Consider the following 53,030-nt stretch of genomic DNA (forward strand, 5'->3'; position numbering starts at 1 on the left):
GACCTGGGTCGAAACCAGTTCAGGTGTGTACTGCACACCCACGAACCCGGCCAGGGCTTCTTTGAATACTTCCTGATCCTTTGGGGTCAGTTTGTGATAAGGAGTCCATCCGCCAACAAAGTTCTCTTGAGCCGACATACGATATATCTCCATATATAAGTTCCTACTCGTCTGGCTTTTCGGAGTCCGCCCCGTTTATTGAATGGTTTCCGGAATCCATTGTGCCGGGTGGTTTTCCCGAGTGCTGTTCCTCGTGGAACAGGGCGTTTGGGAGAGCACCGGCACGTACTGCACACATCGCGCACTGCAGGCCAGCAAGTGGCGAGCGCGAATGTCGGGTCATGGAGGATGAGGTGGTAGTCGTCGGCTTCAGATCCTTGTCCCTGATAGAAACAGCCTTCGATGAACGATGACTGCCAGACCTCCATGTCTTGTCCGCAGCAGCTCTGCTTATGGGGCATGCCGCTGGATGGCCTTAAGCTATCAGGCATCGGCGGAAAGTCTGTGCGCATTTGGCTGTCCGAGCTGTAAGGCGTTGGCTATTGGCTACCAACGGCCACAGGCATTGTCGTTAGAACGTCGATTTGCCAATGGACGCTCCGCCATCGACAAACAATGTCTGGCCAGTGATAAAGCCGCTCTGTTCCGATAACAGGAAAGCGATGGCCGCCGCGATTTCATCCGGCTGACCGAGCCTGCCCATGGGAACGCTCGCCAGGTAACGTGCTTCACCGTCGCTGCCGAGCGGATTCCCGGCACGGAACAACTCGGTTTCCGTGGGGCCTGGAGCAACGGCGTTGACGGTGATCCCGCTGGTTGCCAGCTCCAATGCCCAGGAGCGCGTGAAGCTGACCAGCGCGGCTTTTGCCGCGGCATAGGCGGTGCGGTGCGGGATCCCCAGGATGGTCAGGCTGGAGATATTGACGATCCTTCCCCAACCTCGATTGCGCATCCCCGGCAGCAAGGCTTGCGTTGCCTGCAAGGCGCTATGCAGGTTGATCCGCATGACTTCATCAAAATCGTCGAGCTGTACATCGCCCAATGCCTGCGGGCGCACCAGGCCAACGTTATTGATCAAGCCATCGAAGGCATAACGTGAAACCAGGCCCGCCAGCGTTTTTTCGGTCTGCTCCCGGTCGCCCAGATCGAGGGCAACAAGGGTGCCGGGAAAGTCTGGATCGTCGCTGTTGCGAGCGATGCCGACCACATGGTGGCCCGCTTGGGACAATTGGTTCGCAAGCGCACGGCCGATGCCTTTGCTGGCTCCGGTGATAAGGAAAGTACGAGTTTTCATTGCGATGCTCCAAACACCCGGCAACATCCGGGATTGGGGGAGGGGACAGGTTCATAACCAGGATGTGGTATTCGCGATGGCTGCAGTCAATGCAATACGAGGCGATTCAGGTCGGGTCCAGAAATAATCAGGAGAGCCGTTGTCGCCCCTGCCTGGATACTCTAGTGAGGCGCGCCGTGACGATAAACCACCCCTGGTGGAATTCATCTGGACTTAAAAAGCAATATTCACGGCCGGCTTTGCCGATCATTCAACCGGCTCTGAAGCAGAAATGGCTGTCTGCGTAACCCCAACTGCTTCTGGCATTCCAGCGGGGACATGCCGAACCAGCGATTGAATGCTCGGGAAAAGGTGCTGACGTCGGCGTAGCCGAGCAGTTGCGCCACGTGGGTCATGCTGATCGAGGGGATTTTCAGGTAGTTGTGCACCATTCCCTGGCGGGTCTCATCCAGCAGTCGCTGGAAGGAGGTGCCTTCCTGCGCCAGGCGGCGCTGCAGTGTGCGTGGGTTTATCGCCATGCAGTCGGCAACCCGCTCGATCGTGGCCCGACCGCTGGGCAACAGGTTGCGCAGCAATTGCCTGACGTAGCCCGGCATTTCGTCCGCGGCCAGGCGCTCCATGCCGCTCAGATGTTCAGCCATCAGTTGGTGCAGGGTTTCATCGGCAAGACTCAGTGGCAGCGCCAGCACCGAGGCGTCGAACAGCAGCCCGGTGTGGGCCGCGGCGAACGTCGGCGTAATACCCAGCGCCCGCCGATAGGCCGACTCATTGCCAAGGGGAGGGTGGCGAAGCAGCACCGCCTTGGGTTGCCAGTCTCCGCCTGCCAAGGTGCGCATCAGTCGCAGGCCGACACCACAGGCCAGCTCTTCTGCCTGGGGCAGTCCGGGAACGGCCTGTTCACCGGCCCGATAGCTGAGGAGTGCCATGCCGTCGACGACATCCAGGCCGATTTGCGCCGCGCCGTTGTAAAACCCGTAGTGGGTCCGCAGTTCGAACAGCGCATCACCGACGGTCCTGGTGTTGTGGATCAGGTAGAAAATATCGCCAAAGACATCGATCCCCTGGTAGAGCCCATACTCCAGGCCGAACAACGCGTTGCTGGAGCTCTGCTGGCAGAGCTCCAGCAACTCGCAGTAGCGACGGAAGGACAAGATATCTTCCGGACGGCGCAGGGATGCCGGCGGCAGGGAAGCGCAGCGCAACATATGGGTCGGATCCAGACCCTGACGGGCAGCGAATTTGTCGAAACCCGCAAGGCTGAGTGCGCGAATGAAAGGATTGATCGTCATGTTCCGCCACTTCTATTGCCGATGAGGGGGTTGCAAACGCTGCTTCCACTTTTGCGGGCTCATGCCGTTCCAGCGGTGGAAGGCCCGGGAGAAGGCGCTCAGGTCCGCGTAACCGAGCAGGCTGGCCAGCTGCGTCAGGCTGATCGACGAGTCGCAGATATAGCGCGTGGCCATTGCCTGGCGCGTCTTGTCCAGCAGCTCCTGAAAGCCAGTGCCTTGGGCCTGAAGATAGCGCTGCAGGGTACGCGGGCTGATCATCATGTACTCGGCGACCTGGCGTATCGTCACCTGGCCGCCGGCAAGCCGGCTGCGCAACAGTTTCTGCACGTAGGACGGCAGCTCCTGCAGCGTCACCCGGGCCAGCTCGTCGATATGCTGCTGGACCAGTTGCTGGCATCTGGCATCCGTCGGGCCCAGCGGGGTCGCCAGCAGCGACTCATCGAATACCCAGGCATTGACCGGGCTGTCGAAGCGCGGAAGCACACCCAGCAGGGCCCGGTAGGCTCCGCGGTCCGCGGCGGCAGCATGGCGCAACATCAAGGCCCGCGGTTTCCAGGCGTGCCCCAGCAAGTCATGCAGCAAGTGCGCGGCCACGCCCATGGCCAGCTCCACGGTCTGCCGCACCGAGGTCAGATCGCCGTCGGTGATGTCGTACAACAGCAGGGCACTGCCGGCCTGTCGTTCGAGACGCACTTCCGCGCCATCGCTATGGACATGGAAATAACGGGTCAGCAGCGTCAGCGCTTCCCCCAGGTTGCCGGTGCTGCGCATTGCGTACAGCAGCGGCCCTAGCCCTTGCGGCCCTTGGCGCAGGCCGAACTGCAGGCCGAACAGGGGATTGTTCGCACGCTGTGCGCACAGCTCGATCAAGGCATTGAACTGCACGCCGGAAAGCTGCCCGGGTAACGGGTCTGCGGGCAGCTTGACCTCAGCCAGGGCCAGGGACGGATCGAGCCCCAGGCTGCTGACAAACTCAGTGAACCCAAGCAGGGCGGTGCCTCGGACAGTAGACGTCATCTCAAGCCCTCGAGTGAGCCATGGGGCGTGGCCAGGCGCGCGACCCGAGCACCTGGCAGGATTTGCACAATAACTGGCGCGATCTGCAAAGCTTTTACCCCTGCTGGCGACCAGACTCGAATCACCAATAACAAAAGACCTGCGTTCAGCCCGAGGCTGGATGATGGAGGTATTCGATGCGCCGGTTCCTGTCCGCTTTCCTGGTTGTCGCCCTGATCTCGGGCGCCGTCTATTTTCAGTTTCAGCCTTCGAACAAGACGATTCACCATCAACCCAAGCACCCTCCGGTTGCCAGCATCAGCGAAGCGCTCGGCCATTTCTGAGGGCGCGCACTCACACCCAAAGAGCCGTTTCCGGCGTGGGCGAACGCTCGTTCGACACGCCGGGACACAGGGCTCCATGCAAAAACATCTGCTCCAGTGTGCGGGCTGAATTGGCATTGGCCGCGCGCCCGCGTTGTTCGGCATCGACCATGCCGTAGATCAGGGTGATGAACAGTTCGCTGAAGATCGCCGCGGTAATGTCGATACGAAACACGCCTTTTTGCTGGCCGCGCAGGAAAAACGCGTCCAGCGCTTCGATGTAAGGCCGCCAGCGCGCGTCGCCGCGTTCGAAGTCGAGGAAGTCGGGGCGGTATTGCACCATCAGGAACGCCAGCAGCTCACGATGGGCCAGGTGTTCTCTGATCAGGCGGCGCAGTGCCTCCAGCGGCTCGGCGTGCTGCAACCCGGCGCTCTTGATGATCCGCTCGAGCGTGCCCTCGGCGTACGCCTCCAACTGGTGTTCCAGGTTTTCCCGTGTGCCGCAGTAGCGATGCAGTGTCGCCTTGCTTACCCCTGCCAATTGCGCCAGCTCCTTCATGGTGGCGCGCGGTCGATTGACCACCGCCAAGGTCAGCGTCTTGAGCAGATGTTCATCATGGGAAGTCGGGGTCATCACCAAGCCTCGGATGGATTTTCCGGATGGGCACCTGTGCAGGTCACTATCCAGGTTTCTGAAATATGACAAATATTACCCATATGAGACATTGTTGACTCATTGGGATTTAGAAAGTAGCATTCGAGTCGTTTTCAATCAAGCCTTGGGTGATTTATGGGCAATTTGCGTGCAATAGGGATGGCAGGCTCGTTGGCAGCAGCCATTGCGCTGGCCGGATGCGGTCCGGCGAATGAACAAGAGAGCGTGGCCGAAGTGGCGCGTCCGGTAGACGTGGTAGCGGCGGTGACCGAACCCCTGGCCCTGATCTCGGAGCTGCCGGGCAGGGTCGAGCCCATGCGTGTGGCGGAAGTGCGTGCACGGGTGGCGGGGATCGTCATGAAAAAACGTTTCGAGGAGGGGGCTGATGTAAAGGCCGGCGACCTGCTGTTCCAGATCGATCCGGCGCCGCTCAAGGCGGCGGTATCGCGGGCCGAAGGCGAGCTGGCGCGTGCCCAGTCCGCAGTGCAGGAGGCGCAGGCGCGAGTCAAGCGCTACGAACCGCTGGTGAAGATCGAGGCGGTCAGCCAGCAGGACTTCGACAGTGCCACCGCCGACCTGCGCAGTGCCCAGGCCGCGACCCGTTCGGCCCAGGCCGATCTGGAAAGCGCCCGGCTGAACCTGGGTTATGCCTCGGTCACCGCGCCGATTTCCGGCCGTGTCGGCCGCGCCCTGGTAACCGAAGGCGCTCTGGTCGGCCAGGGTGATGCCACGCTGATGGCGCGGGTTCAGCAGCTCGACCCGGTGTATGTCGATTTCACTCAGTCGGCGGCGGATGCGCTGCGCCTGCGGGAATTGCTCAAGGACGGAAAACTCTCCGGCGACGACAACAAGGTGCTGTCGATCCGCGTTGAAGGCACGCCTTTCGAGCGCCAGGGCTCACTGCTGTTCACCGATGTGGCCGTGGATCGCGGCACCGGGCAGATTGTCCTGCGCGGCAAATTCGACAACGCCGACGGCACTCTGCTGCCGGGCATGTACGTGCGGGTGAGCACACCCCAGGGAACGGATAACCAGGCGATCCTCGTGCCGCAGCGCGCGGTGCAACGCACCAGCGATGGCAGCGCCCAGGTGTTCGTGGTCGGCGCGGACGAGCGGGTCGAGGCGCGCGCGGTGCGCACCGGCACCATGCAGGGTTCTCGCTGGCAGATCAGTGAAGGGTTGAAGGCGGGGGACCAGGTCATTGTCGGTGGTCTGGCCGGCCTGCAACCGGGTGCCAAGGTCACGCCTAGCCAGTCGCAGGCCCAGGCTCAGTTGCCTGAGTCGAAACAGTAAGGCCGAGTTCGCCGCGAGGATTTTCCGATGTCTCAATTCTTCATCAAGCGCCCGAACTTCGCCTGGGTCGTGGCGCTGTTCATTTCACTGGCGGGCCTGCTGGTCATTTCCAAGCTGCCGGTGGCGCAGTACCCCAGCGTCGCGCCGCCGCAGATCACCATCACTGCCACCTATCCCGGCGCCTCGGCGAAGGTGTTGGTGGACTCGGTCACCACCGTGCTCGAGGAGTCGCTCAACGGTGCCAAGGGCCTGCTCTACTTCGAGTCGACCAACAACTCCAACGGCGTGGCCGAGATCGTGGTCACGTTCCAGCCCGGGACCGACCCGGACCTGGCCCAGGTGGACGTGCAAAACCGCCTGAAGAAGGCCGAGGCGCGCATGCCGCAAGCCGTGCTGACCCAGGGCTTGCAGGTCGAGCAGTCCAGTGCCGGCTTCCTGCTGATCTACGCCCTCAGCTACAAGGAAGATGTGGAGCGTAGCGATACCACGGCGCTGGGTGACTACGCCGCGCGCAACATCAACAACGAGCTGCGGCGCCTGCCGGGCGTCGGCAAGTTGCAGTTCTTCTCCTCCGAAGCGGCGATGCGCGTCTGGATCGACCCACAGAAACTGGTGGGCTACGGGCTGTCCATCGACGACGTGAGCAATGCCATTCGTGGCCAGAACGTCCAGGTGCCGGCCGGTGCCTTCGGTGCCGCTCCGGGCAGCTCCCAGCAGGAGCTGACCGCGACGCTGGCGGTCAAGGGGACCCTGGACAATCCGGATGAGTTCGGCCAGATCGTGCTGCGCGCCAACGAAGACGGCTCCCTGCTGAAGCTGGCCGATGTCGCGCGCCTGGAAGTCGGCAAGGAGAGCTACAACCTTTCCTCGCGCCTGAACGGCAAGCCGACCGTGGGCGGCGCGATCCAGCTGTCGCCTGGCGCCAACGCCATTGAGACCGCCACCCTGGTGAAGGCGCGCCTCGCCGAGCTGTCGGCATTCTTCCCCGACGACATGGAGTATTCCGTACCCTACGACACCTCGCGCTTCGTCGACGTGGCCATCGAGAAGGTGATCCACACCCTGATCGAGGCGATGGTCCTGGTGTTCCTGGTGATGTTCCTGTTCCTGCAGAACGTGCGCTATACGCTGATTCCATCGATCGTGGTGCCGGTGTGCCTGCTGGGTACGCTGCTGGTGATGTACCTGCTGGGCTTCTCGGTGAACATGATGACCATGTTCGGCATGGTCCTGGCCATCGGTATCCTGGTGGACGACGCCATCGTGGTGGTGGAGAACGTCGAACGGATCATGGCGGAAGAGGGGCTCTCTCCGGCCGAGGCCACGATCAAGGCGATGCAGCAGGTCTCCGGGGCCATCATCGGCATTACCCTGGTGCTGTCGGCGGTGTTCCTGCCGCTGGCGTTCATGGCCGGTTCGGTGGGTGTCATCTACCAGCAGTTTTCGGTATCGCTGTCGGTATCGATCCTGTTCTCCGGTTTCCTTGCCCTGACCTTCACCCCGGCGCTGTGCGCCACGCTGCTCAAGCCGATTCCCGAGGGGCACCACGAGAAGCGCGGCTTCTTCGGCGCCTTCAACCGGGGTTTCGCCCGCGCCACCGAACGCTACTCGTTCCTGAACACGAAGCTGGTGGCGCGCACCTCGCGCTTCATGCTGGTGTACGTCGGCATCATCGCCGTACTCGGCTATTTCTACCTGCGCCTGCCGGAAGCCTTCGTGCCTTCGGAAGACCTGGGCTACATGGTGGTCGACGTGCAACTGCCGCCCGGCGCAGCCCGCTCCCGTACCGACACCACCGGTGAAGAACTCGAGCGTTTCCTCAAGTCCCGCGAGGCGGTGGCCTCGGTGTTCCTGGTCTCGGGCTTCAGCTTCTCCGGCCAGGGTGACAACGCTGCGCTGGCCTTCCCGACCTTCAAGGACTGGTCGCAACGCAGTGCGCAACAGTCGGCCGAGGCGGAAATCGCGGCGGTCAACGAACATTTCGCAATGCCTGGCGATGGCTCCATCATGGCCGTGTCGCCACCGCCCATCGATGGCCTGGGCAACTCCGGCGGTTTCGCGCTGCGCTTGATGGATCGCGGCGGCCTTGGCCGCGAGGCGTTGCTGCAAGCCCGGGATACGCTGCTCAGCCAGGTCTATGGCAACCCCAAGTTCCTCTACGCGATGATGGAAGGCCTGGCCGAGGCGCCACAGCTGCGCCTGGTGATCGACCGCGAGAAGGCACGCACCCTGGGTGTGAACTTCGAGACCATCAGCGGCACGCTGTCCTCGGCTTTCGGCTCGGACGTGATCAATGACTTCACCAACGCCGGGCGTCAGCAGCGCGTGGTGATCCAGGCCGAGCAGGGCGCACGGATGACTCCGGAGAGCGTGCTCAAGCTGTATGTGCCCAACGCCAAGGGCGACCTGGTACCGCTCAGCGCCTTCGTGACCATGAAGTGGGAGGAGGGGCCGGTCCAACTGGTGCGCTACAACGGCTATCCGTCGATCCGCATCGTTGGCGACGCCGGGCCCGGTTTCAGTACCGGCCAGGCCATGGAAGAAATCGAGCGCCTGGCCTCGCAGTTGCCGGCCGGTATCGGCTACGAATGGACCGGCCTGTCCTATCAGGAGAAGGTTTCCAGCGGCCAGGCGACGCAACTGTTCGCCCTCGCCATCCTGGTGGTGTTCCTGTTGCTGGTGGCTCTTTACGAGAGCTGGGCGATCCCCCTGACGGTGATGCTGATCGTACCGATCGGCGCGATCGGCTCGGTGCTCGCGGTCATGGTGGTCGGCCTGCCCAACGATGTGTACTTCAAGGTCGGCCTGATCACCATCATCGGCCTGGCGGCGAAGAACGCGATCCTCATCGTCGAGTTCGCCAAGGAACTGTGGGAGCAGGGCTACAGCCTGCGCGACGCGGCGATCGAGGCGGCCCGCCTGCGTTTCCGGCCGATCATCATGACCTCCATGGCCTTCATTCTCGGCGTGGTGCCCCTGGCGCTGGCCACCGGTGCCGGCGCGGCCAGTCAGCGCGCGATCGGTACCGGGGTGATCGGCGGCATGCTCAGCGCGACCTTGCTGGGTGTGCTCTTCGTACCGATCTGCTTTGTCTGGGTGCTGTCAATGCTGCGCAGCAAACCGGCCCCCATCGAACAACCGGCCCTGGCCCAGGAGTGACTCCATGCGTATCTCAGCCTTTTCTACGCTTCTGATCGCCATGGCGCTGGGCGGGTGCTCGCTGGCGCCCACCTATGAACGTCCTGTCGCGCCGGTGGCCGACAGTTGGAGCGGCCAGGCCCATCAGCGGGGCAGTGCAGTCAACGAGATGGTCTGGCAAACCTTTATCGTCGACCCCGACCTGCGCCGCCTGGTCACGACCGCGCTGGACAACAACCGCTCGCTGCGCCAGACGCTGCTGGACATCGAGCAGGCCCGGGCGCAGTACCGGATCCAGCGTGCCGACCGGGTGCCGGGGCTGAACGCGGGTGCTTCGGGCAATCGCCAGAGAGTACCGGCCGACCTGTCCAACAACGGCAGGTCGGGCGTAGTCAGCAGCTATCAGGTGGGCTTGTCGCTGCCTGAATACGAGCTGGACCTGTTCGGTCGGGTGAAGAGCCTCAGCGATGCCGCGTTGCAGGAATACCTTGCCACCGAAGAAGCCGCGCGTGCTGCGCAGATCGCCCTGATCGCCGAGCTCAGCCAGGCTTACCTGATTCATGATGGCGCCCTGCGCCGCCTGGACCTGACGCAACAGACCCTGGCCAGCCGCGAGTATTCTTTCGCCCTGATCAGCCAGCGTCGCTCGGCCGGTACCGCGACCGCGCTGGACTACCAGGAGGCCTTGGGCCTGGTGGAGCAGTCCCGCGCCGAAGAGGAAAGCAATCAACGGCAGAAGCAGCAGGCGTTCAACGCGCTGGTTCTGCTGCTCGGCACCGCGGACGCCGCGAAGTCGATACCTCAAGGTGTGCGCAAGGAACCGATGCTGGTCCAGGACATCGCGCCGGGCACCCCCTCGGCGCTGATCGAGCGGCGCCCGGACATCCTCGCCGCCGAGCATCGCCTGCAGGCGCGTAACGCCGATATCGGCGCGGCGCGCGCGGCGTTCTTCCCGCGCATCAGCCTGACCGGCAGCTTCGGCACCTCCAGCGCACAGATGTCCGGTCTGTTCGATGGCGGTTCGCGCTCCTGGAGCTTCGTGCCGAACCTGTCCCTGCCGTTGTTCGACGCCGGTCGCAACAGTGCCGGCCTGAGCCTCGCCGAAGCCCGCAAGGACTCTGCCGTGGCGGCGTACGAAGGCACTATCCAGACGGCGTTTCGCGAAGTGGCGGACGCCCTGGCGGCCACCGATACCCTGCGTCGGGAAGAGGCGGCCCGGCGCGCCCTGGCCGACACCAGCAGCGAGTCGCTGAAGCTGGCCAAGGCCCGGTATGAAGGGGGCGTGGACAGTCACCTGCGTTATCTGGACGCCCAGCGCAGCAGCTTCGTCAACGAGACGCTGTTCATCGAAGCCAGCACTCAGCGGCAGATTGCCCTGGTCGACCTGTTCCGCTCCCTGGGCGGGGGCTGGCCGTCTGCACGACACCAGGCCGAGCAGGCCAGCAGATAAGGGTCGGCAATAACTTCCTGGGTTGGCGCATCCAACCGAGCTTTAGCCCCGTGGACCTTCAGGTCGCGGGGCTTTTTTTGGCCTGCGCCATGGCTGGAGAATGGGGCAGTAGAGCGGGGCAGCGATGTCGATTGATAAGCCTGGAGCAGGCTACTTGGGGCTCACCGCCGCGGCTGCGCCATGCAGGAACATCTGTTCCAGCACGTTGGCTGAATTGGCGCTGGCCGCGCGACCGCGGCGTTCGGCATCGATCATGCCGAAGACCATGGTCAGGAACAGTTCGCTGAAGACCGCAGCGGTGATGTCGATGCGAAAGGCGCCCGCTTGCTGGCCACGCAGGAAGAACGCATCCAGGGCATCGATGTAGGGTTGCAGGCCTGTAGCTTCACCATTTATGCCGAAGGTGTCGGGGCGATACTGGAACAGCAGGAATACCAGCATTTCGCGGTGCGCCGGGGCCAGGTGTTCGTTAATCAGGCCACGCAGTGCTTCCTGAGGTTCATCCTGCTGCAGATTGGTGGCAGCGATGATCCGGTTGAGCACCGTATCGCCGTGGCTTTCCAGGATCTGCACCAGATTGTCGCGAGTGCCGCAGAAGCGGTGCAGGGTGGCCTTGCTCACCCCGGCGGATTCAGCCAGTTCCTTGAGCGTCGCCCGAGGGTGGTCGACAATGGCCAGCGCCAGCGCCTTGATGAGTCGTTCGTCTTGAGGGGTCAGGGACATCAGTCGGTCTCGGATCAAATTTCAATGGCTGGTATTGTGCAGGAAAAGCTCATTGCTTCAACGAAAAGCGATGAAGATACTTCATCTGAGACATTATTTCCTCAGGCAATCCATGAGGAAATCTCTCTTCTCGTTCCCGTACCCGTCACCGCGCACTGACCTCCAGGGCGCGGTTTCGCCGCGGCTGGACAATCGCCATGGTCAGGTTTTTTGAGCGTCATGATCTGCATATTCTGTGGCGTGATCTGCAAAGCTTTTGCCTGTACCAGCCCCCAGAATCGAAACCCTCAATAACAAAAGACACTGCATTTGGCCCCGGCCGAATGACGGAGGTTTTCGATGCGCCCATTCCTTTTTTCCTGCCTGGCCGTGACGCTGGTTTCACTCGCCGTCTACTCCATTCACTCGTTTTACTCGCTGGCTTCCTTTGGCTCTGTGGCTTCGGGGGCCGCCGCCAGCTCCCCGCAGAATTATCCCGTTGCCAGCATCGGCGAAGTCTTCAGGAACTTTTGACGACCAGGGCCCCATGAGCCCACGAGCGCATGCGCGGCGACAGCCCCGATGAAATGCACAACACCCGTTCGCAGTCCTGGTAATGCCAATTAAGGATCTCCCATGTGCGACCTGATCCACTTCCGTCTCGAAGGCAGCCTGGCCTTGATCGGCCTGTCCCGTCCGCCGGTCAATGCACTCAGCCAACCGCTGCGCGCCGCCATCATTGAGGCGTGCGAGCGCGCGGCGGCTGACATCAGGGTGCAGGCCATCATTCTTTATGGCGAGCATGGCCTGTTCAGTGCCGGTGCCGACATCGGCGAATTCGGCACCGAGGCCTGTTTTGCCGAGCCGGACCTGCCCAGCACCCTGGTCCGCCTGACCGAAATCCCCAAGCCCCTGGTTGCCGCCATGGGCAAGCTGGCGCTGGGCGGCGCCCTGGAGCTGGCCCTGGCCTGCGGATACCGGATGGGGGAGCCGGGCACCCGGGTCGGCCTGTCGGAAATCAACCTGGGCCTGCTGCCCGGGGCGGGCGGGACCCAGCGCCTGCCCAGGCTGATCGGTGCCGAGTCGGCGCTGAACCTGATTCTTTCGGGTGAACAGATAGACGCCGAACGCGCCCGCATGCTGGGTATCCTCGACCGCATCGCCAGCAGCGCCGAGCAGTTGCTCGATGAGGCATGCGCTTATGCCAACGAGTTGATCGAGTGCGGTGCACCGGCGCGCCCGGCGGAGGCCTGGCCGAAGCCGGCCGAGGACCTGCCGGACGATTTTCTCGCGCGCTACCGCGCCGAGCACGAACCTCGCTGGAAAAGCCGCCTGGCCCCGCGCCTGGTGCTCTCGGCGCTGGAGGCCGCCTGCCTGTTGCCACTGGAAGAGGGGCTCGCCCGCGAGTTGGCGCTGTTCAAGCAGGCCGAAGCGTCCCGCCAGTCGAAGGCTCTACGCCATGTGTTCTTCGCTGAGCGCGAGGCCGGGCGCGTTCCAGGTATCGGGTCGGACATTACCCCGCGCAAGCTGGACAAGGTCGCGGTCATCGGCGCCGGCCCCCTGGGTGCCGGCATTGCCATGAGCTTTGCCGACGTCGGTATCCCCGTGGCCTTGCTTGAACCCGAAGGTGGCGCGCTGGATCGCGGCCTGATGCAGATCCGCAAGCTCTACCAGGCCAGCGTCAAGCACGGAAAAATGAGCGCCGCACAGCTGCAGCAACGCATGGACCTGCTGTTCGGCACCCTTGACTACGAAGATCTGGCCGACGCCGACCTGGTTATTGAAGCGCTGTACGAGAAGCCGGGCGTCAAGCGGCAGGTGTTCCTCAGCCTGGAACAGGTCTGCAAGCCAGGCGCGATTCTCGCAACCAGCACGTCGTCGCTGGATATCGATGCCATCGCGGCGAGCCTCGGTCGTCCGCAGGATGTGATCGGCCTGCATTTTTTCAGCCCGGCCAATGTCATGCGCCTGGTGGAAGTCGTGCGCGGCAAGGCCACCGCGCCAGAGGTGCTGGCCAGCGCCATGCAGATCGCCAAGCGGATCGGCAAGCTGCCGGTGATCTCCGGCGCCGGCCAGGGTGCTATCGGCGAGCGCATGCTCGAGCCCTATGCACGCGAAGCCCATCGCCTGGTACTGGAAGGCGCAACGCCGGCGCAGGTCGATAGCGTACTCACAGGCCTGGACTTGAACATGGGAGTGTTCAGCATGCTGGACCTGGCCGGCATCGACGTGAGCTTCCTGACGCGCGACGCCAATCGCGCCGCCACGGCCCATGATCAGAGCTACTGCTGCATCGCGCAGGAACTGTGCGCCCTGGGACGCTACGGGCAGAAGACCGGGCGGGGTTTCTACCTCTACGAGGGCCAGAACCGCCAGGAAGACTACGAGGTAACCGCGCTGGCAGAACAGCTTGCCGGTGAGCTTGACGTTCCCCGGCGCGCGATCGAAGACCTGGAAATACATGATCGCTGCCTGTTCATACTGATCAACGAGGGCATCCAGCTACTGGACGAGGGTATCGCCCTGCGGGCCAGCGACATCGATCTGGTGTGGATCAACGGCTACGGTTTTCCCGCCCATCTTGGCGGCCCGCTGCATTACGCCGAGCAACTGGGGCTGGACCAGGTGCTTTGCGGCATCCTCCACTATCGCCAGGCTCTCGGTGAGTACGGCCAGATGTGGTTCCGCCCGGCGGCGCTGCTGGAGCGCCTGGTCGCCGCTGGCAAGACCCGCATCGAACGAATCTGAAGATTCCCCCTTTCTCCGGGGGAGGGCGAGGCCTGGGGGCGACCACGCATCAACCTCAGCCTGGCCCGATCCCGAAGAAAGAGGGTCCAACCTGCCTGCACAACACCCTGTGCATTGTCCGCGCAAGACGTGCCGCCATTCTTTATCGAGGTGTACCGATGAGTCACGATTTCGCCCAGAACTTTTCCCTCGCCGACCGGACCGTGCTGATCACCGGCGCGTCGAGCGGCATCGGTGCGCACCTGGCGCGGATTGCCGCTCGCGCCGGTGCCCGCGTGGTACTGGCGGCGCGGCGCCTCGATCGACTCGAGCAAGTGGCCAGGGATGTCGAGTGGGAGTGCGCCCAGGTGCTGTCGGTCGCTCTCGACGTCACCGATCGGGCCAGCGTCGAGGCGGCTTTCGACGCTGCCGAGGCGCGTTTCGGAGTGGTTGATGTGGTGCTCAACAACGCCGGCATCGGTAACGGCCAGCGCCCGCTGGAGATCAGCGAAGAGGAGTGGCGCGCCATGCTGGCGACCAACCTGGACGGCGTCTGGCGGGTGGCCCAGGTCGCCGCGCAACGGCTGGCCAAGGCCGGGCGTGGCGGCAGCATCGTCAACATCGCGTCGATACTCGGGCTGCGCGTCGGCACTGGCTACAGCCATTACTGCGCCGCCAAGGCCGGCGTGGTGCAACTGACCAAGTCACTGGCGCTGGAGCTCGCGCGCTACCGGATCCGGGTCAACGCCATTGCCCCGGGCTACTTCAAGACCGAGATGAATGCCGCGTTCTTCGAGAGTGACAAGGCCAAGAGCTACATCCGTGACCTGATTCCCATGCGCCGCCTGGGCCAGCTTCATGAGCTGGAGGGACCGTTCCTGCTGCTCGCCAGCGATGCCGGTGGGTTCATGACCGGGAGCGTACTGGCCGTGGATGGAGGCCATCTGGTCAGCAGCATTTGATAGGCCTGTTGATGTTCGAACAGGACTCAGTGACTGGCCACCAACAGTGCCAGCGCCTTGCAGGCTGTCTCGGTTTCGCTCTCCAAGCGCGCCAGGTCGTCATGGGCGGACCAGGCAATGATCAGGCCATCGACCAGGTGAATGAGCAGGCGGCTTACGGCCTGTAGAAAGGGCTTTTCGAGCTGCGCCCCCATGGCGCGCTCCAGGGCCTGCTCCGTCGCGTCTATGGCAACCGAGTAGATCTTGTTCGCCAGCTCGGGATTGTTGCGCATGGCCCAGAAAAACAGCTCGGTTTGCGCCCTGGCCACGTCGGGGTGGCTGGTAAGCCAGGCAATCAATTGGCGAAGCACCTCGGCAGCCTTTTCCGCGGCCGTGGTACCCGTGGGTACGTGTTCCAGGGCTTGATGGGGCAGATCGAAAAGCGACTCATAGACCGCATAGAAGAGGTCGTCCTTGGTGTGGAACACGTAGTGCAGCGACGCCAGCGGGCAGCCGGCGGCAGCGGCGATGCGCCGCGTGGTTGCATTGGCGACCCCGTGTTCGGCAATGACCTTGACCGTCGCCTCGACGAAATCCTGCCTGCGTAATTCAGCACCCATTCTGGCCATGGATCAGCAATCTCCCCTAGTGCGCTCGCGCCGTACCTGCGGCTTTGGCGGTGTCAGTGCTGGCGGATGCTACAGCAAGCGCTCCGAGCGCGTCAGGGCCTGCGGAGCATCACAGTGATGTGTATGCCTGTTTGAACCAATTTAGGTAACAAGTGTTTCGTGAATTCCCATTCTGGTGCGATCCGACGAAACAAACCGCGGCAGGGCAGGATAGCATTTCGTCCGCCGAATCCATTGCCCGAACTTAAACACTTGATACAAAAAGAGAAATCCAAAGCCATGGAATCTTGGCATCAGGTTTGCCTCTTGATCAATGGACTTGGTCATTTGATCAAGTCAGTTGACTAGATTAGCCCAGGCAACGTGTTGCGGCTTTCCCGGAGCGCACGCTGCCGCTCGAGGCCCATGAGGATCTTCCAATGAAAGACGTGATTGAGTACCCGGGCGCCGGGATTTCCATCGGTGGTGGAACCAGACAACTGATCCTGGCATTGGCCGTATCGGCTGTCATGTGCAGCGCTCAGGCAGCGGACAAGGATCCGGCGTCACTGGGCAGCAAGCTGACGCCCTTGGGTGGGGAGGTCGCGGCCAGCGCCGATGGGGTGATTCCGGCCTGGACGGCGCCGGGCCCGCAGGCGGTTGGCTGGAGCCATGGCCAGCCGCGGGGCCAACACTGGAAGTTCAAGGGCGACAAGCCACTCTTCAGCATCGATTCGAGCAATGTCGCGAAATACGCGAGCAAGCTCTCTCCTGGCCAGGTGGAACTGTTCAAGAAGATCCCGGGTTATCGCATGGACGTGTACCCGACCCGTCGCAGCTGCGGCGTACCGGATTTCGTCGCGGACAACACCAAGAAGAATGTCGGCTTCGCCAAGCTGGACGCCGATGGCCTGGCACTGCAGGAAGCCTACGTACCCGGCATTCCGTTCCCGTTCCCGAGCAACGGCGCCGAGGTGATGTGGAACATGAAGATGCGTTACCGGGGCGTTGGCTTTGAAATGTCCAAGACCGTTTCCGGCATCTCGCCGCGCAAAGGCAGTGAGGACTGGCTGCGTACCTCGACCGACTGGTTCATGTATACGCCGTGGGGAGAAAAGGGCAGCGCGTTGTTCTCTTCGGTCGATCGCCTGGAAGTCGCCACCTACTTCTCCTACTACGATCCCGCCGCCCTTGCCGGGCAGGCCGGCGTGGTGACGACCAAGGCCGGCGAGCAGGCCAGCACCTTCTATTACTTCCCCGGTCAGCGCCGTGTGCGTCGCATGCCGGCCTATTCCTATGACGCGCCGCAAATCGGCCTGGACAACCAGTACACCATCGATGAGTCGAACGTGTTCTTCGGGCCGATGGATCGCTTCGACTGGAAGCTGGTCGGCAAGCAGGAGTTGCTGGTGCCTTACAACGCCTTCGGCCCCTACGACAACTTGGCGAAAATCGAGGATGTGGCCAAGCGTGATTACATCGCCCCCGAATCCCGCCGCTATGAATTGCATCGCGTCTGGGTGGTCGAGGCCACCGTGCGTCCGGGCATGCGCCACCAGGCACCGAAGCGCCTGTTCTATATCGATGAGGACAGCTGGAACGCCCTGATGGCAGTCGATTACGACAAGCAGGGGCAAATCTGGAAAGTCCGTGAAGGCTACACCATTCCTGTCTACGAGACCGGTACCTGCGACATGGAAGCCCAGGCGCAATACAACCTGGTCGACGGTCGCTACCTGTACGACATGACCTCCATAGGCGTGGGCAAGAACGACCACCGCTGGCTCACCGAAAGTACCGGCAACCCGCGACTCAAGCGTGACTTCTATACCTCCGACAATCTGCGCGCCACCAGCGAACGCTAACCGCGGCCTATCGAGAACTGACATGAAAAGAATAATTACCAAAGCCTCAGGTCTTGTCATTGCGTGTGCAACCCCTCTGGCGATGGGGTTCACGTTTGAAACCGAAAACATCCGGGGCTCGTTCGACTCCACCATCGCCATGGGCATGGGCCTGCGTACCGAGTCCCCAGGCTGCAACCTGATCACCAGTGGCGCCAGCGGACACCATCCGCCCAGCGGTTGCCTGTCGCCCAGCGCGGGCATCGGCGACCAGGGCAACATGAACTACGACAAGGGCGACCTGTTCACCAACTACCTCAAGGGCACCCATGAGCTGCTGCTGAAGTTCCCCGAGGACTACACCTTCATGGCGCGCGGCAGCTGGATCCGTGACTTCGCCGCGACCGACACCAGCGGTGCGTTGTCGGCCACCAGCCCGGAGAGCGTGGGCAGCGACGGCCTCACCAGCAGCGCCCGCGACGATCTCAGGTTCAAGGCCCGCCTGCTGGACCTGTGGGTGAGCAAGAGTTTCGATGTCGGCGAGCAGCACGTCCGGGCCAGGCTCGGCAACCAGGTGATCAACTGGGGCGAGAGCCTGTTTGCCGCCGGCGGCATCAACAACACCAACTCCTACGATGTCATGGCCCTGTCGCGGCCGGGCACCCAGCTCAAGGAAGCCTTGTTGCCAGCGCCGATGCTGAGCCTCGCTTCGGGTCTGGGGGCTGGCGTCAACATCGAGGCTTACTGGCAGTTCGGCTGGAACAAGAGCGAGATGCCGCCCGTGGGCAGCTACTGGTCCACCACCCATGCGCTGGGCGAGGGCAGGGGGGCTTATGGGTACGAGGAAAAGGACGCCCGCGACAGCGGCCAGTGGGGTATCTCGCTGCGCTGGCAGCCCCAGGACAGCGACCTGAACCTCGGCCTCTATGTGATGCGTTATCACGACAAGCTGCCGTCCCTGACCATGCAGGTGCTGGACCCGGACACCTTCGCCCTGGCGCAGAAGTGGGAGTACCCGGAAGACCGCATGCTCTATGGCATCAGCGCCAACATGCCGATCGGCGACTGGGCCGTGGGCACCGAGCTGTCGTACCGCCCCAAGGATGCGGTACCGCTCAACCCGGTGATTGATGCCTGCACCAGCAACGGTGGCAAATGCTGGAAGGATGAGAAGAAGTTCCAGTGGCACCTGACCGGCATCTACAGCCTGACCCCGTCCAACTCGCCGAGACTGCTCGACTTCACCGGAGCCAGCACCGGCACGCTGCTGACCGAACTGGTCGTCGTCAAATACCCGGGCTTGCATGACAACTACAACGGCGAACCGATCTCCGCCGGCTTGAACACCTGGCAGCTGGATCCGGCCACGGCGCCGACGGCCAAGGGCAACAAGACCTCTTCGGGGATAAGCCTCGACTTCAGCCTGACCTACGACAACACGCTGATCCCGGGCTGGCAGGTCACGCCGGGGGTGTTCTATTCGCAGTCGCTCAAGGGCCGCACGCCCAACCTGTCGGCGACCTTCACCGAGGATGCCAGCAGCATGAACCTGTACCTCAACTTCGTGCGCAACCCGGCGAGTTGGCAGGTTTCCTTCAACTACGCGAAGTTCTCGGGGGGCAAGACTCCCTACGACCAACTGTTGCGTGACCGCGACTACGTCGGTCTTGTGGTTTCCCGAACCCTGTGAGGCGTGCAGTGAACAGTTCCGTAAAGATGTCGGAGAAAAAGGTGCGTGGCGTGCTGCCACGCATCGAGCAGTGGTTGTTTACCCATCGTCTGCTGACGCTGGTGAGCCTGGGTGTCTTCACCCTGGCCATGGCCTGGTTCGCCGTGCAGTTGCGCATGGAGGCCGGCTTCGAAAAACAGCTGCCGATCGGTCACGAATACATCGAAACCTTCGAGGCCTATCGCAACGACCTGCTGGGGGCCAACCGCCTGACGGTGGTGGTCAAGGCACGCCAGGGCACGATCTGGAGCAAGGAGGGACTCAAGCGCCTGTACGACGTCACCCAGGCGCTGATCTTCCTGCCCAATGTCTCGCGCAGCAGCGTGCGCTCGTTGTGGACACCCAATGCCTTCGTCAACGAGATCACCGAAGAAGGTTTCCGTGCCGATCCGCTGGTGCCGGGCACGGTTACCCCGGAAAACCTCGATGAGGTGAGCATTGCGATGATCGCCGACTCAGCGGCCCAGGGCGGCTTCATCGGTACCCTGGTCGCCCGTGACCAGAGCAGCGCGATGATCACCGTCGACCTCAATGAGTTCGATGCCAACGGCGAGCATCTTGACTATGTGGCCTACAACCGGGTGCTGGAGCAGCAGATCCGCGAGAAATTCGAGGACGGCGACTTCGACATCCAGATCATCGGCTTCGCCAAGCAAATCGGCGATATCGCCGACGGGGCTTCGGCGGTACTGGAGTTCTGTCTGCTGGCTCTGCTGCTGACGGCGCTCGCGGTCTACTGGTACTGCCACTCGCTGCGCTTCACCCTGTTGGCCCTGGGCTGTTCGCTGGTGTCGCTGGTCTGGCAATTCGGCAGCCTGCGCCTGCTCGGTTACGGTCTTGACCCGCTGGCGGTGCTGGTGCCGTTCCTGGTATTCGCCATCGGCGTGTCCCATGGCGTGCAGCAGATCAACTTCATCGTCCGCGAAATCGCCTGCGGCAAGTCCATCGAGAGCGCGGCGCGTGCCAGCTTCCGCGGTTTGCTGATCCCTGGCACGCTGGCCCTGGTGACGGCGTTCGTGTCCTTCGTGACCCTGCTGCTCATCCCGATCCCGATGGTCCGCGAGCTGGCGATCACTGCGTCGCTTGGGGTGGCCTACAAGATCATCACCAACCTGGTGATGCTGCCGGTGGTGGCCTCGATGTTGCGGGTCGACGGCGGTTATGCCGCCGCCGAGGAGCTTTCCCGCCAGCGCCGGGCCCGCTGGTTGCGAGGCTTTGCCCGACTGGCCGAATGGCACAACGTGCGCTGGGTGTTGGGCATGGCCTTGCTGATCTTTCTCACGGCGGCCTGGCAGAGCCATGACCGGGTCGTCGGCTCCCTGCAGGCCGGGGCCCCGGAGTTACGCGAGGAAGCCCGCTTCAATCGCGACGCGGTGGCCATCGCCAGCAACTACGACATCGGCCTGGACTGGCTCAGCGTGGTCTTCGAGGTCGTTCCCGACACGTCCGGCGCAAGCCCGGCGGACGCCTGCGAAGACGTTGCCCTGGGCCAATATCAGGATCGTTTTGTCTGGGCCATGCAGGGCGTGCCCGGGGTGCTGTCAGTGACCTCGTTCTCCAACAGCATGCGCCAGTTCAACGAGGGCTATAACGAGGGCAATCCGAAAATGAACGCGGTGCCCATCGACCCGGCGAACTACTCATCGATGGCGGCCGAGGTGGCCCGTGTCCCCGGGATGATGCGCCCCGATTGCAGCATGACCGCCGTGCACCTGTTCCTGGCGGACCACAAGGCCACGACCATCCACCGGGTGATCGCCGCCGCCAAAGCGTTCCGTGCCGAGTTCAAGCAGCCTGGCGTGAGCGTGCGCCTGGCGTCCGGCAACGCCGGGGTGATTGCCGCGATCAACGAGGAAGTGGAGCGCAGCGAGCTGCCGATGATGCTGTACGTCTATGGCGCCATCGCTCTGCTGGTGTTTGTCGTCTACCGCGACTGGCGTGCGGTCCTGGTGTGCTGCCTGCCCCTGACCCTGGGCACCTTCATCGGCTACTGGTTCATGAAGGAGCTGCAGATCGGCCTGACCATCGCGACCTTGCCGGTGATGGTATTGGCCGTCGGCATCGGCGTGGATTACGCCTTCTACATCTACAACCGCCTGCAACTGCACCAGGCCCTCGGCCAGCCGATCACCAAGGCGGTCGAGCATGCGTTGCTGGAGGTCGGGGTAGCGACCATCTTCACTGCGATCACCCTGGCAGTGGGGGTGGCGACCTGGGCGTTTTCCGACCTCAAGTTCCAGGCCGACATGGGCAAGCTGCTGGCCTTCATGTTCCTGGTCAACATGGTCATGGCCATGACCGTGCTGCCAGCGTTCGCCGTCTGGCTCGAGCGGGTATTTCCGCGCCGGCGCCCCGTGCGCATGATCGGCGCCCTGGCGCACTGAGGAGAGCACTATGCGAAACCTGATTTGCCTCATGGCGACCCTGTTCGCCAGCGCGCTACCGCTGGCCACAGTGCAAGCCGCACCGGTACAGCCAGTACCGGCGACCCGGACAGCCAACGCCACGGCGGCCACCATGCTGGGTGCCAGCTGGGCCCAGGAACGCCTGGTCGCCGTTGGCGACCATGGCACGGTGTTGCTGTCCGACGACAAGGGCCACAGCTTTCATCAGGCGGCGGCCGTGCCGCTGTCCACGCCCCTGACCGGTGTCTCGTTCATCGACGCCAGGCAGGGATGGGCGGTCGGCCACTGGGGCGCGATCCTCGCCAGCACCGACGGCGGTGACAGCTGGCAGCTGCAGCGGCTGTCCAGCGCCGAGGATCGGCCGTTGTTTGCCGTGCATTTCTTCAATCCCAGGCAGGGCGTCGCCGTGGGCCTGTGGTCGCAGGTGCTGACCACCGACGACGGCGGCCTCAACTGGAGTGAGCAGAAGCTGCAGGCACCGCCTGGAGCGAGTCGCGCCGATCTGAACCTGATGGGGCTTTTCGCCGACCACCAGGGGCGCCTGTACGCCACCGCCGAGCGCGGCCAGGTGCTGCGCTCCGATGACCAGGGCAAGCACTGGCGCTACCTGGATAGCGGTTATGCCGGCACCCTCTGGACGGGAGCGGTGCTGGCCGATGGGTCGCTGCTGGTCGGCGGCCAGCGGGGCACGCTGCTGCAGGGCTCCGCGGACGGACTGAGCTGGAAACGCGTACCCCTGAAGAGCAAGAGCTCGGTAACCGGCATCGCGGTAGCGGGGCAGCAGGTCGTCGTGGTCGGCCTTGATGGGCTGATGGTGAGCAGCAGCGACGGCGGGCTGAACTTCCAGGAACAGCAGAGTGCCGAGGGTGTTTCGCTGACGGCTGCGCTGTTGAACGGCAACGGCTCGCCCATCCTGTTTTCGCGACGGGGTGTGGTGTCCATGCAAGGCCAGGAGGAGGGGACGATACACCCGAGTGAGTGAGTCCGCGGTACCTGTTCCAAGTGGACCGGCGCGGCGCTTCAGGCGTCGAGCCAGGTCCTGATCTTCGTCCTTTAAGGGGCCCGTGCAGTACTCCACTCCAGGCGTGGCCCCTTCTTTTTAAGCCTTGCCAGGTAGGGCTTTTCTGCCTGTGTCGACGAGGGCCCAGGCTCTTTTTCCGGTCTGCTTTCGCGGACATTTCGCGCTTGTAGATTGCCCGTTCATGCACCCGCGATTAATTTACGTAACACATGTTGCGTTAAATAAATCACCTTGTTAGAGTCGATCTCAAATAACAAGACGCAGGAGGTTGCACATGAAAGCTCGCATCACTGGATCGCGCTCGGGAGCACTTCCCGGCGGATCGCTCGGCTTCGATCGTCCCGGCGCGCGTCGCGCGGCGGCTCGCAACACGTTCTCGCTGGAGGTGCTCTGATGATCTCGCTCAAGCCCACCCTGACCTTGCCCGCTGCCGGGCTGTCCGGTTTCGAAACCCCGCTGAGCGAGGAAGAAGCTGCGATCCAGGCTTCCGTGCATCGTTTTGCCAAGGACGTCTTGCGGCCGCTGGGTCGCGAGCTCGATCGCATGAGTTCCGAGGAAGTCGTCGCCCCAGGCTCGCCTTACTATTCGTTGTTCGGCGAGTTCGCCAAGCTGGGACTCGACCCGGCACTGCTGGCGGAGCTGCCGCCGGAGATGGCGGTGCGGATCGAGTCGCTGATCGGCGAAGAACTCGGCTGGGGCGATGCCGGCCTGGCGGTTTCTCTCGGCTGCGCCGGCTTTCCGCTGCAGATGGCCGTCGCCGCCGGTAATACCGAACTGATAGAGCTTTGCCAGGGGCGGATCGGCTGCTGGATGGCCACCCAGCCCGATCGCGGCAGTGACAACCAACTCTTCGATATAGCGCGCGACTGGCCCGCGGGGCAGCAGGCCAATATCGGCAACCTGACCGCCAAGGTGGTCGGCGACGAGATCATCATCAACGGCCAGAGTTCGGCCTGGGTCTCCAACGGTGCGGTGGCGCAGGTGGCTTTCGGCTTGATGTGCGCCGATTACGGGGATGGTTTCTACGACCGTGACGGCTTGCCCCATGGCATTGCCGTCATCATCCCGCTGGATCTCAAAGGCGTGTCCAAGGGTAAGCCGTTGGACAAGATCGGTCAGCGCTCTCTGCCCCAGGGCGAGATCTATTTCGACAGCGTACGGGTGCCCCGGCGCTACGCCATCGCCGAGCGCGATGCTTATTACGGTGCCGTCAGCTCCTCCTGGTCCTATGCCGGTACGCACATGAGCCAGGTGTTCACCGGCGTCGCCCGGGCGGCCTTCGAATATGCGCTGCAGTACTGCCACGAGCGCCGGCAGGGCGGGCGGATGTTGATCGACCACCAGATGACCCGCCTGCGCCTCGGCGAAATGCTGCGCCGGGTCGAAATCGCCCGCGCAGTCGCCCGGCGTTCGCTGAGCTTCGCGCGCCTGTCACCGCAGACCCATCCTTACGCCACTGCCTCCGCCAAAGTCACGGTGACCGAAGAAGCGATGGCCGTGGTCGAGGAAGCCTTCCGCCTGTTCGGCGGTAACGGCACCACCCGTGAATACCCGATCGAGAAATTGTTGCGCGATACACAGTCCGCGCTGATCGAGGACGGCGAGAACCGTGTCCTGACCATGCGCCTGGGGCTGCTGGCCCAACAGCTCTACGCCGAAGGCTGGGCGAACAACTGATCCTGAAGGATCCCCCGGCAACACTCATCCAATAACAACAATGAGGAACACTCCAATGGCTAAATATCCTGTCGTTGTCTATGGCGCCAGTGGTTACACCGGCATGTTGATGATGGACTGGTTGATCGACCAGAACATTCCGTTTACCGCGGTCGCACGTAACGCCAGCCGTGCCCAGGAAATGATGGCGCAACGTGTCGTCGGACTGGAGTCGGCCACTTACGAAATCCTCGAGTGCCCGCACGAAGTCCAGGCTCTGAGCGCCGTGTTCAAGGGCGCGCGCGTGGTCTGCAACACGGTCGGTCCATTCGTCAATTTTGGGTTGACGGCCGTCGAGGCGGCGTTGAATGCCGGCTGCCACTACCTGGATCCGGCCGGCGAGCAGCAGCATATCCTTGCCCTGCGCGATCAGTTCGGCGAAAAATTCCGTCAGGCCGGGCTGCTGCTTTCTCCCTCTCTTGCCTATATGTACACCTTCGCTGAAATTGCCGCCGAACTGGCGCTGGAAACCCCGGGGGTCGACTCCCTGGAAACCGCGACCCTGACCCGCGGGCCTCGTGGCCGTGGCGCTGGTGTCACCGTGGGATCGACCGCCACGATTTTCGAGGGCTGCCGCCATGACTCCTTTTACCTGTGGGAGAAAGAGCTGGTCATGTACGCCCCCAATGCCAGCTTCAATGTCGTTTCGCCCGACCTCATGGAGTCGGTGTTCTGCCTGCCCTGGGGCGGCACTTCGCTGCCCGTGTACTTCGAGCGCGACGCACGCGTTCGCAGCTGCATGTCCTGTGTCGGTTTCTACGACAACCCGGTGATGAAAGTCGTCCATGGACTGAACGAGAAGTGGGACGCTGAATACAAACACTTGCCCAAGGAACAACAGGACGCCGTCATCCAGAGCCTGGTGAGTTCGACAACGCCGAGCATGCCCCCTCGTGAACGCGGCACCTTGCAGCGCACCGTGGACTTCGCCATCGGCCGCGGTCAGTTGACGGCGGTGCGTGCCACCGTGCACGGCATCACCCCCTACATCGCCACCGGCGCCCTGCATGCCGCGGCAGTGACCAAGCTGCTGGACAACGACACCGCCAAGGTCGGTTTTGCCTCGGCCTCGAAGGCTTTCGGCCATCGCTACCTGCTGGGTTTCCTCGAGCAGCGTGGCCTGGCCCGCGCAACCATCACCCAACTCTGAAGTGACAGACATGGCGATTATTGATTTCTTCGACCGTGGCTGGCGGATCAATCCGCAGGGCGCGGCTTATATCCAGGACGATCGGGTGTTTACGTTCACCGAAGTCCGCGATCGGTCATGCCGTATCGCCAACGCCCTGTTGGCCGAGGGTTTGCCCAAGGGCACCAAGGGGGCGATCTGGTCAACCAACGATGTGGTGGGCTGGACCTGCACGCTGGGACTCTGGCGCGCCAACCTGTGCTGGATTCCCGTCGGCGCGCGCAACAGCGCCGAAGAGAACCGCTACGTGCTCGATGCGTTCGACTGTGAGGTGTTGTTCTTCCAGAAGGAGTTTGCCGCGGTCATCGACTCGCTGCGCGCGAGCCTGCCGAAGATCAGGTTGTGGATCTGCCTCGACGGCGACCTGCCTGGCGCGACTTCTCTTTCGGCCTGGAGCGATGCCCAGCCGAGCAGCGTGCCCCAGGTCGACTATGACATGGACGACGTGGTGGCGATCTCGCCCACGGGGGGAACCACGGGGATGCCGAAGGGGGTGATGAACACCCATCGGAGCGTGCAGACGTTCTGTGCCCACTTCATGATCAACTTCCCTTATGAAGACGAGCATCGTCCCGTCAACCTGGCGGCGGCGCCGATGACCCATACCGCCGGCACGCTGTCCCTGCCGTGTTCCGCGCGGGGCGGCACCGTGGTGGTGATCACCAAGCCGGATCCGGCGCTGATGCTGGCGATGATTCCCAAGTACAAGGTCACCGAGACCTTCCTGCCGCCCACGGTCATCTATCGCCTGCTGGATGTGCCCGATCTGGCGCAGAAGGTCGATTTCAGCTCGCTGAAATACTTCCTCTACGGCGCGGCGCCGATGTCGGTGGAGAAGCTCAAGCAAGCGATCGAGACCTTCGGCCCGGTGATGGCGGGTGGCTACGGCCAGACCGAAGCGCCGGCATCGATTTCCAACCTGCCGCCGAGCGAGCACCTGCATGGCGGCCAGCTGGCGTCGGACGAGCGGCTGTCTTCGGTGGGGCGTCCCAATCCGCTGATCCGGGTCGAGATCATCGACGACGCGGGCAATATCCTGGCCCAGGGCGAAACCGGCGAGATCTGCGTGCGCGGCGACCTGGTGATGAAGGGGTACTACAAGGCCCCGGAAAAGACCGCCGAAACCATCATCGATGGCTGGCTGCACACCGGCGATATCGGCCACCTCGACGCCAATGGCTACCTGCACATCACCGATCGCAAGAAGGACATGATCATCTCGGGTGGCTTCAACGTCTATCCGAGCGAGGTCGAGCAGGTGCTCTGGGCCCACCCGGCGGTGCAGGACTGCGCGGTGATCGGCGTGCCGGACGCAACCTGGGGCGAGAGCGTCAAGGCGGTGGTCGAGTTGAGTTCCGGCCAAAGCGTCAGCGCCGAAGAACTGATCAGCCTGTGCAAGGCCAGGCTTGGTTCGGTCAAGGCTCCCAAGAGCGTGGATTTCATCGATGCGCTGCCACGGAGTCCGGTCGGCAAGGTATTGAAGAAGGATCTGCGTGCCCATTACTGGCAAAGCGTCGATCGTCAGATCTGAAGTCGAGGAGTTATCTGATGGAACCCATTTATATTGCCGGCATCGCCATGACCCAGTTCGGGCGGCATCCGGAACGCAGCCTGCAGAACCTGGCCCTGGAAGCTCTGCAGGGCGCGCTGGCGGATGCCAACGCACAGCGTTCGGACATCGGCGCCGTTTTCTACGCCGGCATCACCAACGGCCCGTTGCAAGGCCAGTTTTCCATCCCGGGGCAGGTGGTATGCAGCAAGATCGGCATCGAAGGGGTGCCGGTCTATAACGTCGAGAACGCCTGCGCTTCTGGCAGTACCGCGGTGCACCTGGCGGTGCAGAGCCTGCGCGCCGGCGCCACCGACGTGGCGCTGGCGCTGGGCGTCGAAAAGATGAACGTACCGGACAAGCTCAAGGCCCTGTCACTGTTCGAGACGGGCTGGGACGTTTCCACCGCCGAGGAGAACTACGAGATCCTGGTGAAAATGGGAGAGGGCATCGTCCCCCCGGCCGGGTCGGAGTCCGATCGTCCATACAGCAAGTTCATGGCCATCTATGCGGCCATGTGCCGTTGGCACATGAAGACCTACGGCACCACCCAGCGGCAGATCGCAGCGGTGTGCGCCAAGAACCACCAGCATTCGGTACACAACCCTTATTCCCAGTTCCGCAAGACCTTCAGCATCGAGGAGGTGCTGGCCGCGCCGCCCATCACGTATCCGATCACCTTGCCGATGTGCGCGCCGCTGTCCGACGGCGCGGCGGCCGCCATCCTCTGCACGGAGGCGGGCCTCAAGCGCATCGGTGCCGATCCCAAGCGCTGCGTGCGGATCGCCGCCAGCGTGATCCGCAGCTTCACCCTGCGGGGCCTGAGCGAGCCGGAGAAGCATGTCAGCCTCCTTGCCGCCCGCCAGGCCTATGAGATCGCCGGCCTGGGGCCGCAGGACATGCACGTCGCCGAGGTGCATGACGCCTCGGCGATGGGCGAGATCATCCAGTCGGAAAACCTTGGACTGGCGCCCCTGGGGCAGGGTGGTGTGTGCGCCGAGCGCGGTGACTTCACCGTGGGCGGGCGGATCCCGATCAATCCCTCTGGCGGGCTGGAATCCAAGGGCCACCCACTGGGCGCCACGGGCATCGGCCAGTTGTATGAGCTGACTACCCAGTTGCGGGGCGAGGCGGGTGCGCGTCAGGTCGAGGGCGCGCGTCATGCAATCCAGGAAAACGGTGGCGGGCTTCTGGGTGTCGAGGAAGCTGCCGTCGCCATTCACATCTTGAGTCGATAGGAGAACAGTCCATGTCCACGACCCGTCGGGGCGATGAAATCAAGGCCACCTCTGGCCCGGGGCAGTTTCGCAGTCTCGGCGGGTGGATGGAGCGACCGGACGATCTGCAACCGGAACTGGAGGGTAATGTCAGCGCCGACGTCATCGTGGTCGGCGCCGGCTTCGCCGGCCTGTCCACCGCGCTGGAGCTTACCGCCCTTGGCGCCAGGGTGATCGTTCTCGAGCGAGAGTGCGCCGGTTTTGGCGCCAGTGGCCGTAATGCGGGTTATCTCGCCGGTAGCCTGGGGATCGAATTCGAGATGTTCCTCAAGCGCGTAGGTCATGAGAAGGCGAAGAAAGTCGTCGCCTTCTATGACGAGGGCGTTGCCTACGTGGAAAGAAGGCTGCGCGAACTCGGTATCGACTGCGACTACAACGCCTCCGGGATCATTCGGGCGGCGGTTCATCCCTCACAGGAAAAGAAGTTGCGCGAGAGCATGCAGATCGGTCTCGAGCTGGGCTCGTCCGCGTGCTTCCTCGACCAGGCCGAGATGCGCGCTCGTGGCATACCCCCGGCGTTTCTCTTTGGCTGCCTGCAGCGACACGGCGGTACGCTGGACCCCGGCAAGTACGTGATGGGACTGCGTCGCGCGGCGCTTCAGGCCGGTGTGAAGATTTATGAGAACACTGAGCTGCTGTCCTACAGCGAAGGCCCGATCATCCAGTGCAACACCGCGCGGGGCAGTGCCAGCGCCCCGCATCTGGTGCTCGCCACCAATGCCTATACACCGCAGCTTGGCCTGCTGCGCGACAAGGTGGTGCCGTTGCGGGTGTCGGCGATCGAGACCCAGCCGCTGTCCCCCGCGCAGCTGGCCTCGTTGGGCTGGCCAGGCCGCGAAGGTCTGGTGACGCCTCACTGGACCATGGAAAGTCATCGTCTGACCGCTCGCAATACGCTGGTTGTCACGACCAAGCGACTCAGCTATGTGTATGGATCCCAGACACCGAATGTGCCGGACAATGTTGCTTATCACGAACTGGCAACAGCACTCGAAGACCGCTTCCCGACCTTGCGCGGCCTGGGTATCCAGTCATGCTGGAGTGGCTACATCAGCCTTGCCTACGACGCACTGCCGGTAGTCGGTGAAACGGGAGAGCAGGGCAATATTCTCTACACCGCCGGGTGCTCCGGGCATGGCGTCGCCACCCAATCACTCATGGGCCACCTGCTGGCCGAGCGAATTGGCGGCATCGAGCATCCGTTGCTCGCGGCCCTGCGCCACAAGACCCCCTCGACGCTGCCCGAGCCGTTGCAGTGGTGCGCCGTCAACCTGGCGCTGGGCCTGGTGCACAGGATGGACGAGCACGTCAATCGCAAAGCACGCCGTGTTTCCAATCAGTAACTAACAGACTTGTCGATGTTCAAGATTCGACAGATGGCTGGACATATAACAACAACTTGATGCACTTGGCTGCGCACCCTGGTTTTTAAACTTGATGACTTCGCCCGTTGTGTTCTGGCGAACTGAAAGTTGCTGTCGGGTACAACGCCGCTGTCACTCTTCTATTGCCGAAATGACACTCATCAAAGAGTGATTACTTTAATAAAAAATACGTGAGGCACCCTGTATGAACAAGAAGCCCACCCCTGACACTCCGCTCGATTTAAGACGAAGGCAACTGCTCAAGTTTGCCGGCGCCTCGGCAGCGGTAGGAAGCCTCGGCCTGAAAGCGGGGCTGGCAAATGCCGCTGAAGGGCCAGGAAAAACAGACTCCGCCACTGACAGGGGAGATGTTCTGGACGTCGTCATCATCGGCGCCGGGCTGGCCGGCCTGACCGCCGCCCGCGACCTGCAACAGGCAGGTTGCCGCTCATTCGTGGTCCTCGAGGCCAGGGATCGGGTAGGGGGCCGAACCCTCAATCACGATCTGGGCTCGGGTTATGTGTCCGAAGCCGGCGGCCAGTGGATCGGGCCTGGACAGACCGCCGTGGCGGACCTTGCCCGCGAACTGGAGGTGGGTACCTTCCCCACCTATTACGAGGGCAGCACGGTCATTCTTGGCGGCGACGGGCGGGTCGAGATCGACCTGAAGGGCACCTTCGGCACCGATGAGACGCTCGCGGCGAAGCTCAGCGAACTGTCACGCGACGTGCCTTGCGGCGCGCCCTGGAAGTCTTCGAAGGTGGCCGAGCTGGACAAGCTTTCTGCAGGCGACTGGCTGTCCAGGCAGGCCATCAAGCCCGAGGACCGGGCTGGGTGGAATGCCAGCTTCCTCCTGACCTGCGGCGTGGCGCCGGCGAAGATGGGGTTCCTGCATTTCCTGTCGATGATCAACTCGGCCAACTGTGAGTACATGCAGCTCGACTCGATCAAGGACAGCGCCCAGGGCACCCGGCTTGTCGGTGGTTCGCAGATTCTCTGCATCAAGATGGCGCAGCAACTGGGTGACCGGCTGCGCTTGTCGTGCCCGGTCCGGCAGGTTTCCGACTGGGACCGCGAAGTCGTCCGGTTGCAAACGGACCAGGGGGAGATCCGTGCTCGCCGGGTGATCATGGCCATCCACCCCGCATTGTGCCATCAGCTCCGGTTCGATCCGCCGCTGCCCGAAGGGCGCGCGGCGCTGCAACGTGCCTGGCCCGCCCACTCCCCGGCGCGCAAGACGTCCATGGTCTATTCCCGTCCATTCTGGCGGGAAAAAGGCTTGAACGGGCATGTCATACAGGCGGGCGGCCCCGTCATCTGGGCCTACGACAACTCCCCGCCGGGGGGCGAAATCGGCGTGATCAATGCCTTCGTCACCAACGCTATGGTGTCCTCCGACCTGAAGGAAGCACAGCGCGTGCTGGCCCAGATTTACGCCAGAGCACTGGGCGACGAGGCGTTGAAGCCGGTGTCGTATCGCGAGCATGACTGGGGACAGGCCGACCCCTGGACCCTCACCTGCGTTTCCCCCATTCCGCCTGGTTTCTGGAGTACCCATGGCGAGGCCCTGCGTCCTCCCTGCGGCAATCTCTTCTGGTCGGGTACGGAGACCGCCGATATCTGGGCGGGCTACATGGACGGGGCCGTGCGCTCGGGCCATCAGAGTGCCTTGCAGGTGCTCAATGCCCTGCGTCGGGCGTAGGAGGCGAAGATGAAAAGAAAGATTGTGCTGGGGATTATCGCAGTCGTTGCCGTCCTGCTGGGCCTGTATGGCCGGGATTTGCTCGACCTCTATCGTTTGCAGAACTACATCAGCGCCTCGACCGAGGCCTACGAGGCCGACGGAGGCCCATGGCCGCAACTGACCGACGTCTGTACCGGTTGCCATGGAACCAAAGGCAGCTCGCAACATCAGCGCTACCCCAGCCTCGCGGGGCAGCCGGCCCCATACCTGGCGGCGCAGTTGCACAACTTCGCCAGCGGGCAGCGGATCAACCCGAACATGGCGCCGCTGGCGATGACCCTGAGCCGGGAGGAGATCGACCGACTGGCCAACTACTACGCCAAACAGCCTTTGAGCCGCGACTCGTCCTTTCAGCCCGACCCGGGCCTGCGGGACAAGGGGCAGAAACTGGTCGCCGCAGGCGGCTGCGTGGCCTGCCATGGCGAGCGCCTGATGGGCCGCGAACAGTTCCCGCGTCTTGCCGGGCAAGGGTCCGACTACCTCCGGGTGCAGCTCGATGCCTTCGCCGACGGCCGGCGAAAGGACCTGACCGGGGCAATGGGGGCCATTGCCGCGACCTTGTCAGCAGACGAGCGCAAGGCCATTGCCAGCTATCTCACAAGTTTGTCTGCGCAATAAAACAACGAATCGAACATCAATAAAAACATTGAGAGTATGTGTCATGGAACTCAGGAATATTGTTATATGCGCCGCTTGTTTCATATTGGTTTCGGCGGGACTGGTTTATGGGCTCAAGCTCCTGCGCAAGCGTAACTATCTGCTTGGCCTGGAATGGCTGGTCGTTGCGTTCTCGGCGACCAATGCTTTGCTGTACTTTTCATTGGGATCGGAAACGGCTTATTTGTTTTCGTATTTCTGTGATGCGTTTTCCAGGGGCGTCGGAATTCCAGTCATTACCATCATTGGCTTCATGGCGGTCACCCATGATTACAAACCGTCGGTCTTCAAGGATGTCATGCTGTTCGCGGGCGGTATGCTGGTCACCCTTGCTCTTGTCCTCTCTGCCAATGCCTTGGGCGGGTTCCTGGCGTATTTCTACGTCGTCATGTGGACTGTCTTCTCCCTCTACCTCGTTTACCTGGTCCTGCGTCTGCTGAGTGCCGGGGAACACATCCTGGCGCTGGGCCTGTTCCTCGGCATGCTGGCGGCGCAGACGATTGCCTGCATCTACGATTTCTACAAGATCCCGGGGGACGAGACCAACGTGCTGTTCAACTTCTATGTGCTGGCGTTGCTTAGCTGGGCCTGTCTGTTGGTCCTGATGTACTACGCCTATGGCGCCCTGGAGCGCACCAAGGAATCGATGCCGCTCCTGCAGCCACGCTGACGAGTCGTTTTTTCAAGAACGGGCCTGATTGCGCCCCACGTGCCGCGGTGTGACAGACCCACCGCGGCACGTGGGGCGCGAGCATGTTGGATGTGAAGCTGGTCGCGTCTGTCCGCATGCAGCCACCTGAGCCTGACCTCGGGGCAACGTCGGACGCGGATATCCATGATGTTTTGTGCCCGCAGGAACGTCAGGGCAGGGCGGAGGTCGAGGAGGGAAGGCAGGGAGGAAGGCAAGGAGAGGTAAGCATCCTTGCCCACGCTCACCCACAGCGGACTACTTGGCGCCTGGTGTGGGTGCCAGGGTGCCCAGGTAGTGGGCCACTGCCTTGATGTCGTCTTCCGACAACGTACTGGCCAGGGCGTTCATGGCCTGGGTGGGGTCCTTGCGCTGGTCCTGTTTGAAGGCGGTGAGCTGATCCGTCAGGTAGAGCGGCCCCTGGCCGGCGATCCGCGGCGCCAACGGGCCGCCCGAGAGGTTTTCACCATGACAGGCGACGCAGCCAGTGGTGGCGACCTTGGCCTTTCCGCGTTGCTCGAGGGCCTGGTCGCTTGCCGGGGCCTCGGTCTGGCCGGCTGTCTGCCGGGAGAAATAATCCGCCAGGAACTTGATCTGCTCTTGCGTCAGATTCGCCGCAAGCGGGCTCATTTGCGCACTGTGCCGGCGCCCTTGCGCGAAGGCCTGCAACTGCGCCTCGATATAGGCTGCGGATTGTCCAGCCAGGGAGGCATATCGGGTGTTTGCCGGCTGGCCCCTCGCGCCATGGCACAGGGCGCAGGTGTCCTGAAGCTGCGGCCAGGCGCCGCCGTTGGCCAGGTACCTGGCATTGTGCTCGTCGAGGGTATTCATGAAGCGGTAGCCGGCCACCAGCTCCGGGCCGTAGATCGCACCAGCCCCAGCCAGCGCCGTGGCCACCACCACCGTGCCGATCACTATTGCTCGTTTCATCAGGCGCTCCTCCGGTCTTGGACCAGGGCCTGGAGCGCTTCCAGCGCGGCCCGGTGGCCGGCACGGACCGCGCCGTCCATCGAGCCGGCCCAGAGATCCGCGGTTTCAGTGCCGGACCAAATCAAGCGACCGGTCGCGGGGTTCAGATGCTCGCCCCATTGCGTCCAGAAACCGGGCGGCATTGGCGAGATACAGGTGAGGGTCCAGGGGTCGACCTTGCCCCAGTCCTGGTCGTGGAACTGGACAGGGTGCAAGGCTTCGTCCCCCAGGGCCTGGGCGTAGATCGCCGACAAGGTGCTCTGCGCGGCTTGCGGATCATGGGGCAGTTGCCCGGTCCTGACGAACCCGCTGAGGACCCCGAGGCTGCCATCCGGGGGCGAATTGTCATAGGCCAGGATCAGCGGCCCTTCGACCTGGATGATCTGGCCGTTCAGGCCCTTGTCTCTCCAGAAGGGGCGTTCATAGACATGCACGGTCTTGCGCATGGGCGCGTGGGCCGGCCAGAGTCGCTGCAGCTGTGCACGCCCGGTGGGGAGGGGCGGGTCGAAGGTGATCTGGTTGCACAGGGCCGGGTTGACTGCCGCAATGACCTGCCGGGCGCGGATGATACCGCGGTCCGTATGCAGTTCGACGACGTCGCGGTCCCAACCGACGATCTTGCGCACCGGGCAAGACAGCTTGAGCTTGTCCCCCAGGGCTTGCGCCATCTTGAGGCTGAGTACCTGGGAGCCGCCAACAAAACGTGTCTCCTGGGCGCCGCCCTTTATCCCCTCGAGTTTCTCCAGGCTGCAATCGGAAGAGTTGATCATCGACAGGTAGTGCAACAGTCCCATGCCGGCTGGGGTGGTGCCGAAGGTCAGGCTCACGGACATGTTGAATCCGATCTGGTCCTGGTTGCTGATGCCTTGCCTGACCAGCCACTCGCCAACCGAAAGTTTGTCGAGGGCGGCGGCATCCGCTGCCTTCCAGGGTGCTTTGCTGGGGACGCCCCTGGCCAGCTCGTTCAGCTTGCCGACCAGCTCGGTGTTGGAGTTCGGGCCGTCGGTCACGTCCTCTTCCACCTTGGTGTCATCCAGCAGATAGACGGTTTTGCCTTGGTAATAGGTGGGGAAGGTGCCGACCTCAAGCTGGCGTGCCAGGTCGGCGATGGCTGTTTGTCCTGGCCCGATCCACTGGCCGCCCGCTTCAGAGACCACGCCATGGCCGAGGTCATGATTGTAGGTACGTCCGCCCACGCGATCGCGGGCCTCAAGCACGGCGAAAGACTCGCAGCCGGCGCTGAGCAGGTCCCGTGCCGAAGTCAGGCCCGCCAGGCCGCCACCGATGATCGCTACGTCCAATATGCCGTCGCGATTGTCTTGTAGCGCCTGCGCCGCGGCACGCGTGCTCAGCGCGAGCCCTCCAACCACTGCCGCGCTGCCAAGCGCTTGCAGCAGCAAGCGTCGCTGCGGTGATTGAAGGGGTGATTCATTGTCGGTCGAATGCATGTTTGTCCCTGCCAGATCTGAGTTTTATTTTTAAAAACAGGTGTTATGCAAAATAGCGCATAATCTGATCCGGGCAAAGGGGAAAATCGCCGCGAATCAGGGACAGGGCAGGGGGCGTCGAGCTATTGAAGCCTTGCCTGAGTAGGCGTGATGGAGCAAGGGGGGGAGGAGAGGGCCGCAACGACCTGGATGGCAGCGCTATTTCGCGGCGCAAAGCATGCAAAAGGCCGGAAGCGTGCCGGCCTTGTGCTGGTTCTGAAGAAGCTCCGTTACCGATTCCGGCAACGCTACGGCCTCATTGCTTCCGGGGACTCTTGCCGTTCGATGGCGCCGCCGGTGAGATCAGGGTGATGACCGCATCGAGCAGGGCCTGGCTTCTGGCGGGGGTGAACCTTTCGGGCTCGATCGGCAACATCATCATCCAGCCGTCGCTCATGGCGCTGATCTGATCGGCGAGCAGATCCGCTTCGATGTCGCTGCGGATCTTGCCTTGTTTCTGTCCCTTCTCCAGCATCGACGTGAGTACCTGGCGGAACAGTGCGTAGCGTTGCTTGATGATGCTCGCGAACGCTGGTTCGTGCCTGGCATGGGCCAGCAATTGGAACCAGGCGAGCCAGCCATTTGGTTCATCGACGCGCATCCAGTTCAGCCATTGTTCGATGAGTGACTTGATGTCGACCTGTTCCTGGCTGCCTTCCAGCAAGGTGTCGATCTGGTCGAACAGGCTCTGGGCGACAGCCGTGACCATCTCTTCCTTGTTGGCGAAGTAGTAGGTCACCGCACCCGTGGTGCATCCGGCGTGCTGCGCCACTTTGCGCATCGAAGCGCCGGCGTAGCCTTCCTGGGCGATCACGGCGATCGCCGCTGTGAGCAACTCGGTTCTTTTCTCGTCGCGGTTGCCAACAGGGCGCCCGCGCCGTACGGCAGGCTTGGGTGGGGAGAGGTGAGAATCATGCATGGGAAATGGGCAACTTCGCTGGCTCGATTATCTGGAGCACCATCGGTTTGAAAATGGTGCCTTCTGGCTGTGGAGCAGCATAGGGAATTTGCTCGCAGAAAGCACATGGGAAAGCAGCGCAGCGGCCAGGGCTTGAGTCCGCCGACTATTCGTCATCCGCGCGGAAGATCGTCGGGGTGATATCGGTGAAGTTGGCGACATCGCCAATCACCCTGGCAGTCCCGGGCGAGGACAGCGCGGCATTGATATCGGCCTGCTCGCGAAAGCGCAGTATCACCATGGCCACCAGCGGCGTTGGCCCGGTTGCCGGAAACAGCACCTCTGCCGATTGCAGCCCGAACTCGCTCCAGGCGGCGCGCGCCAGTGGCAGGTGGGTTGCCAGATAGTAATCCCGGTCGAATCGCCCGCCTTTGGCAGCGGGATAACTCACGATCAGTGTTGCCATGTTGTAGTCCTTGTTCCTGTCAATAAGCATCCTCGAAAGGGCGCGAAGATACTTCGCAGCCCCTTGGAATCTTGAGGCGCCTGTATGCGTCGACGCCCTCGGATCAATCCCGGCCGCAGCCGATGACCGCCACCGCGCGTATTTCCACGCGCAATGCGGGAAGGGCCAGTTGCGTGACGCCAACCGCGCTCCAGGATGGGTAACGATCGGGGAAGTACTTGTCCTTGATCTGTCCGAACGTATGGATCTCGCCCTGCAGATCGATATGGAAGGTCATCAGCTCGACCACGTCGGCCAGGCTTGCACCCGCTTCCTCGAGAATGCCGCTCAAGGCCTGGAACGCCAGGTGCGTTTGTGCCTCGATGCCTTCGGCCGGAGTCATGGTCGCGTCGACGCCAACCTGGCCGGACACCCAGATCATGTTCCCCACGCGGGTCGCCTGGGAGAAGTGAAAATTGTCGTAAATGGCCTGGGTATGGCCAGGGTTGATGGACTGTCGACGCAAGTCTTGGGTGGTCATGGACGATCTCCTTATTAGGCTTAGGCGATTTGCCGGAACGTGGTGTGGCGAAAGGAATCCCCGGCCTTCAGGTCTGCCAGTTCCTGGGTGAAGAGCACGCCTTGCTGCGGATAACCGGCAGCGCTGTGTTCCGGCAGCGGGCGGAAGGTTGCGTCGTCGCCGAAGAAGCGGAAGACAAAGGTGTGACGATCCGGGAAGGTCTCATCGACCGGAGCACCACCGTGCAGCGCGCCGGGATGGAGCACGACTATGTCTCCAGGCTCGGTCGCCCAGGAGAGGATTTCGTAAGCGTCGGGATCCTGCTTGCGCTGGGCCTCGACATCGGGAAGCCGAGGCAGTGCGTTGCCGCCATGCAGGGGCTGGGTCGGGTCGTTCGGATCGAGGAAGGTGGTGCCGTCGTAACGCGGCCCTTTGTGCGAGCCGCGGACGATCTCCAGGGCATTGCGCTTGGGCACCGACTCGAAGCTGATCCAGGCATTGCCCCAATGCAGGCCAGCCCAAGGCAAATAGGAGGTGTCCTGGTGCCAGAGCGTACGGGAGCCGCGGCCGCCCGCCTTGAGAAACACTTCCTCGGCGAAATACCAGACATGTTCAGAGCCCCAGAGCTGCGCAAACAGCTTGCCGAAGGGCAGGGAAGCGACCAGTTCCTCGAGCCGGGCCTTGGCCCTGGGGTTGGCATTGTCGACATGCGATTGCTGCTCGGTCCCGTCGAACATCCTGAAAGCATGCGGGCCGTGATTCTCGACAGCCCAGTCGTAGGCGGCCCGGCACTGGGCCAACTGTTCTTCGTTCAGAAAACCTTTGATCAGGACGGCCCCGTCTTCCAGGAACGCCTTGCGCACAGAGTCTTGCATGAGAGCTTCCTCCTAGGAAATGCCACTTGGCGATCTGGATCCTAGCAAGTCGCTTTATTTTACGCAACACGTGTTATTATAATTTGAAAAAGGCGTCGACAAGGCCAGATTCCCAGGCCTGGCTAATGCTTATCGAGTTCATCACCCGCTGACCTTCGGCGGCTCGGAGTACGAAACCTGCTGCGATGCCGAGCAGTAACGGAAACGCTGTCAGAGGGAAGGCGGGTTCGGCTGCAAGGTGTCGCAGATGACGCGAATTCGGAGCGGGTAGCCAAGGGTGGTGGGCTGCATGCACTGGATGGAAGCGATAGCCCAGGCGGACAACCGTATTTTAATCAGGACTCTTACCCGGTTTTTATGGACAACTTAGATCTCGTTAATGTCTTGCTCGTTGAAGACGATCGGAAGCTGGCGGCGCTGATCGCAGAGTTTTTGCTCCGGCATGGTTTTGAGGTGCGGGTGGTTCACCGGGGCGACCAGGCGCTGGCGGCATTTATCGAGTTCAAGCCGAACGTCGTGCTGCTTGATCAGATGCTCCCAGGCCAGAGTGGGCTGCAAGTGTGCCGCGAGATTCGCAACCTGTCCGATACGCCCATCGTCATCCTGACCGCAAAAGGGGATGACCGGGACCATGTTCTCGGCCTGGAGTCCGGTGCCGACGATTATGTGATCAAGCCTTTCAAACCCTCTGTGTTGCTGGCTCGGCTACGCGCCTTGCAACGCCGGCTGGCACAAAACTCAACGACACTCGATGTCCTGGAGTTCGGACGGTTATCGATCGACCGCGGTTGCCGGGTGGTCAGCCTGGCCGATGAAAAAATCAACCTGACCACCATGGAGTTCGAATTGCTGTGGGTGCTGGCCAGTGCGGAGGGCAAGCTTCTTTCTCGCGACGACATCCTCAACCGTATTCGCGGGATCCCGTTCGATGGGTTCAACCGTAGTGTCGATGTCTACATCAGCAAGTTGCGCGGCAAACTCAATGACAACCCCCGGGACCCGGTATGCATCAAGACTATCTGGGGCAAGGGCTACGTTTTTAATCCGTTTGCGTGGGAAGTCTAGATAGCGCTACGCCAATCATGGCTATTGGCTTGGCGAGAGAGACTTGGCTCAACCATTAATAGATGCAAGGTAGGACATGAAAAAGGTTTTTTTATTTTTGCTGTTTTTTGTCTGGATTCCGACATCTCTGTATTCGCTTTACTGCTGGAAAATGGCGGATAGTTGTTCGATGCAGGGAGTAGGACTGAAGCAGCAGAGTTCGGCATGTTGTGTCGCAGAACCTCATCAGTGATCGCTTGGCACTTATCCATCAGCCCGGGCATTCGGCTGGTTGAAGAGGTGAGGGGATCCGTATCTTCAAAGTCGTGTGTGGGTGCTACTCAATCTGGACTGATCTGGGGGGAGCCTACGACAGGCTCTGGTGCGCGCTCACCACGCAAGTCACGCACCAGGCCCGTCAATAATTACCACTGGCCACTTATGAGACAGCCGACGATTTCCCAACCGCTGTATTCCCACCAGGAATATCGTTCATCGGAGCAACTTCTGGCCAGGCTGGCCATCTGGATTTCGCCAGCTTTTTGATGAGTTCCAAAAGGCGTGTCAATAGAAGCTGTCACCTGATTGACGGTCTGGGGAGCCTTGATGGTGGTCGGATGCACGGAAGCGTTCGCGACAGTTGCGGTGAAAGCGAGCATCGCGGATACGGCCAGAGCAGTTATGGACTTTTTCATGTTCGAATCCTTTCAGTTATCTGACATGCGGCTTATACGTCGGCCTGACCTGCCTTTATCAATAATCTGAACAGATCGGGCACTCGCGTAGTGACGCTATGAAAGCCTACTACCGTGCTGCCTCCCGCACAGTCGCTCAACGGCACTATTGACAAGCTGGTAAAAGCCTGGATTTTTCTGTTGAGGGAGCTGCCCAAGAGTTCGAGTTTGACGAGCCTGTTGTTAACGGTCTCGCTGAAAATGTCAGCTTTCGTCATGGTTTGAGGCGATGGTTCGCTGGGGGCAGTTCACTCGGATCCTCAAAGCTCAGTTGGAGTTGAGCAATAATCGTGTCCAGTTGCTCAGGGCAGCCCAGCGACTCTATGCATCCAGCCCAGGTGTCTTCCTGACACCGGCCCCCCTAAGCGGGTCTTTCGGCTTTTTTGAGATTGGGGCGAATCAACGAGAGCTCCCGCTCGAATGGCCACATCGAAACGCTCCTCCACGAGATCGACACGACGATCGAAGCACTCCGCTCCTCCAGGTCCGAGATCCTCCAGCTCACTGTGGACTTCGGCAGGTTCAGATGTCGCGCCGCCTCACTCAGGCTCTGCGCCTGGCTGATCCATACCAGGAACAAGAGCCAATCATTCGTTCCACCTGTGGAACGGTGATGCCAATTTTACATGGCTTGTACAAAAGCAGGCCGGGACATATCTTTTGGATGTGAGAAGACACCACAACCCGAAAGAGAAGGAGAAACTGTCATGGCGGATATTCCGCAACTGATCAATGGTCTGGCCAGAGGCCTCAGCAGCCCGGTCCGTGCACCGATTCTGCACACGCCGGACGAATACGGGATGGCGTATGAGGATGTCACCTTCCCGTCGCTGGACGGCACCCCGCTGGAGGCATGGTGGATACCCTGTCCAGGCTCGGACAAACTGGTCATCGCCAACCACCCGATGCCTATGAACCGCTATGGCTTCCCCTCGCACCTACCCCAGTGGCAGTTCGTGCCCGGCAACGACATCGAGGTCAACTACATGCGGGAGTACCAGCACCTGCATGAGGCCGGCTATAACGTGCTGACCTACGACGCGCGCAACCACGGTCACAGCGGCGTCGCCAACGGCGATATCTTCACCTGGGGCCTCTTCGAATCCCGTGACGTGGCCGGTTCGCTGCACTACATCAAGTCCCGCCCCGACACCCGCGGCATGAGATTGGGCCTACTCAGCCGCTGCATGGGCGCCAATGCCACCTTCGTCGCGAAAACTCGGTACCCCGAGCTTTTCGCGAGCGTACACGCCTTGGTCGCCCTGCAACCTATCTCAATGCGCGCCATGGTCGAGCGCAACCTCGAGGCGATGGGGATCGCGGACCAGTTCGACGCCGTTGACCGGGAGGTTCAACTGATCACCAGCTTCACGATCGATCAGGTGTCGCCGCTGGAATACGCCAAGAATTGGCAGGCGCCTGCCTTCATCCTTCAGGTGCGCGACGATGCGCTGACCAAGCCCGCCGACGTGCAGGCGATCTTCGACAACATCCCCGTCGCTGACAAGAAGCTGTTCTGGATCGAAGGCAGCACCCGGCGCTGGGACGGCTACAACTACTTCTCCGAACATCCGGCGCAGATGATCGAGTGGTTTGATAAACACATGAATTAAGCCGATTTCACTCTGGCCGCGTGGCTTCGTTGAGACCACTGACATAACCCTCGAGGACTTTGGGGCGTGCGTGTCGAAAATCTACTGGATACGCTGGTGATCCCGCCGATGCGCGACTACATGAGCGCTTTACTTCCTACGCCGCGACTGAGCGTATGACAACCGCCAAGGACGTCGCTCACACAGAGCGGCGCTCCTTGCCTCCTTTGTATCAATAGCCATCAGCAGAAAATGCAGGAGAATAATCATGTCGGATAAAACCATTGTTGTGTTTGGCGCAACGGGTCGGCAGGGGCAGGGGGTGGTGAACGCGCTGCTCGACCAGGGTGGCTACATTGTCCGGGCGATCAGTCGCGATGCCAGCTCGGACCAGGCCAAGGAGCTCGCCGCTCGTGGGGTCGAGGTGGTCGCTGCAGATCTGAACGCAGCGGATACGTTGGCATCGGCGCTCAACGGGGCCTATGGCGTGTTCCTGGTCACCAATTTCTGGGACCCTGCAACCGGGGCGAGCGAGTACGACCAGGTCAGGAATGTGGTCAGCGCCGCAAAATCCGCCGGTATTTCTCATGTTGTTTGGTCGACGCTGCCCAACGCTCTCGACATTTCAGACGGTAGGTATGAGGTTTCGCATTTCACCAACAAAGCTCTGGCCAACGTTGTGATCGCTGACGCGGGCTTTCCCTACTACAGCTTCGTCGAAGCGCCGTTCTTCTTTCAGAATTTTCTTGCCCAGATGGCACCGCAACCCACCGGAAACGGGGACCAAAAGGCCTGGGCGGTTCCGATGGATATCACCAACAAAAACGTCCATGCCGGCGACATCCTGGAACTGGGGAAATTGGTCAGGCAGGTCTTTGACCACCCGGAGACAGCCGGTCAGGGGCAAATCCTGTCGCTCTGCCCCGACGCTTACAGCTGGCAAGAGTTCGCGGATATTCTGAACGCACAGGGCCACAACGTGGTGGTGAGCCAGGTGCCAGGCGAGGTCTACGATACGTTCTATCCTGGCGCGGAGGAGGTCTGCGAAATGATGAGCTACTTCGAGGACTACAGCTACTTCGGCCCTGATGCGGACACCAAGAGGGCGCGCGCCGATGCGCTTGTCGGTGGGCAACTCACCGGTTTTGCTGACTGGGCCAAGGTCAACATGCCGGCCTGATCCACCGGCTGATGGCGTGGAAAGGACGAATACCATGACGACAAGCACGACAGAACGCGAAAACACCCAGCTCCACCTCGGGCACAATCAGCGTCCACGCGACATCGTTCACCGGGCGCGCGGGATAAGCAGCGGCCCGATTACGCGGCTCGTGAGCCCCTCTGACTGGGGTGGGTTCATCAAGCCGTTCGTATTCCTCGATCTCTTCGATTTTGAGGGGGGGCATGCCCCCTCTCTTGAACTTGGCTGGCACCCGCACTCAGGTATTGCCACAGTAACCGTCCTTCTTGATGGCTCGGTCCAATACGCCGAGACGACGGGCAGCGTGGGCGTATTGCCCGCCGGCGGCGTGGAATGGATGCAGGCGGGGGGCGGTGTTTGGCACACCGGTACCGTGAACTCGGCGCCCGTGAGAGGTTTCCAGCTCTGGGTGGCGCTCCCACCCGATCTTGAAAATGCGCCTAGCATGAGCCACTACGTGATGCCCGAAGATGTGCCCCACGTTGGCCCGGTGCGGGTGATCCTCGGCTCGTATAACGGTCTTTCGAGCCCTATCGTTGCGCCACCAATGACGTACCTCCTGGTCACGCTGAAGGACGGCGAACGATGGACGTTCCTCCCGCCATTGGGGCATGACGTCGCGTGGCTATCGTTGATGGATGGTGCGCTGCATGCGTCATCTCGCATCACACGTGGAGAGATCGCGATCTTCGAGCACGGCGAGACGGCCATCGAACTAGTCGCGGAGGGTGACACACAGTTCGTGCTTGGCTCGGCCAAGCAGCACCCTCACGAACTGGTGCTCGGCCACTACTCTGTGCATACCAGCGTCGAGGCATTGCGACGGGGCGAGGCCGAGATCCGCCGCATAGGGCATCAACTTCGCGCCGAGGGCAAGCAGAGCTACGCGCTCTGGTCGATCTGAGGCCGGGACGTGATTCAGAAAGAAGAGAAGAAACATTCATGGCCCAGACTCGAAAGTGGCGTCCATCACTACAAAAATGATGGGCGCCACTTTGATGTCGATTCCGGCTTGCGACTACGACACCCTCGCGAGTCGCTCTACAGGAAGTCAGTCGCGAACAGCATGCACAGGAGGCACGCCGACGGGGTCAGCAGTCGCAGGTCGAACAACGCCAGATGGTTATGTGCCCGACGGCCTACCACGTTGTTCAACGAGCCATTTGTCGAAGGTACGCACGTCGGGCTGGCGCGCCAGCAGCGCCGGTATGTTGGCGAGGTAGCCGGCCTCCCCAAACCACTCAAACATCTTCCGAACGTCATGGGGCAATGAACGTAATAGCAACCTGGGCAGTGGGAAGGGTAGCCCGGCCGCCCAGCCGTGGCTCTTGAGGGCGACGACGATCTGCGCGCGGGTCAGCTCGACGCCGGCGATTTCCTCGGACTTGCCAAGAGACTCACCCGGATGGGTGAAGGCTTGCGCAACCCAATTGCCAATGTCGGCCGTTGCAATCATTTGGAGTGGCTTCGTCTTGGGCACATAGCTGCGCAACAGCGCCAATAGCACGGTTCGTAGTGCAGGCTTACTAAAGTTCTCCATGAAGAACGCTGGACGAACGATGCTGGCGGGTAGACCAATACTGCGAATGTGTTCCTCGATAAGCCACTTGCTTTCAAAATGCGCTACGCCCGAGCGCCGATCGGCTCCTCCCACCGATGCATAGATGAAGTGTTCTACCCCTGCAGCTAGCGCAGCATCCGCCACGGCAATGCCCCGGCGAGTTTCGAGCTCCGTGCCTTGTTCTGAACCTTGAACGGAAAAAACTCCATGGGCGCCGGCAAAGGCGCTTCGCAGTGAGGCATAGTCGTCCATGTCGGCCGCAACGACCTCGATGCCGTTCGCGGCCAATTGCTGCGCCACGTTGGAGCTCGGCTTTCTCGAAAGCGCGCGAATGCGCCAATGGCCTTCGGTCCATAATGAGCGGATCACGGCACCGCCCTGTTGCCCAGTGGCACCTAGAACAACGATGGTTCTGAAAGTCATGGTATGAAACTCGACTGTTTTATCGAAGAGATCAAGGAACACAAATAGCTTGACGAGCCCCCCAGGTCAGAGGGATTCACGAGATGCGTAATCGGACCGCTGCTCACTCCTATGCGTGCGCTGAGCGATATCGCGCGGACGCTGATTGTGCCTGGGTAGAGCAGGGGGGCTTGACGCTTGTCGTCATGGTGTTCGTTCTTGTTTGTGGGGACTTTTTGCAGGCTTCGGCCAGTGCGGTGCCGCCGAGACGAAGCACATCACGGCGGCTGAGTGGGTTGCTCGTCGTCCCTGGTGTCCGGGGCCGAACGTGTTGTCACACCAGCCCGAGGCCGAGCAACTCGGCGAGCGCCTGTCCTCGCGGGGTGGTCCAATCGACGGCCAGCTCCGACACGACCTGTGCCGTCGACGTGATCACGGCTCCGGCCTGCTCCATACGCCGCAGCGCGGCGGCGTCCCCTGTCTTTGTGAAAGAAGCAGACGCGTCCGTCACAACCTGAACGTGATACCCCTCGTCAAGCAGCTGGAGCACTGGAAAGACGACGCAGATCTCGGTCGTGATGCCAGCGACTATGACCTTCTTCCGTTCTGTGGCCTTGACCGTGTTGCTGTAGTTCGGGTCGTGCATCGCGTTAACGATTCCCGTGCGCTTGACCCGCTTGGCGAAGGCGTCCGGTGCGACTTCCTCCAGCTCGGGAATCAGCGGGCCCTGGATGTTCTCCTCCATGCTTGAGGTCAGTACCAGTGGCATGCCGACACCCTTGGCGATCTTCGCGAGTTGCACGGTGTTCTTCCTGACTTGCTCGACGTCGTGCGATCGCGTCCAGGATATCGTCCCCGTCTGATGGTCGATCAGCAGCATCGCGGCGTTTTCTGCGGTATAGACATTCTTATGCATGGTTCGCTTCCTGTCTGGTGGTTACCGACGCTTCACGTGCACAATAGGTTCTGTCATTTCGTTGCACAAGCCATGGTATTTTGGCAACATCGTTCCATGAATAGAACGACCGATCTCAACCAACTCTTGATTTTCGTACGGGTCATTCAGGCGGGGAGCCTGAGTGAAGCAGCGCGACGTTTGAACCTGCCGAAGTCCACGGTGAGCCGGAAGATCTCTGACCTTGAGGAACGGGTCGGTGAGCGGCTTATCCAGCGCACGACGCGTAAACTGGGCCTCACCGAGGCGGGCCGTCTGCTCTTCGAACGTGTCTCTCCGGCCATGAGCGACATCGAGGAGGCCGAGAGCGCAGTGGCGGGAATGCGTGGGGCGCCGCGCGGCGTGCTGCGGGTCGCGGCTCCCATGTCGTCCAGCACGCTCGGACCGATCGTCGCCGAGTACCTGGTTCGTCATCCGGACGTGGCCGTCGAGATGGTGTGTTCCGATCGTCTTGTCGATCTCGTAGAGGAACGCTTCGATGTGGCCATTCGAGCGGGAGAGCTCGTCGATTCGACCCTTGTTGCGCGTAATCTCGGAAAAGCGAAGTTCATGCTCGTCGCGGCACCCGAGTACTGCAAACGCCATGGCGTCCCGAAGACGCCTGCCGAACTGACGAGCCACGCATGCGTCGCATTCGGCGGCGGAGCCGCACCGCACGTCTGGCCCCTGGAGTCGGGGGGCAAACGTGTCGAGGTCCGCGTTACCCCACGACTGACGGTCAATGATATGGAGATCGTTCGCGAGGCCGCCCTCGCGGGCGTGGGGATCGCATGGCTACCCCAGCTCTTCTGCGCCGATGACTTGCGCCATAAGCGCTTGCTGCCCTTGCTCGTCGACTGGTGCTCTGCGGAGATCCCCGTGCATGCGCTCTACCCAACGAGACGTCATCTTTCGCCAAAGGTGGTCTCCTTCGTCGACCTGCTCTCCGAGCGGATCCAGCTGCACGATCACTAACGCGCAGCTTTTGCCTACGCCCACATGCGGCGCCGTCCCTCTTGTCCCGGCGCTTTGTCGACTTCTCGCCAACCCTCCAGGCAAAACCCGGCGGGGAGAAGGGATAACATTTTGAACTAGGCGGAATTTTGGGATTGCCTATCCAGATTGGCCGAGTCTATCGGTCGGTTCTGCCTACCTACATTTCGATGCCACCCAGAGGGCAGGGCGGATATTTCTCATGGTCGACTCTCCCTTTTCCCATACAGGATCCACACCCGATGCCAGGGCGGTTTGAGCCTTCTCATATCCGTACGTTTGCCTGTGCCTGCAAGGCCGCTTATTGCCTGAGGCGTGTCGGGGCAGGGCGTTGAGATTGGATATGCATGTGCTGGCGGTCATGGTACTGGCGACCTTTGATAAAGGACGGATCGAAGCTATCCTCACCAAGGATAGGGATCTTAATTATTTTCAATCTGGGCAGGAGCCAAGAGACATGACAGGGGAAGATCTGATTAAGGCAATAAACAATAACAAGACACTCATGGAGTTGAATGATTGTCCTTCTGTGTCAGTTCAAATGGGCTGTGCTGTTTATGGGAAGGTGCAAGATGACGTTGGCAATGATGAAATTACAAATAATGGGAGCATGAAGTACCAAATCGATCAGGCACTTTTATTTCGTGGTTTGCACTCGGAGACAGCTGTTTGGCACTTTAGTACGGATAGTCCGGAACCAAAGGTTCATCACTTTGTCGTTATCCCTTGGTTCAAGCAGTCAGCCGGGACAGTGTATACGGTATTTATGGCCTACGAGAAAAAGTACATGGTGGTTAATTATGTCGAGCATAAGAGTCCAGCTCCTGGCGAGATTAAAGGCTACAAGACAGTTTGGACGGCAAACGACCTAAGCACCATGCTCTCTGACTTACTAACTAAGAGTAACGCTTGGGAAGAATATTTCGGTAATGTTGGGCCAGCTCAGGCAAATAAAATCCGCTACTTTAAATACAAAATAACAACACTAGACTCTGCAGTTTCCAACGTGAATCAATACAGAGAGCTCTGTCGGTAAACTACTTGACCATCCTGGCGACCGTCTCACACTTGGCCTGCGGTTACCCAAAGCCCACCTTCAGTGACTCGATGTGCAGGTGGGCCTCGGCCAACAGCTTCTTGAGTTTGGCATTCTCCGGCTCGATCTTTTGCAGGCGTTACGAATTTCGAGAGATACCGCGACGTGTTCACCAACAGCCGGTATCCGTACGAGTCAAGCAGCTGGAAATTTTCCGATCCAGTGCCGGTGGGGTTCTGGATAGGAGCAAAGGACTCAGGATCCGTTTGTCCTGGATTACCTGGATTACATTGCTGAGGTCCAGACGCGAGCTGCGGCAGAGTGATCGAGGCCTGGCTTCGAATCTGCCGCCCACACCCCCCAAGCCTCCATATAGATATACGCATAATGTATATTATGTTAAATCAGATGCTATGTTAGATATGTTCATGTGCTTCGTCTGACGTCAGTACCCGGAAGTGAACATCGAATTTTTTGAGACCTAAATATCGAAATTCAGATTTCTTGCCCCATTTTGGATCTTCCCCTCAACGCGACACCTTGCAAATTTGTTGAGCAGCATGGTCAAGTGGTTTCACCGTCTTTGTATTTCCCAGCTAATGCCATCGACAGCTCCAAGACGCGAGCCTGACTGTTCATTAAATTCTGCTCGAGTTTTGCAACCTTAAGCAGATGCATCTGATTTTCTGCGTGTCTTTGCTGAAGTGTCTGCTGTTCGAAGTGCTCAATATTCCTCTGAAGTTTTTCGATATCACTCTTCAATTTCTCCGTTAGCTCCAATAGCTGTTCGTTTGCAGACTCCGTTTTTACCAATCGCGCAGTAAGGTTATTCATAATCTCCTGATCTTTCCAGATCTTCTGAGTCGCTTGTCTAAGCTCAACTCGTAGTTCGGCGCAGGCATTGGTTTCGATCTCCAGGCTTCGCTGAGCCCTAATTTTTTCCTTGACATTGGCTGCCCATCTGGCTCGAAGTCTTCCTTCAAACTCTTGGATTTCATCGCGCTTTTTGGTTGTTTCAGCCTTTGCAGCTTCGATTAGCTCTTTGTAAATCGATAGCAATGCTGCTCTGATCTGATCTGGAAACTGAGCGAGCCGTTCACTAGGAGCGAGATTTTCCTCCTCTACCGATGACGCATCTTTAAGAAGCTTTGAAATGGTCGTGTATGAACCATGACCTGTCTGATTTCGTACAGCTGTAAGTGTGACTTTAAGACCTTGTTTTTTTAATTCAGCAACTGCGCACATAACTTCTTCTAATGTAAGCGAGTTGGTTTTAGTATTTATCATGCAGCTCCCTGCCCTTACAATTTGGTTGTTGGAAATGACGACTTCGTAAATTATAATTCTCATGCTGAGCGTCTTTCGTGCAGTTAGTATCGAATCGAGCTAGTCTAGCGACCCGTTGCAGCGGAGTAAGTCACATGGCCGCCCCTTTTCCCCAGGCAGATAAACCGACACCTCTGGCCCGCAAACCAACGCAATACCTAACCCAGGTCAGCATTGAAAATCTCAGCCAGCTCAGCATTTTCTTGCTCGCTAAGGAAGGTTTCGCGCTGAACGACGTCTACGCAATGGTCTCGCTTTCCGAGCTTTACTTGTCATGGAAGGTCATCAAGCGGATCGTTGGTAAGCCTGGCCGAACGAAGCAAGGCAAAAACGATAAATCCACGACTGGTCGACTTGGCGCTTTTGAGAGCGCAATAGCCTTTCAATACGCAAAGGTTCTTGAGCACGCAACGACTGTTTTTGGCACATTGCGGCTTGCTGAGGAATGGCTTGCCAAACCCTGTAGGCATTTGGCCGGTAATATCCCTCTTGATCTGGTGGGTAATCCACTTGGGTTTCAAGCTATCGAAGACTACCTAGAACGGGTAGAACTGGGTGTTTATCAATGACATACCAGTTATGTCTAGATGCCTGAGCGGGGCAAAGCACCTCCATTAGCTTCGTCAGGACGATGTTTCGCATTCGCGTCGGCTCCAAACGTATGTACAAGAGGTCAAGTTATCAGGCGCCCTCTTCCCCTCCCCCTATTCATCTTGGCTAGCCCCAGACACCGAGAGTGCTCCTGTTGCCCTTTGGTTGTGTGGACCTAGCCATAAAAATTCTCAAGCTGGAAAGGCTTAAAGATCCTTGCGGGGCGATGAGCGTCCCCCTTCAGAGGTTCTTACTGAGCACAATTCGTCCCTGATTTTCTGAAACAGAAGCTCAACGTCCTGATGACTTTCTTTACCGACGTATGTGGCGACAAGAATGGTGAGCGGGTGCACTTCTAAAGCTCCTGCTAGCTGGTCCACTTTTTCTAACGTTGGGCTTTTGAGGCCTCGTTCCAGCGTGCTGAGGTAGGTGCGACTGCTTACAGTAGCAAAATCTTCTTGAGTAAGATTTTTACTGCTTCGGATCTGTTTCAGCGCTAGGCCGAACGCGATATTGAGTTCCAATTTGCTGATCCCGCAAAAGGAACGATGAAGCGCTATCGAATCTTATAGGACTACAATCTATAGTGTTCATTTTCGAGGTTTGCCATGTTTACCACCTACCCAAGGGCCGAAATCACCTTCGATACGCCCGATGCTACCAACTCGCATGAGGGCCAGCGAGTTTGGAGCTTCGTTGAGCAGGAGCTGCTGCTGCCTTGGTTTTACCTCCAAGTGGTGCGCAGGGCTGGACGGGAGAATTACGCCAGCATGCTTATGATGTATCACGCTCACGAGCTCAAACAGTTTATCGACGCGCAGTCGAACCGCGTGTGGGTCGAGCAGGTTCAGTTAGTTACACCTCCCCATATGAATGGCCAATCTATCTGGCTGATGGAGCCTCTGGCGATGGCTGGGATCGTTATGGATCCCCGGGACGGGGCGCACTTTTTCGTTTACCAAGTCGCCGGCGGGGCGACCTACTCGTTAAGAGACGATGCCGATGCGAATTTGAAGCCGTTCAGAGTCTTATTTTCAGTTGAGCGTGATCTTCGTAGCTAGCAGGCTCCTGGCCACGACTAATGTCTTTGAAAGCGGGCAAGACGGGTCACGCACAAAATTCGTTCGAGCAGGCCAACGATAGCGGATTCCAGGGGCAATCTTGACGTCCGAAGAACATGTACCACGCTGGGGATACTTCTCTCAAAAGCTCACGCTTTAAGTGCGCATGCTGAACCCGTGGGCATACTCGCTGGAGTGAGCAGCGTTCGTGATAATGCAGTCAAGGCTGTGGAGTGACCGTGAACAAATTCCAACGTTGGACAGTGAAATGTCAAGATACTAAGGACGGGAGTGGCGACTGTATTATCGACTTGCCATCTGATCTACTTACCGAGTTAGGGTTAGGCGTTGGCGATGTGCTGACCATTGAGGTGGTTAACGGTTCGATAGTATTGAGGCCGAAGCCGAACGATCCTACGATCCGATGATTTATCGATGAGGACTGGCTCCATTTTGTAGTTCAACTGGATATAGGCATTGGCTACCTCGATCGACGCCGGACACGCATTTTGTTTCGACTGCGTGGTGACCGCATGACGCCAAGTCCGTTCGAGGCCGATCCACAATGGATGGATCCGGTGTGCGCCTGCGTTGTCTCAGGGATGGACAACGCGAAGCCCGCGACGCCAATCGCAAAAAGGGTGATGGCTAAATTAGTGTGACGCATTGGAGTCTGAGCCCCATGTGCTTCGCCGAAGTTGTTCATTCCTAAGCAAAATCGGCCAATATCTTCCGCATCCACTTAGGCATCTTGCAGGCCATGAGCTTGCTGAATTCCTCAGCGCTAAGCGAGCTAAGGATCTTGCCGGCGGCTTGCTCAGTCACCCCCGCTTTTCCAAGATACAACAGAGCAGTCAAGGCTAAGCCTACTTGGGTACCAGCTTGCTGGAGCCGTTGCCAAGACGAATGACGCAACCGCACCACCGCGTTACCTATCTTGATTTCACGTGTCGATCCGCTGGTGTAGTAAGTCGGTAGAACCTGCATCTGAGTGCTAATTCCCAGCCTGCGAGCAGCTTCTACGCCATGGACCTGGATAGTCTCGCCTCTGGTCCTTGCGACTGCCTCCATGACTGCTATCGGGTTAGCTCGAACCTTCTTACCAGTGTACTCACTCAGCTTAGGGCGCATGTAGATGCCGCGAGCAACGCGCTCTAGGACGCCGCTCTGCACCATCCGAGACAGTGCTTTATCAACCGAGGTGCGAGAGCCCACCTCTACGAACACGGCCTTAGTAAAGGGCTTGCCCTTCTGCATGTGCTTGATACGCTTAGAGATACACTCAGCGACAGACATGAATGACTCCTATAGCGCGTGGATTACGTAGTCTGTCACTGAGAACCATCCACCCAAGTCTATCAACACATCGAGGATACGCAGTAACGCCAGGGCCTGATCTTGCTCGAGCGGATAGTGCTTATCCGTAAGGCGCTGAATCGTAGCGGCGATACGTGCGGGCAGTGTGGTTCCTGTCCAACTACCCTGCGACAGATGAATGGATTCCAGTGCGGCTGCCACCTGCTGTGAGAATACCCGAATGGGATAGGCATCGGCGGCTCGCTCGCAGAGGGTCAAGGACTTGCTCATCACGTCTGATGACCAGCCAATTTTGGCCATGATGCGAGTGATCATCGGCATGATCGCCGCCACCTGTGACCAGTCGCCATTCGCAAATCGGGTCGCCTGCGGCGCATCTGTTACGGCTACGAAAAGCAGCGCATCGACGAGACGGGCCAATGCATTGTCGTGAACTGCACCGTCACTTTTTTCTGAGAAGGCTTGATCATCGATTAAACAGAGCACGCGGTCTTGAGAACGCTCGCTGGGTACGCTAACCACGATCTAAAGGCGAGCGAAAATCCTCCCGCTCAGGCTCAAGCACTATCAGCCCATCAAGCAGAGCTTGGTGGAGCAAGCTCTGCCACTGCATCTGAGGCAGAGCGCAATTTGAGCAGCCTCACCAGCCTTAGCGAATCGCCGAGAGTGAGCTATCACCAGCTCAGTACGGTACCAGGCGGGCGAGTCCGTCTGTCCAGTCGTCCCAAGTGGTCACGCCTTTGGCTAGGTCGATCATCTGCTCTATGTCCACCCCGCGGCTTATGGCTTCTGAAGCCTGCTGATCGAGCCAATGAGACCTCAGATTTTTGAGCCGCTTGCGTAGTACGCCGGCAAGATAAGCTCGTCTCCCTGGAAGAGAGCCCTGCAGCTTCACGAGCATCTTCGATAGCGCCGGAAGGTCACGGTCTGTTTCAGGATTGAACTCGGGGCTTTTCATCAGCGCATCCAAGCCCTGAAGAAAGCGAGCGGCACCGTATCGATTCGCCAACGCTCGAACGCGCTCCTTCCCAAACTCAGTGAGGGATCTTGGACGTAGAAAGTCGTTATAGGCACGGACAGCCACTTCGTGCGCGGCCGCCGGCGAAATCCGTTCCGCGACTCTCGCAGAGATCTTCAGCAACGCCAGTTGCAAGTAGGCCAGATCACTTCCACTCAACTCAGAAATTGCAGCCTCAACATCGGCAAGTGGACCGCTGACAGTCACAGGCAATCCTTCACCGGCCAACCGCAGTGCCAAAGGAGGACGTAAAGGAATCCCCCACTCCTCGAATACTGACTCAATGGTGGCTTTGAATCGCCCCGGGTTTCGTAGACACCTCTTTGCCTTAAACTGAGGCCAATCAGGAGGTGCCATGAGCAACCCGCGTTACCCCGAAGAATTCAAAATCCAAGCGGTCAATCAAGTGACCGAAAAGAAGCTGCCT

The 53,030-nt window shown here is 60.6% G+C and carries 50 protein-coding genes (1 of these 50 cut by a window edge); 28 read left to right on the top strand and 22 right to left on the bottom strand.

Annotated elements, in window-relative coordinates; all coding sequences use genetic code 11:
* The 4 genes from PVZ80_RS32960 to qhpR form a co-directional block, all read right to left on the bottom strand.
* On the bottom strand, positions 1-138 hold the 5' portion of the coding sequence (locus PVZ80_RS32960; protein WP_009049031.1) for a hypothetical protein. 132 nt of this gene lie to the left of the window's left edge; only the first 138 of its 270 coding nucleotides appear in the window; it begins with the start codon at positions 136-138; the stop codon falls past the left edge of the window.
* A 433-nt stretch (positions 139-571) separates the two neighbouring features.
* A complete protein-coding gene (locus tag PVZ80_RS32965; protein WP_016702999.1) occupies positions 572-1,294 on the bottom strand; it encodes an SDR family oxidoreductase in 723 nt (240 codons plus the stop codon).
* 227 nt (positions 1,295-1,521) lie between these two features.
* Positions 1,522-2,583 (bottom strand): AraC family transcriptional regulator, encoded by a 1,062-nt coding sequence (locus PVZ80_RS32970; protein ID WP_016703000.1) that lies wholly within the window; start codon positions 2,581-2,583, stop codon positions 1,522-1,524.
* A gap of 12 nt (positions 2,584-2,595) precedes the next feature.
* Entirely contained in the window at positions 2,596-3,600 is a 1,005-nt protein-coding gene (qhpR, locus tag PVZ80_RS32975) for an AraC-like transcriptional regulator QhpR (RefSeq protein WP_016703001.1), read from the bottom strand.
* Between the two features lie 176 nt (positions 3,601-3,776).
* Between qhpR and PVZ80_RS32980 the strand changes: the two genes are divergently transcribed.
* Positions 3,777-3,923, top strand: a complete 147-nt coding sequence (locus PVZ80_RS32980; RefSeq protein ID WP_016703002.1) for a hypothetical protein — start codon at positions 3,777-3,779, stop codon at positions 3,921-3,923.
* A 10-nt stretch (positions 3,924-3,933) separates the two neighbouring features.
* Here the strand turns inward: PVZ80_RS32980 and PVZ80_RS32985 are convergent, their stop codons facing one another.
* On the bottom strand, positions 3,934-4,536 hold the full coding sequence (locus PVZ80_RS32985) for a TetR/AcrR family transcriptional regulator (RefSeq protein ID WP_009049035.1): 603 nt from the start codon (positions 4,534-4,536) through the stop codon (positions 3,934-3,936).
* Between the two features lie 156 nt (positions 4,537-4,692).
* On the opposite strand from PVZ80_RS32985, the gene PVZ80_RS32990 reads away from it, so the two are divergent.
* The 3 genes from PVZ80_RS32990 to PVZ80_RS33000 are packed head-to-tail and all read left to right on the top strand — an operon-like array spanning position 4,693 to position 10,438.
* On the top strand, positions 4,693-5,850 hold the full coding sequence (locus PVZ80_RS32990; protein WP_009049036.1) for a MexC family multidrug efflux RND transporter periplasmic adaptor subunit: 1,158 nt from the start codon (positions 4,693-4,695) through the stop codon (positions 5,848-5,850).
* Between the two features lie 27 nt (positions 5,851-5,877).
* A complete protein-coding gene (locus PVZ80_RS32995; protein ID WP_009049037.1) occupies positions 5,878-9,009 on the top strand; it encodes an efflux RND transporter permease subunit in 3,132 nt (1,043 codons plus the stop codon).
* A 4-nt stretch (positions 9,010-9,013) separates the two neighbouring features.
* The gene (locus PVZ80_RS33000; protein WP_273865086.1) at positions 9,014-10,438 is read left to right on the top strand and encodes an efflux transporter outer membrane subunit; all 1,425 of its coding nucleotides are present in this window, start codon (positions 9,014-9,016) and stop codon (positions 10,436-10,438) included.
* Between the two features lie 150 nt (positions 10,439-10,588).
* On the opposite strand, the gene PVZ80_RS33005 is transcribed toward PVZ80_RS33000, so the two are convergent.
* Positions 10,589-11,161, bottom strand: coding sequence for a TetR/AcrR family transcriptional regulator (locus PVZ80_RS33005; protein ID WP_009049039.1), 573 nt, complete (start codon positions 11,159-11,161; stop codon positions 10,589-10,591).
* 339 nt (positions 11,162-11,500) lie between these two features.
* Between PVZ80_RS33005 and PVZ80_RS33010 the strand changes: the two genes are divergently transcribed.
* The 3 genes from PVZ80_RS33010 to PVZ80_RS33020 all read left to right on the top strand — a co-directional run bounded on the left by PVZ80_RS33010 (position 11,501) and on the right by PVZ80_RS33020 (position 14,829).
* The gene (locus PVZ80_RS33010) at positions 11,501-11,674 is read left to right on the top strand and encodes a hypothetical protein (RefSeq protein ID WP_016703004.1); all 174 of its coding nucleotides are present in this window, start codon (positions 11,501-11,503) and stop codon (positions 11,672-11,674) included.
* A gap of 102 nt (positions 11,675-11,776) precedes the next feature.
* Positions 11,777-13,888, top strand: a complete 2,112-nt coding sequence (locus PVZ80_RS33015) for a 3-hydroxyacyl-CoA dehydrogenase NAD-binding domain-containing protein (protein ID WP_110177149.1) — start codon at positions 11,777-11,779, stop codon at positions 13,886-13,888.
* A 158-nt stretch (positions 13,889-14,046) separates the two neighbouring features.
* Entirely contained in the window at positions 14,047-14,829 is a 783-nt protein-coding gene (locus PVZ80_RS33020; protein ID WP_009049041.1) for an SDR family NAD(P)-dependent oxidoreductase, read from the top strand.
* Between the two features lie 26 nt (positions 14,830-14,855).
* On the opposite strand, the gene PVZ80_RS33025 is transcribed toward PVZ80_RS33020, so the two are convergent.
* Positions 14,856-15,437 (bottom strand): TetR/AcrR family transcriptional regulator, encoded by a 582-nt coding sequence (locus PVZ80_RS33025; RefSeq protein ID WP_009049042.1) that lies wholly within the window; start codon positions 15,435-15,437, stop codon positions 14,856-14,858.
* A 419-nt stretch (positions 15,438-15,856) separates the two neighbouring features.
* Here PVZ80_RS33025 and PVZ80_RS33030 point away from each other — a divergent pair, with 419 nt between their 5' ends.
* The 12 genes from PVZ80_RS33030 to PVZ80_RS33085 all read left to right on the top strand — a co-directional run bounded on the left by PVZ80_RS33030 (position 15,857) and on the right by PVZ80_RS33085 (position 32,581).
* Positions 15,857-17,281: a DUF1329 domain-containing protein gene (locus PVZ80_RS33030; RefSeq protein ID WP_009049043.1), complete on the top strand. Its 1,425-nt coding sequence runs from the start codon at positions 15,857-15,859 to the stop codon at positions 17,279-17,281.
* A gap of 22 nt (positions 17,282-17,303) precedes the next feature.
* Positions 17,304-18,950: a DUF1302 domain-containing protein gene (locus tag PVZ80_RS33035; protein ID WP_330981753.1), complete on the top strand. Its 1,647-nt coding sequence runs from the start codon at positions 17,304-17,306 to the stop codon at positions 18,948-18,950.
* Between the two features lie 8 nt (positions 18,951-18,958).
* Positions 18,959-21,373 carry an efflux RND transporter permease subunit gene (locus tag PVZ80_RS33040; RefSeq protein WP_009049045.1) on the top strand — a complete coding sequence of 805 codons (2,415 nt, stop codon included), beginning with the start codon at positions 18,959-18,961 and terminating at the stop codon, positions 21,371-21,373.
* 10 nt (positions 21,374-21,383) lie between these two features.
* Positions 21,384-22,376 (top strand): WD40/YVTN/BNR-like repeat-containing protein, encoded by a 993-nt coding sequence (locus tag PVZ80_RS33045; RefSeq protein ID WP_016703010.1) that lies wholly within the window; start codon positions 21,384-21,386, stop codon positions 22,374-22,376.
* A gap of 432 nt (positions 22,377-22,808) precedes the next feature.
* The gene (locus tag PVZ80_RS33050) at positions 22,809-24,092 is read left to right on the top strand and encodes an acyl-CoA dehydrogenase family protein (RefSeq protein WP_009049047.1); all 1,284 of its coding nucleotides are present in this window, start codon (positions 22,809-22,811) and stop codon (positions 24,090-24,092) included.
* Positions 24,093-24,147: 55 nt separating this feature from the next.
* Positions 24,148-25,281 (top strand): saccharopine dehydrogenase family protein, encoded by a 1,134-nt coding sequence (locus tag PVZ80_RS33055; protein WP_009049048.1) that lies wholly within the window; start codon positions 24,148-24,150, stop codon positions 25,279-25,281.
* Between the two features lie 10 nt (positions 25,282-25,291).
* Positions 25,292-26,851 carry an AMP-binding protein gene (locus tag PVZ80_RS33060; RefSeq protein WP_038579021.1) on the top strand — a complete coding sequence of 520 codons (1,560 nt, stop codon included), beginning with the start codon at positions 25,292-25,294 and terminating at the stop codon, positions 26,849-26,851.
* 17 nt (positions 26,852-26,868) lie between these two features.
* On the top strand, positions 26,869-28,107 hold the full coding sequence (locus PVZ80_RS33065; protein ID WP_124299470.1) for a thiolase family protein: 1,239 nt from the start codon (positions 26,869-26,871) through the stop codon (positions 28,105-28,107).
* 11 nt (positions 28,108-28,118) lie between these two features.
* Complete coding sequence (locus PVZ80_RS33070; protein WP_028683986.1) at positions 28,119-29,489, top strand: NAD(P)/FAD-dependent oxidoreductase; 1,371 nt, start codon at positions 28,119-28,121, stop codon at positions 29,487-29,489.
* Positions 29,490-29,715: 226 nt separating this feature from the next.
* Positions 29,716-31,212 carry a flavin monoamine oxidase family protein gene (locus PVZ80_RS33075; protein ID WP_101282485.1) on the top strand — a complete coding sequence of 499 codons (1,497 nt, stop codon included), beginning with the start codon at positions 29,716-29,718 and terminating at the stop codon, positions 31,210-31,212.
* A 9-nt stretch (positions 31,213-31,221) separates the two neighbouring features.
* Positions 31,222-31,872 carry a c-type cytochrome gene (locus tag PVZ80_RS33080; protein ID WP_180921310.1) on the top strand — a complete coding sequence of 217 codons (651 nt, stop codon included), beginning with the start codon at positions 31,222-31,224 and terminating at the stop codon, positions 31,870-31,872.
* Positions 31,873-31,915: 43 nt separating this feature from the next.
* On the top strand, positions 31,916-32,581 hold the full coding sequence (locus PVZ80_RS33085; protein WP_009049054.1) for a hypothetical protein: 666 nt from the start codon (positions 31,916-31,918) through the stop codon (positions 32,579-32,581).
* Between the two features lie 276 nt (positions 32,582-32,857).
* On the opposite strand, the gene PVZ80_RS33090 is transcribed toward PVZ80_RS33085, so the two are convergent.
* The 6 genes from PVZ80_RS33090 to PVZ80_RS33115 form a co-directional block, all read right to left on the bottom strand.
* Entirely contained in the window at positions 32,858-33,529 is a 672-nt protein-coding gene (locus PVZ80_RS33090; protein ID WP_273865087.1) for a c-type cytochrome, read from the bottom strand.
* A complete protein-coding gene (locus PVZ80_RS33095) occupies positions 33,529-35,016 on the bottom strand; it encodes a flavin monoamine oxidase family protein (protein ID WP_258258056.1) in 1,488 nt (495 codons plus the stop codon). The genes PVZ80_RS33090 and PVZ80_RS33095 overlap by 1 nt, the downstream gene beginning before the upstream one ends.
* Before the next feature lie 295 nt (positions 35,017-35,311).
* The gene (locus PVZ80_RS33100; protein ID WP_028683989.1) at positions 35,312-35,974 is read right to left on the bottom strand and encodes a TetR/AcrR family transcriptional regulator; all 663 of its coding nucleotides are present in this window, start codon (positions 35,972-35,974) and stop codon (positions 35,312-35,314) included.
* Between the two features lie 145 nt (positions 35,975-36,119).
* Complete coding sequence (locus tag PVZ80_RS33105; RefSeq protein ID WP_009049058.1) at positions 36,120-36,419, bottom strand: EthD family reductase; 300 nt, start codon at positions 36,417-36,419, stop codon at positions 36,120-36,122.
* Positions 36,420-36,522: 103 nt separating this feature from the next.
* On the bottom strand, positions 36,523-36,939 hold the full coding sequence (locus tag PVZ80_RS33110) for a RidA family protein (protein WP_009049059.1): 417 nt from the start codon (positions 36,937-36,939) through the stop codon (positions 36,523-36,525).
* Between the two features lie 20 nt (positions 36,940-36,959).
* Positions 36,960-37,793 carry a phytanoyl-CoA dioxygenase family protein gene (locus tag PVZ80_RS33115; RefSeq protein ID WP_028683990.1) on the bottom strand — a complete coding sequence of 278 codons (834 nt, stop codon included), beginning with the start codon at positions 37,791-37,793 and terminating at the stop codon, positions 36,960-36,962.
* A gap of 357 nt (positions 37,794-38,150) precedes the next feature.
* On the opposite strand from PVZ80_RS33115, the gene PVZ80_RS33120 reads away from it, so the two are divergent.
* Entirely contained in the window at positions 38,151-38,858 is a 708-nt protein-coding gene (locus tag PVZ80_RS33120; RefSeq protein ID WP_063430776.1) for a response regulator, read from the top strand.
* 404 nt (positions 38,859-39,262) lie between these two features.
* Here PVZ80_RS33120 and PVZ80_RS33125 read toward each other — a convergent pair whose 3' ends face one another.
* On the bottom strand, positions 39,263-39,532 hold the full coding sequence (locus tag PVZ80_RS33125) for a hypothetical protein (RefSeq protein ID WP_039968025.1): 270 nt from the start codon (positions 39,530-39,532) through the stop codon (positions 39,263-39,265).
* A gap of 400 nt (positions 39,533-39,932) precedes the next feature.
* Positions 39,933-40,151, bottom strand: coding sequence for a helix-turn-helix domain-containing protein (locus tag PVZ80_RS34155; protein ID WP_028683993.1), 219 nt, complete (start codon positions 40,149-40,151; stop codon positions 39,933-39,935).
* A 127-nt stretch (positions 40,152-40,278) separates the two neighbouring features.
* Here PVZ80_RS34155 and PVZ80_RS33130 point away from each other — a divergent pair, with 127 nt between their 5' ends.
* The 3 genes from PVZ80_RS33130 to PVZ80_RS33140 all read left to right on the top strand — a co-directional run bounded on the left by PVZ80_RS33130 (position 40,279) and on the right by PVZ80_RS33140 (position 43,268).
* On the top strand, positions 40,279-41,184 hold the full coding sequence (locus tag PVZ80_RS33130; RefSeq protein ID WP_009049065.1) for an alpha/beta hydrolase family protein: 906 nt from the start codon (positions 40,279-40,281) through the stop codon (positions 41,182-41,184).
* Positions 41,185-41,431: 247 nt separating this feature from the next.
* The gene (locus tag PVZ80_RS33135) at positions 41,432-42,343 is read left to right on the top strand and encodes an NmrA/HSCARG family protein (RefSeq protein WP_037006077.1); all 912 of its coding nucleotides are present in this window, start codon (positions 41,432-41,434) and stop codon (positions 42,341-42,343) included.
* A gap of 34 nt (positions 42,344-42,377) precedes the next feature.
* Positions 42,378-43,268: a pirin family protein gene (locus PVZ80_RS33140; protein ID WP_110177143.1), complete on the top strand. Its 891-nt coding sequence runs from the start codon at positions 42,378-42,380 to the stop codon at positions 43,266-43,268.
* 219 nt (positions 43,269-43,487) lie between these two features.
* Here PVZ80_RS33140 and PVZ80_RS33145 read toward each other — a convergent pair whose 3' ends face one another.
* Both PVZ80_RS33145 and PVZ80_RS33150 read right to left on the bottom strand, forming a co-directional pair.
* Positions 43,488-44,348: an NmrA/HSCARG family protein gene (locus PVZ80_RS33145; RefSeq protein WP_124301597.1), complete on the bottom strand. Its 861-nt coding sequence runs from the start codon at positions 44,346-44,348 to the stop codon at positions 43,488-43,490.
* 313 nt (positions 44,349-44,661) lie between these two features.
* Complete coding sequence (locus PVZ80_RS33150) at positions 44,662-45,243, bottom strand: isochorismatase family protein (protein ID WP_124301598.1); 582 nt, start codon at positions 45,241-45,243, stop codon at positions 44,662-44,664.
* 96 nt (positions 45,244-45,339) lie between these two features.
* Here PVZ80_RS33150 and PVZ80_RS33155 point away from each other — a divergent pair, with 96 nt between their 5' ends.
* Together PVZ80_RS33155 and PVZ80_RS33160 are read left to right on the top strand one after the other, a co-directional pair.
* Positions 45,340-46,236: a LysR family transcriptional regulator gene (locus PVZ80_RS33155; RefSeq protein ID WP_028683998.1), complete on the top strand. Its 897-nt coding sequence runs from the start codon at positions 45,340-45,342 to the stop codon at positions 46,234-46,236.
* A gap of 361 nt (positions 46,237-46,597) precedes the next feature.
* Positions 46,598-47,290, top strand: coding sequence for a hypothetical protein (locus PVZ80_RS33160; RefSeq protein WP_232539779.1), 693 nt, complete (start codon positions 46,598-46,600; stop codon positions 47,288-47,290).
* Positions 47,291-47,854: 564 nt separating this feature from the next.
* Here PVZ80_RS33160 and PVZ80_RS33165 read toward each other — a convergent pair.
* On the bottom strand, positions 47,855-48,640 hold the full coding sequence (locus PVZ80_RS33165) for a DNA-binding protein (RefSeq protein ID WP_273865088.1): 786 nt from the start codon (positions 48,638-48,640) through the stop codon (positions 47,855-47,857).
* 71 nt (positions 48,641-48,711) lie between these two features.
* On the opposite strand from PVZ80_RS33165, the gene PVZ80_RS33170 reads away from it, so the two are divergent.
* Positions 48,712-49,185, top strand: coding sequence for an antitoxin Xre/MbcA/ParS toxin-binding domain-containing protein (locus PVZ80_RS33170; RefSeq protein ID WP_202340035.1), 474 nt, complete (start codon positions 48,712-48,714; stop codon positions 49,183-49,185).
* Positions 49,186-49,413: 228 nt separating this feature from the next.
* Here the strand turns inward: PVZ80_RS33170 and PVZ80_RS33175 are convergent, their stop codons facing one another.
* Positions 49,414-49,731: a helix-turn-helix domain-containing protein gene (locus PVZ80_RS33175; protein ID WP_273865089.1), complete on the bottom strand. Its 318-nt coding sequence runs from the start codon at positions 49,729-49,731 to the stop codon at positions 49,414-49,416.
* A gap of 84 nt (positions 49,732-49,815) precedes the next feature.
* Between PVZ80_RS33175 and PVZ80_RS33180 the strand changes: the two genes are divergently transcribed.
* Together PVZ80_RS33180 and PVZ80_RS33185 are read left to right on the top strand one after the other, a co-directional pair.
* Positions 49,816-50,268, top strand: coding sequence for a hypothetical protein (locus PVZ80_RS33180; RefSeq protein ID WP_097303495.1), 453 nt, complete (start codon positions 49,816-49,818; stop codon positions 50,266-50,268).
* Between the two features lie 263 nt (positions 50,269-50,531).
* Entirely contained in the window at positions 50,532-50,696 is a 165-nt protein-coding gene (locus tag PVZ80_RS33185; RefSeq protein WP_223265632.1) for an AbrB/MazE/SpoVT family DNA-binding domain-containing protein, read from the top strand.
* 280 nt (positions 50,697-50,976) lie between these two features.
* Here PVZ80_RS33185 and PVZ80_RS33190 read toward each other — a convergent pair whose 3' ends face one another.
* From PVZ80_RS33190 to PVZ80_RS33200, 3 genes are all read right to left on the bottom strand, one after another.
* Positions 50,977-51,564, bottom strand: coding sequence for a DUF6088 family protein (locus PVZ80_RS33190; RefSeq protein WP_273865090.1), 588 nt, complete (start codon positions 51,562-51,564; stop codon positions 50,977-50,979).
* Between the two features lie 9 nt (positions 51,565-51,573).
* Positions 51,574-52,107, bottom strand: a complete 534-nt coding sequence (locus PVZ80_RS33195; RefSeq protein WP_273865091.1) for a hypothetical protein — start codon at positions 52,105-52,107, stop codon at positions 51,574-51,576.
* Positions 52,108-52,267: 160 nt separating this feature from the next.
* Complete coding sequence (locus PVZ80_RS33200; protein ID WP_273865092.1) at positions 52,268-52,810, bottom strand: hypothetical protein; 543 nt, start codon at positions 52,808-52,810, stop codon at positions 52,268-52,270.
* Between the last annotated feature and the right edge of the window lie 220 nt (positions 52,811-53,030).

The sequence above is a fragment of the Pseudomonas sp. B3G-3 genome (genome assembly GCF_028640915.1).
In the GTDB taxonomy this organism is placed as follows: Bacteria; Pseudomonadota; Gammaproteobacteria; order Pseudomonadales; family Pseudomonadaceae; genus Aquipseudomonas; species Aquipseudomonas chlororaphis_I.

What these genes read in the sequence shown, in the direction of transcription:
- qhpR (WP_016703001.1), bottom strand. Translation starts at nt 3,600, where the DNA reads ATGACGTCTACTGTCCGAGGCACCGCCCTGCTTGGGTTCACTGAGTTT.
- PVZ80_RS33015 (WP_110177149.1), top strand. Translation starts at nt 11,777, where the DNA reads ATGTGCGACCTGATCCACTTCCGTCTCGAAGGCAGCCTGGCCTTGATC.
- PVZ80_RS33075 (WP_101282485.1), top strand. Translation starts at nt 29,716, where the DNA reads ATGAACAAGAAGCCCACCCCTGACACTCCGCTCGATTTAAGACGAAGG.
- PVZ80_RS33140 (WP_110177143.1), top strand. Translation starts at nt 42,378, where the DNA reads ATGACGACAAGCACGACAGAACGCGAAAACACCCAGCTCCACCTCGGG.
- PVZ80_RS33145 (WP_124301597.1), bottom strand. Translation starts at nt 44,348, where the DNA reads ATGACTTTCAGAACCATCGTTGTTCTAGGTGCCACTGGGCAACAGGGC.
- PVZ80_RS33035 (WP_330981753.1), top strand. Translation starts at nt 17,304, where the DNA reads ATGAAAAGAATAATTACCAAAGCCTCAGGTCTTGTCATTGCGTGTGCA.
- PVZ80_RS33070 (WP_028683986.1), top strand. Translation starts at nt 28,119, where the DNA reads ATGTCCACGACCCGTCGGGGCGATGAAATCAAGGCCACCTCTGGCCCG.
- PVZ80_RS33155 (WP_028683998.1), top strand. Translation starts at nt 45,340, where the DNA reads ATGAATAGAACGACCGATCTCAACCAACTCTTGATTTTCGTACGGGTC.
- PVZ80_RS33160 (WP_232539779.1), top strand. Translation starts at nt 46,598, where the DNA reads ATGCATGTGCTGGCGGTCATGGTACTGGCGACCTTTGATAAAGGACGG.
- PVZ80_RS33190 (WP_273865090.1), bottom strand. Translation starts at nt 51,564, where the DNA reads ATGTCTGTCGCTGAGTGTATCTCTAAGCGTATCAAGCACATGCAGAAG.
- PVZ80_RS33180 (WP_097303495.1), top strand. Translation starts at nt 49,816, where the DNA reads ATGTTTACCACCTACCCAAGGGCCGAAATCACCTTCGATACGCCCGAT.
- PVZ80_RS33050 (WP_009049047.1), top strand. Translation starts at nt 22,809, where the DNA reads ATGATCTCGCTCAAGCCCACCCTGACCTTGCCCGCTGCCGGGCTGTCC.
- PVZ80_RS33065 (WP_124299470.1), top strand. Translation starts at nt 26,869, where the DNA reads ATGGAACCCATTTATATTGCCGGCATCGCCATGACCCAGTTCGGGCGG.
- PVZ80_RS33095 (WP_258258056.1), bottom strand. Translation starts at nt 35,016, where the DNA reads ATGCATTCGACCGACAATGAATCACCCCTTCAATCACCGCAGCGACGC.
- PVZ80_RS33110 (WP_009049059.1), bottom strand. Translation starts at nt 36,939, where the DNA reads ATGACCACCCAAGACTTGCGTCGACAGTCCATCAACCCTGGCCATACC.
- PVZ80_RS32970 (WP_016703000.1), bottom strand. Translation starts at nt 2,583, where the DNA reads ATGACGATCAATCCTTTCATTCGCGCACTCAGCCTTGCGGGTTTCGAC.
- PVZ80_RS33170 (WP_202340035.1), top strand. Translation starts at nt 48,712, where the DNA reads ATGGCCGCCCCTTTTCCCCAGGCAGATAAACCGACACCTCTGGCCCGC.
- PVZ80_RS33085 (WP_009049054.1), top strand. Translation starts at nt 31,916, where the DNA reads ATGGAACTCAGGAATATTGTTATATGCGCCGCTTGTTTCATATTGGTT.
- PVZ80_RS33150 (WP_124301598.1), bottom strand. Translation starts at nt 45,243, where the DNA reads ATGCATAAGAATGTCTATACCGCAGAAAACGCCGCGATGCTGCTGATC.
- PVZ80_RS32965 (WP_016702999.1), bottom strand. Translation starts at nt 1,294, where the DNA reads ATGAAAACTCGTACTTTCCTTATCACCGGAGCCAGCAAAGGCATCGGC.
- PVZ80_RS33000 (WP_273865086.1), top strand. Translation starts at nt 9,014, where the DNA reads ATGCGTATCTCAGCCTTTTCTACGCTTCTGATCGCCATGGCGCTGGGC.
- PVZ80_RS33125 (WP_039968025.1), bottom strand. Translation starts at nt 39,532, where the DNA reads ATGAAAAAGTCCATAACTGCTCTGGCCGTATCCGCGATGCTCGCTTTC.
- PVZ80_RS33135 (WP_037006077.1), top strand. Translation starts at nt 41,432, where the DNA reads ATGTCGGATAAAACCATTGTTGTGTTTGGCGCAACGGGTCGGCAGGGG.
- PVZ80_RS33020 (WP_009049041.1), top strand. Translation starts at nt 14,047, where the DNA reads ATGAGTCACGATTTCGCCCAGAACTTTTCCCTCGCCGACCGGACCGTG.
- PVZ80_RS32985 (WP_009049035.1), bottom strand. Translation starts at nt 4,536, where the DNA reads ATGACCCCGACTTCCCATGATGAACATCTGCTCAAGACGCTGACCTTG.
- PVZ80_RS32990 (WP_009049036.1), top strand. Translation starts at nt 4,693, where the DNA reads ATGGGCAATTTGCGTGCAATAGGGATGGCAGGCTCGTTGGCAGCAGCC.
- PVZ80_RS33100 (WP_028683989.1), bottom strand. Translation starts at nt 35,974, where the DNA reads ATGCATGATTCTCACCTCTCCCCACCCAAGCCTGCCGTACGGCGCGGG.
- PVZ80_RS32980 (WP_016703002.1), top strand. Translation starts at nt 3,777, where the DNA reads ATGCGCCGGTTCCTGTCCGCTTTCCTGGTTGTCGCCCTGATCTCGGGC.
- PVZ80_RS33030 (WP_009049043.1), top strand. Translation starts at nt 15,857, where the DNA reads ATGAAAGACGTGATTGAGTACCCGGGCGCCGGGATTTCCATCGGTGGT.
- PVZ80_RS33060 (WP_038579021.1), top strand. Translation starts at nt 25,292, where the DNA reads ATGGCGATTATTGATTTCTTCGACCGTGGCTGGCGGATCAATCCGCAG.
- PVZ80_RS33010 (WP_016703004.1), top strand. Translation starts at nt 11,501, where the DNA reads ATGCGCCCATTCCTTTTTTCCTGCCTGGCCGTGACGCTGGTTTCACTC.
- PVZ80_RS33055 (WP_009049048.1), top strand. Translation starts at nt 24,148, where the DNA reads ATGGCTAAATATCCTGTCGTTGTCTATGGCGCCAGTGGTTACACCGGC.
- PVZ80_RS33115 (WP_028683990.1), bottom strand. Translation starts at nt 37,793, where the DNA reads ATGCAAGACTCTGTGCGCAAGGCGTTCCTGGAAGACGGGGCCGTCCTG.
- PVZ80_RS33105 (WP_009049058.1), bottom strand. Translation starts at nt 36,419, where the DNA reads ATGGCAACACTGATCGTGAGTTATCCCGCTGCCAAAGGCGGGCGATTC.
- PVZ80_RS33045 (WP_016703010.1), top strand. Translation starts at nt 21,384, where the DNA reads ATGCGAAACCTGATTTGCCTCATGGCGACCCTGTTCGCCAGCGCGCTA.
- PVZ80_RS33130 (WP_009049065.1), top strand. Translation starts at nt 40,279, where the DNA reads ATGGCGGATATTCCGCAACTGATCAATGGTCTGGCCAGAGGCCTCAGC.
- PVZ80_RS33005 (WP_009049039.1), bottom strand. Translation starts at nt 11,161, where the DNA reads ATGTCCCTGACCCCTCAAGACGAACGACTCATCAAGGCGCTGGCGCTG.
- PVZ80_RS33080 (WP_180921310.1), top strand. Translation starts at nt 31,222, where the DNA reads ATGAAAAGAAAGATTGTGCTGGGGATTATCGCAGTCGTTGCCGTCCTG.
- PVZ80_RS33165 (WP_273865088.1), bottom strand. Translation starts at nt 48,640, where the DNA reads ATGAGAATTATAATTTACGAAGTCGTCATTTCCAACAACCAAATTGTA.
- PVZ80_RS32995 (WP_009049037.1), top strand. Translation starts at nt 5,878, where the DNA reads ATGTCTCAATTCTTCATCAAGCGCCCGAACTTCGCCTGGGTCGTGGCG.
- PVZ80_RS33120 (WP_063430776.1), top strand. Translation starts at nt 38,151, where the DNA reads ATGGACAACTTAGATCTCGTTAATGTCTTGCTCGTTGAAGACGATCGG.
- PVZ80_RS33025 (WP_009049042.1), bottom strand. Translation starts at nt 15,437, where the DNA reads ATGGCCAGAATGGGTGCTGAATTACGCAGGCAGGATTTCGTCGAGGCG.
- PVZ80_RS33090 (WP_273865087.1), bottom strand. Translation starts at nt 33,529, where the DNA reads ATGAAACGAGCAATAGTGATCGGCACGGTGGTGGTGGCCACGGCGCTG.